The 57,671-nt window shown below is 67.5% G+C and carries 50 protein-coding genes and 2 pseudogenes (1 of these 52 only partly in view); 36 read left to right on the forward strand and 16 right to left on the reverse strand.

The features are described from left to right. Positions 1–35: 35 nt before the first annotated feature. The 3 genes from GBA65_RS08070 to GBA65_RS08080 all read right to left on the reverse strand — a co-directional run bounded on the left by GBA65_RS08070 (position 36) and on the right by GBA65_RS08080 (position 2,039). Positions 36–227, reverse strand: a complete 192-nt coding sequence (locus tag GBA65_RS08070) for a hypothetical protein (RefSeq protein ID WP_166396134.1) — start codon at positions 225–227, stop codon at positions 36–38. Between the two features lie 440 nt (positions 228–667). Continuing rightward, complete coding sequence (locus GBA65_RS25115; protein WP_166396135.1) at positions 668–763, reverse strand: multicopper oxidase domain-containing protein; 96 nt, start codon at positions 761–763, stop codon at positions 668–670. A 214-nt stretch (positions 764–977) separates the two neighbouring features. Further along, positions 978–2,039 (reverse strand): FAD-binding oxidoreductase, encoded by a 1,062-nt coding sequence (locus tag GBA65_RS08080; protein WP_166396136.1) that lies wholly within the window; start codon positions 2,037–2,039, stop codon positions 978–980. A gap of 224 nt (positions 2,040–2,263) precedes the next feature. Here GBA65_RS08080 and GBA65_RS08085 point away from each other — a divergent pair, with 224 nt between their 5' ends. From GBA65_RS08085 to GBA65_RS25125, 7 genes are all read left to right on the forward strand, one after another. Beyond that, entirely contained in the window at positions 2,264–2,527 is a 264-nt protein-coding gene (locus GBA65_RS08085; protein ID WP_166396137.1) for a hypothetical protein, read from the forward strand. A 62-nt stretch (positions 2,528–2,589) separates the two neighbouring features. Beyond that, positions 2,590–3,552 (forward strand): universal stress protein, encoded by a 963-nt coding sequence (locus tag GBA65_RS24140; RefSeq protein WP_228281747.1) that lies wholly within the window; start codon positions 2,590–2,592, stop codon positions 3,550–3,552. 3 nt (positions 3,553–3,555) lie between these two features. After that, positions 3,556–4,455, forward strand: coding sequence for a universal stress protein (locus tag GBA65_RS08095; RefSeq protein ID WP_166396138.1), 900 nt, complete (start codon positions 3,556–3,558; stop codon positions 4,453–4,455). Positions 4,456–4,585: 130 nt separating this feature from the next. Then, complete coding sequence (locus GBA65_RS08100; protein WP_166396139.1) at positions 4,586–5,488, forward strand: universal stress protein; 903 nt, start codon at positions 4,586–4,588, stop codon at positions 5,486–5,488. A gap of 31 nt (positions 5,489–5,519) precedes the next feature. After that, positions 5,520–6,413, forward strand: a complete 894-nt coding sequence (locus GBA65_RS08105; protein WP_166396140.1) for a universal stress protein — start codon at positions 5,520–5,522, stop codon at positions 6,411–6,413. A 362-nt stretch (positions 6,414–6,775) separates the two neighbouring features. After that, positions 6,776–6,925, forward strand: coding sequence for a hypothetical protein (locus tag GBA65_RS25120; RefSeq protein WP_266096579.1), 150 nt, complete (start codon positions 6,776–6,778; stop codon positions 6,923–6,925). A 129-nt stretch (positions 6,926–7,054) separates the two neighbouring features. Further along, a complete protein-coding gene (locus GBA65_RS25125; protein ID WP_266096560.1) occupies positions 7,055–7,180 on the forward strand; it encodes a hypothetical protein in 126 nt (41 codons plus the stop codon). A 256-nt stretch (positions 7,181–7,436) separates the two neighbouring features. Here the strand turns inward: GBA65_RS25125 and GBA65_RS24150 are convergent, their stop codons facing one another. From GBA65_RS24150 to GBA65_RS08135, 5 genes are all read right to left on the reverse strand, one after another. After that, a complete protein-coding gene (locus GBA65_RS24150; RefSeq protein WP_228281749.1) occupies positions 7,437–8,417 on the reverse strand; it encodes a universal stress protein in 981 nt (326 codons plus the stop codon). Between the two features lie 253 nt (positions 8,418–8,670). Beyond that, positions 8,671–10,032 (reverse strand): M20/M25/M40 family metallo-hydrolase, encoded by a 1,362-nt coding sequence (locus tag GBA65_RS08120; RefSeq protein ID WP_407691051.1) that lies wholly within the window; start codon positions 10,030–10,032, stop codon positions 8,671–8,673. After that, entirely contained in the window at positions 10,020–11,336 is a 1,317-nt protein-coding gene (locus tag GBA65_RS08125; protein WP_166396142.1) for a hypothetical protein, read from the reverse strand. Before GBA65_RS08125 ends, GBA65_RS08120 begins: the two co-directional genes overlap by 13 nt. Positions 11,337–11,460: 124 nt before the next feature. Continuing rightward, a complete protein-coding gene (locus GBA65_RS08130) occupies positions 11,461–12,078 on the reverse strand; it encodes a hypothetical protein (RefSeq protein ID WP_166396143.1) in 618 nt (205 codons plus the stop codon). Continuing rightward, entirely contained in the window at positions 12,075–12,776 is a 702-nt protein-coding gene (locus GBA65_RS08135; protein WP_166396144.1) for a hypothetical protein, read from the reverse strand. The genes GBA65_RS08130 and GBA65_RS08135 overlap by 4 nt, the downstream gene beginning before the upstream one ends. Positions 12,777–13,239: 463 nt before the next feature. On the opposite strand from GBA65_RS08135, the gene GBA65_RS08140 reads away from it, so the two are divergent. Beyond that, positions 13,240–14,763: a M81 family metallopeptidase gene (locus GBA65_RS08140; protein ID WP_166396145.1), complete on the forward strand. Its 1,524-nt coding sequence runs from the start codon at positions 13,240–13,242 to the stop codon at positions 14,761–14,763. 480 nt (positions 14,764–15,243) lie between these two features. On the opposite strand, the gene GBA65_RS08145 is transcribed toward GBA65_RS08140, so the two are convergent. After that, positions 15,244–15,474, reverse strand: coding sequence for a helix-turn-helix domain-containing protein (locus tag GBA65_RS08145; RefSeq protein WP_228281752.1), 231 nt, complete (start codon positions 15,472–15,474; stop codon positions 15,244–15,246). A 179-nt stretch (positions 15,475–15,653) separates the two neighbouring features. On the opposite strand from GBA65_RS08145, the gene GBA65_RS08150 reads away from it, so the two are divergent. Further along, on the forward strand, positions 15,654–16,082 hold the full coding sequence (locus GBA65_RS08150) for a hypothetical protein (protein WP_166396147.1): 429 nt from the start codon (positions 15,654–15,656) through the stop codon (positions 16,080–16,082). Between the two features lie 358 nt (positions 16,083–16,440). On the opposite strand, the gene GBA65_RS08155 is transcribed toward GBA65_RS08150, so the two are convergent. Together GBA65_RS08155 and GBA65_RS08160 are read right to left on the reverse strand one after the other, a co-directional pair. Next, positions 16,441–16,893: an RES family NAD+ phosphorylase gene (locus GBA65_RS08155; RefSeq protein ID WP_166396148.1), complete on the reverse strand. Its 453-nt coding sequence runs from the start codon at positions 16,891–16,893 to the stop codon at positions 16,441–16,443. Between the two features lie 33 nt (positions 16,894–16,926). Further along, the gene (locus tag GBA65_RS08160; RefSeq protein ID WP_166396149.1) at positions 16,927–17,376 is read right to left on the reverse strand and encodes an antitoxin Xre-like helix-turn-helix domain-containing protein; all 450 of its coding nucleotides are present in this window, start codon (positions 17,374–17,376) and stop codon (positions 16,927–16,929) included. Between the two features lie 344 nt (positions 17,377–17,720). On the opposite strand from GBA65_RS08160, the gene GBA65_RS08165 reads away from it, so the two are divergent. Both GBA65_RS08165 and GBA65_RS08170 read left to right on the forward strand, forming a co-directional pair. Further along, the gene (locus GBA65_RS08165; protein ID WP_166396150.1) at positions 17,721–20,063 is read left to right on the forward strand and encodes a penicillin acylase family protein; all 2,343 of its coding nucleotides are present in this window, start codon (positions 17,721–17,723) and stop codon (positions 20,061–20,063) included. 58 nt (positions 20,064–20,121) lie between these two features. Continuing rightward, the gene (locus tag GBA65_RS08170) at positions 20,122–21,042 is read left to right on the forward strand and encodes a polysaccharide deacetylase family protein (RefSeq protein WP_166396151.1); all 921 of its coding nucleotides are present in this window, start codon (positions 20,122–20,124) and stop codon (positions 21,040–21,042) included. A 339-nt stretch (positions 21,043–21,381) separates the two neighbouring features. Here GBA65_RS08170 and GBA65_RS08175 read toward each other — a convergent pair whose 3' ends face one another. Together GBA65_RS08175 and GBA65_RS08180 are read right to left on the reverse strand one after the other, a co-directional pair. Next, positions 21,382–22,755 carry an amidohydrolase family protein gene (locus tag GBA65_RS08175; protein WP_166396152.1) on the reverse strand — a complete coding sequence of 458 codons (1,374 nt, stop codon included), beginning with the start codon at positions 22,753–22,755 and terminating at the stop codon, positions 21,382–21,384. Between the two features lie 142 nt (positions 22,756–22,897). Continuing rightward, positions 22,898–24,115: a hypothetical protein gene (locus GBA65_RS08180; RefSeq protein ID WP_166396153.1), complete on the reverse strand. Its 1,218-nt coding sequence runs from the start codon at positions 24,113–24,115 to the stop codon at positions 22,898–22,900. Between the two features lie 176 nt (positions 24,116–24,291). Between GBA65_RS08180 and GBA65_RS08185 the strand changes: the two genes are divergently transcribed. The 25 genes and pseudogenes from GBA65_RS08185 (at position 24,292) to GBA65_RS08295 (ending at position 53,529) form a co-directional block, all read left to right on the forward strand. Next, the gene (locus GBA65_RS08185) at positions 24,292–25,404 is read left to right on the forward strand and encodes an amidase (RefSeq protein ID WP_166396154.1); all 1,113 of its coding nucleotides are present in this window, start codon (positions 24,292–24,294) and stop codon (positions 25,402–25,404) included. A 679-nt stretch (positions 25,405–26,083) separates the two neighbouring features. After that, positions 26,084–27,406 (forward strand): MmgE/PrpD family protein, encoded by a 1,323-nt coding sequence (locus GBA65_RS08190; RefSeq protein ID WP_407691077.1) that lies wholly within the window; start codon positions 26,084–26,086, stop codon positions 27,404–27,406. A gap of 82 nt (positions 27,407–27,488) precedes the next feature. Further along, positions 27,489–29,621 (forward strand): hydantoinase/oxoprolinase family protein, encoded by a 2,133-nt coding sequence (locus GBA65_RS08195; RefSeq protein ID WP_166396156.1) that lies wholly within the window; start codon positions 27,489–27,491, stop codon positions 29,619–29,621. Then, positions 29,618–30,637 carry a zinc-binding dehydrogenase gene (locus GBA65_RS08200; RefSeq protein WP_166396157.1) on the forward strand — a complete coding sequence of 340 codons (1,020 nt, stop codon included), beginning with the start codon at positions 29,618–29,620 and terminating at the stop codon, positions 30,635–30,637. Before GBA65_RS08195 ends, GBA65_RS08200 begins: the two co-directional genes overlap by 4 nt. A gap of 45 nt (positions 30,638–30,682) precedes the next feature. Then, positions 30,683–32,608, forward strand: a complete 1,926-nt coding sequence (locus GBA65_RS08205) for a hydantoinase B/oxoprolinase family protein (protein ID WP_207956242.1) — start codon at positions 30,683–30,685, stop codon at positions 32,606–32,608. Between the two features lie 39 nt (positions 32,609–32,647). Further along, positions 32,648–34,231, forward strand: a complete 1,584-nt coding sequence (locus tag GBA65_RS08210) for an amidase (RefSeq protein ID WP_166396158.1) — start codon at positions 32,648–32,650, stop codon at positions 34,229–34,231. 95 nt (positions 34,232–34,326) lie between these two features. Continuing rightward, complete coding sequence (locus GBA65_RS08215) at positions 34,327–35,499, forward strand: acyl-CoA dehydrogenase family protein (protein ID WP_166396159.1); 1,173 nt, start codon at positions 34,327–34,329, stop codon at positions 35,497–35,499. After that, complete coding sequence (locus tag GBA65_RS08220) at positions 35,496–36,008, forward strand: MaoC family dehydratase (RefSeq protein ID WP_166396160.1); 513 nt, start codon at positions 35,496–35,498, stop codon at positions 36,006–36,008. Before GBA65_RS08215 ends, GBA65_RS08220 begins: the two co-directional genes overlap by 4 nt. Next, positions 36,005–37,204, forward strand: a complete 1,200-nt coding sequence (locus GBA65_RS08225; protein ID WP_166396161.1) for a CaiB/BaiF CoA transferase family protein — start codon at positions 36,005–36,007, stop codon at positions 37,202–37,204. Before GBA65_RS08220 ends, GBA65_RS08225 begins: the two co-directional genes overlap by 4 nt. Next, complete coding sequence (locus GBA65_RS08230) at positions 37,204–38,010, forward strand: GntR family transcriptional regulator (RefSeq protein ID WP_166396162.1); 807 nt, start codon at positions 37,204–37,206, stop codon at positions 38,008–38,010. The genes GBA65_RS08225 and GBA65_RS08230 overlap by 1 nt, the downstream gene beginning before the upstream one ends. Continuing rightward, positions 38,010–38,870, forward strand: a complete 861-nt coding sequence (locus tag GBA65_RS08235) for an HpcH/HpaI aldolase/citrate lyase family protein (protein WP_166396163.1) — start codon at positions 38,010–38,012, stop codon at positions 38,868–38,870. Before GBA65_RS08230 ends, GBA65_RS08235 begins: the two co-directional genes overlap by 1 nt. A gap of 751 nt (positions 38,871–39,621) precedes the next feature. Further along, positions 39,622–40,665 carry an ROK family protein gene (locus GBA65_RS08240; RefSeq protein WP_207956243.1) on the forward strand — a complete coding sequence of 348 codons (1,044 nt, stop codon included), beginning with the start codon at positions 39,622–39,624 and terminating at the stop codon, positions 40,663–40,665. Positions 40,666–41,051: 386 nt separating this feature from the next. Further along, a complete protein-coding gene (locus GBA65_RS08245) occupies positions 41,052–41,846 on the forward strand; it encodes an alpha/beta fold hydrolase (RefSeq protein ID WP_207956244.1) in 795 nt (264 codons plus the stop codon). 241 nt (positions 41,847–42,087) lie between these two features. Next, positions 42,088–42,978, forward strand: a complete 891-nt coding sequence (locus GBA65_RS08250; RefSeq protein WP_207956245.1) for an alpha/beta fold hydrolase — start codon at positions 42,088–42,090, stop codon at positions 42,976–42,978. A gap of 16 nt (positions 42,979–42,994) precedes the next feature. Next, positions 42,995–43,681, forward strand: a complete 687-nt coding sequence (locus tag GBA65_RS08255; RefSeq protein ID WP_166396166.1) for a gluconate 2-dehydrogenase subunit 3 family protein — start codon at positions 42,995–42,997, stop codon at positions 43,679–43,681. Further along, positions 43,671–45,035, forward strand: a pseudogene (locus tag GBA65_RS08260) (GMC family oxidoreductase N-terminal domain-containing protein); the annotation flags it as partial. The gene GBA65_RS08255 and the pseudogene GBA65_RS08260, both read left to right, overlap by 11 nt. 29 nt (positions 45,036–45,064) lie before the next feature. Then, positions 45,065–45,382, forward strand: a complete 318-nt coding sequence (locus GBA65_RS26275; protein ID WP_407691078.1) for a GMC oxidoreductase — start codon at positions 45,065–45,067, stop codon at positions 45,380–45,382. A gap of 124 nt (positions 45,383–45,506) precedes the next feature. Further along, on the forward strand, positions 45,507–46,148 hold the full coding sequence (locus GBA65_RS08265; RefSeq protein ID WP_207956337.1) for a sugar phosphate isomerase/epimerase family protein: 642 nt from the start codon (positions 45,507–45,509) through the stop codon (positions 46,146–46,148). Beyond that, on the forward strand, positions 46,145–47,353 hold the full coding sequence (locus GBA65_RS08270) for a hypothetical protein (protein WP_207956247.1): 1,209 nt from the start codon (positions 46,145–46,147) through the stop codon (positions 47,351–47,353). Before GBA65_RS08265 ends, GBA65_RS08270 begins: the two co-directional genes overlap by 4 nt. Before the next feature lie 122 nt (positions 47,354–47,475). After that, complete coding sequence (locus GBA65_RS08275; RefSeq protein ID WP_166396167.1) at positions 47,476–48,633, forward strand: substrate-binding domain-containing protein; 1,158 nt, start codon at positions 47,476–47,478, stop codon at positions 48,631–48,633. A 181-nt stretch (positions 48,634–48,814) separates the two neighbouring features. Beyond that, a pseudogene (locus tag GBA65_RS24155) lies at positions 48,815–49,158 on the forward strand (ATP-binding cassette domain-containing protein); the annotation flags it as partial. Between the two features lie 420 nt (positions 49,159–49,578). Continuing rightward, positions 49,579–50,205 (forward strand): ATP-binding cassette domain-containing protein, encoded by a 627-nt coding sequence (locus GBA65_RS24160; protein ID WP_407691079.1) that lies wholly within the window; start codon positions 49,579–49,581, stop codon positions 50,203–50,205. Continuing rightward, positions 50,198–51,181, forward strand: a complete 984-nt coding sequence (locus GBA65_RS08285; RefSeq protein WP_166398408.1) for an ABC transporter permease — start codon at positions 50,198–50,200, stop codon at positions 51,179–51,181. The genes GBA65_RS24160 and GBA65_RS08285 overlap by 8 nt, the downstream gene beginning before the upstream one ends. A gap of 100 nt (positions 51,182–51,281) precedes the next feature. After that, positions 51,282–52,283 carry a sugar phosphate isomerase/epimerase family protein gene (locus GBA65_RS08290; RefSeq protein WP_166396168.1) on the forward strand — a complete coding sequence of 334 codons (1,002 nt, stop codon included), beginning with the start codon at positions 51,282–51,284 and terminating at the stop codon, positions 52,281–52,283. A gap of 1 nt (position 52,284) precedes the next feature. Then, positions 52,285–53,529, forward strand: a complete 1,245-nt coding sequence (locus tag GBA65_RS08295) for a Gfo/Idh/MocA family protein (protein ID WP_207956250.1) — start codon at positions 52,285–52,287, stop codon at positions 53,527–53,529. Positions 53,530–53,996: 467 nt separating this feature from the next. Here GBA65_RS08295 and GBA65_RS08300 read toward each other — a convergent pair whose 3' ends face one another. The 3 genes from GBA65_RS08300 to GBA65_RS08310 all read right to left on the reverse strand — a co-directional run. Next, a complete protein-coding gene (locus tag GBA65_RS08300) occupies positions 53,997–55,043 on the reverse strand; it encodes an AbrB family transcriptional regulator (protein WP_166396169.1) in 1,047 nt (348 codons plus the stop codon). 408 nt (positions 55,044–55,451) lie between these two features. Next, a complete protein-coding gene (locus GBA65_RS08305; protein WP_166396170.1) occupies positions 55,452–56,726 on the reverse strand; it encodes an MFS transporter in 1,275 nt (424 codons plus the stop codon). Between the two features lie 257 nt (positions 56,727–56,983). After that, positions 56,984–57,671, reverse strand: the 3' portion of a protein-coding gene (locus GBA65_RS08310; RefSeq protein WP_166396171.1) for a dihydroorotate dehydrogenase. 245 nt of this gene lie beyond the right edge of the window; the window shows 688 of its 933 coding nt (coding positions 246–933); its start codon lies off the right edge, out of view — the gene reads right to left on this strand; the stop codon is at positions 56,984–56,986.

Genomic DNA, 57,671 nt, shown 5'->3' on the forward strand with positions numbered 1-57,671 from the left:
GGACTCACCGGGGGCCCCCGACGGCCGGCTGCTCCCTAGGCGCCACGCCAAAAGCCCCGGCGGCGTGTGGGTGCCCGATCTTCGCCATCCATGCGTTCCCCTAAGAGTAGTATGGTCGGGGCCCAGAGGCCGACGAAGATCCCCGCCTCGCGCCTGCCCGTCAGGTACAAAGCGAGCGAGATTAGGATCGAGAGCACCGTCCCCGCCACGTACACTTCCTTGCCCATCGCCGCCTCCTTCTCGGAACATGCATCCCCGGCATACTAACCGAGTCCGCTTTGCCGGGCTGTGAGGGAAGTCCTCGAGGCGCCTGCCCGAGCATCGGAGAGGGGGAGCGGTCGTGCACGCTCGATGCGCAGATGCTCGCAAGACCCGTCGTCGGGCTCGCGGGGCGAAGCACCGCAAGCGAGGGACCCGAATGGCACCACGATCGAGTTCGTCCGGCGTCCCTAGAGGGCGTCCGGGTACGGGATGCAGGGCGGCAAGGATCGCGCCGGCCGCACCCGCAGGGACGCCCAAGCCATCCCCAAACGGTGAGTCGGGGCGCCGAAATAGGGGAGGGGCAGCCTCGTTTGAGGATCTTCCTGCCCGGCCCCATCTGCGGTATGACGCGAGAGCGGGAGCAGCCGGCCCGGGCGGCGCGGCCGCGTCGCACGCCGGGCCGGCCCTAGCGCCGTCCGTAAGGGACCACGCGGGCCATGCCAGTTTCCATGCGGTAGGCGTTGTGGCAGTGGAAAAACCACTCGCCGGGGTTATCGGCCACGAGGTCGAAGGAGAGTTCGCTACGAGCGGCTCGACGATCGCCGTACCTTTGAGTGGGCCGCGCCCCGTGCCGTTCGGGATCTGGAAGAGATGCCCCTGCAGGTGCATCGGGTGAGGCACAATGCTCCGGTTTCGGATGGTGAACCTCACCCGCTTGTCCTCTCGTACGGACGACCGTCGAGGCTCGGCTTCCTGGGGGTCGAGCCCTGCCCGGTCTACCGGGCGGGCTCTCCGGCGGCGCCGAGGTCCAGGACCAGGACCTCACCGGAGCGGGAGACCGTACCCTGAACCGTGTTCTGGCCGCGGCCCTCCAGAATGTCCCGGATCTCGGCCAGGGACACGAAGCTTCGGTCCGCCGGGATCGGGGCCGGGCGAGACGGAGCGATGGGGAAGAACCTCTGCCCCCACACGCGGTACGCCCCCGCCGGAGTGAGTATGCGTCCTCCGTAAGAAGCGGCTGCCTCGCCGAGCGTCTCCTCGACCGCCTTCGTACCCCCGCCGGAGTAGGCGCCGAACAGGAGGTGGTCGTCCCCGAGCCCTCTCGCCCGCGACATCGCATCGTTCAGGAAGGCGAGGTGCCAGAGCGGGGGATAGGCGCGGTGCACCTCCGCAACCGCCCCCGCGAGGTCCTCCGGGGAAGGGAAGGCGAGGGCGAAGGGTACGTCGTGGTCGGCGTGGCGGGTTCTGATCGTGGCGGCGACCACGATGCCCTTGCCTCCCGCCGCGTCGATGACGTCCCCGAGCTCCTCGCCGCGCACGGTCCTGCGACCCTCGGGGAGCACCACGTCTGCCGAGAGGACGTTCTCGCGCGTGCGGCCGTAGCGGTAGGAGCCCACCCCTATCCCGTCTTCGGCCAACCAGCCGCCTACCGTGGCCCTCGGGGCGCTCGTGGGGTAGACGGCGAGGCCCCAGCCGCGGGTGCCGAGGGCCTCGTCCAGCTCCAGCCACGACGCACCGGGCTCCGCCCTGACCCACATCTCGTCGTTGCCGCGCACCTTCACGCCCCTCATCAGATCGAAGCGGACCAGGATGCTCCCCGAACCCGCGCGGACGCTCCGGGCGGTCCCGGCCCCCAGCGCGACGAGCGGCACCCCGAAGCGCGCGGCCACCCCCGCGAGGTACTCGACCTCCCCCGCGTTTCTCGGCTGAACGAAAAGCGAAGCGTCGTCTCCGGATCGCCCGTCCCAGGGCACCTCATGCTTCAGCCGGTCCCCGAACGCCTCTTCGATGGTCCTGAGTGCGCTCTTCAGGTCGGACCCCATCCCGTCTACCTCCATGCTCGTCGTTCGTGCATGACAGGTTAGCGGCCGTTTCTGGATTCGGCCTGATCCTTCTTGGCCCCTTACGCCGTCCAAATTGACCATTCGCGGGGCAGCGGTGCCGGCCGCTGGCTTTGATCGATCCTTGCCAGCGGGATGGTCCAGGTTGGTCAGGGCGCGCGCGGCGCCGGACCTTACAGTGACCGTGTCAGAGGCTCGGTGGTGCAGAGGGGAGGGACGAGGTGCGGCGTGTGGACGAGCGCCTGATCCGGCGTCACATAGAGAAGGCGGAGGCTACGGTCCTGGGCGAGCACCAGCTCGAGGAGTACGTGGCGGGGCTGGACCCGAGCGAGTGCGTCCGGATCCTCCTTGCGAGCCCGGAGGGCCTCCCATTCCTCGCCGCCCGCAGGGACGAGTGCCGGGTGGGGCCGGACGAGACGCGCAGCTTCGAGGAGGTCATCAAGGCCTGGACCCTGGAGGTTCTCTCGAGTTTAGAAGGGGGCTAGATGCTTACGAAAGCGATCGATGCCCCGCGAACAATGCACCTGGGAAGGAGAAGACTATGTTCGTGAGCAAGATTATGTTGGCTACCGACGGTTCCCCGGAGGCCGAGCGCGCTGCCCGGATGGCGGCCTCGCTCGCCAGGGCGCTCGGCTCCGAGCTGCACGTGGCGCACGTCGGGCACGTGGCGAGCCTCTACGCCGCCTCCGAGACCGAGATTCTCGACCCCGAGTTTCAGGCGAGATTGGTCGAGCGTGCCGAAGGCGAGGCAAGGGCGAAGCTCGACGCGGAGGTGGCGAAGACAGAGGCGATCGGCGGCGAGGTCGCGGGGGCGCACGTGGACGTCGGCCGCCCCGACGCGGGGATCGTGCGCATCGCCGAGGGTATAGGCGCGGGCCTCGTGGTCCTGGGGAGCCGCGGCATGGGCCCCTTGCGGCGCGCCTTGATGGGGAGCGTCTCGGCCTCCGTCGTCCGCCACTTCCCGGGCTCCGTCCTGGTGGCGCGGGGCGAGGGAGGCGGCGAGTTGCCCGGCAGGATCCTCCTGGCCCTCGACGGCTCTGAGGAGGCCAGCGCCGCCACCCGGACGGCCGTGGAGATCTCGAACGCCACGGGCTCGGAGCTCCACGCAGTCCACGTGCTCGACACGAACCCGCGCCTGCCCTACCCGGGGCCGGGCACCTGGCAGACGTGGGAGGAGGAGCTCGCACACGCCAAGCGTGAGGCCAGGACGTGGGTGGACCGCCAGGCCGAACGCATAGAGGCCGAAGGGGGACGAATCAAGGACGCCCACCTGCGCTTCGGCGAGCCCGACGGGGAGATCGTGAAGCTCGCGGAGGAGCTCGGCGCCGCCCTCGTCGTGATCGGCAGCCGGGGCCTGACCGGGATGAGTCGCGTACTCCTCGGCGGCGTGTCGGACTCGGTCGTTCGTCACGCCCACTGCCCCGTCCTCGTGGTGCGCGAACCCGAGCGCGACCGGAAACATGACCTCACCGACGCGCGTGACGAGGCCCGGCAAGGGGCGTCGTCGTAGGCGATGGCCGGGCTCCCGAAGAAGATACTGCTGGCCATCGACGGCTCCGGCGACGCGAAGCTCGCGGCCCGCATCGCCGTCGATCTCTGCGCAAAAACCGGCTCGGAGCTGCACGTCGTCCACGCCTGGCGCCCCGTGATCCCACCGGTCGTCTACCCCGGCGCCGTGCCGGAGGTCCACCGCGAGCCCTACGAGGCGGAAGCCCGAGAGATCCTCGATGCCCAGACCTCGGGGATCGAGGAGGCCGGAGCGGAGATCCGCTGCAAGTACCTCCGCGAGGGCCCTCCCGTCGACACGATCCTGGACCTCGCGGTGGATCTGGGAGCGGGTCTGATCCTGCTGGGAAGGCGCGGAATGGGCCGGATGCGCCGCCTGCTCCTCGGGAGCGTCTCGGAAGGCGTGGTCCACCACGCGCGTTGCCCGGTCCTCGTCGCCGACGGGGAGGGCTCCTGGCCCCCGTCCCGCGTCGTCCTCGCCGACGACGCCTCGGTCGACGCCGAGCGGGCCTGCGAGCTAGCCGCCGCGATCGGCAAGTTGTTCGGGGCCGCAGGGATCCTCGTGCGGGCTTATCCGCGCCGCAAGGAGCTCGTCCAAGAGGGGCCCTTCTTGCTTACCCGGATCGTAGACGACCGGCTCGAGGGGCGTGGCTCCCTGAACAGGCGGGCCCGGGAACTCGCGAGGATCCTGGGCAGCCAGCCCGAGGTGCGGTCCGTGGCGGGTGAGGCCGCCCCCGCCATCATCCGGGCGGCCAGGGAGGACGCTGGTCCGGCCCTCATAGCGATGGGGAGCCGCGGCCTCGGCCCCATCAAACGCCTGAGGCTCGGGAGCGTCTCGAGCAAGGTCCTGCGCGTGGCCGACGGGTCGATCCTGATCTACCCGCATCTCGGAAACGATGGAGGATGAGTGCTCGCCTGACGAGGGGACGTCTGCTGCGACCGCACTCGCAGAAGGGGGAAGCCGACGACGGAGGGGACGAATCCACCGTGCCACGACCGAAGTACGCTGCAATCTACTCAGAAAGGACCTTACGCCCATGAGTCAGTTTCCCGCGAGGATCTTGCTGGCGACCGACGGCTCCGAAGACGCCCGGCTCGCATTCCGAGCGGCGACGGACCTTTCGCGAGAAGCGGGCTCCGAGCTCCACCCCGTACACGTGGTTGCCCGGCTTCCACACTACGTCTACCCCGGGGTTACCCCGGAGGTCTACGCCCTCGTCGTGCAGGAGCAGGACAGGGAGGGGCGCGAGCTGCTCGACGAGGAGTTGGATCGTGCGCGGGGAGGGGGCGTGGAGGTTGCCGAGGCGCACCTGAGGAGGGGCTCGGCGGCGGACGAGGTTCTCGACCTCGCCGAGGAGATCGGGGCCGGCCTGATCGTTATGGGGAGCCGTGGGCTCGGGCCCGTCAAACGCCTCGTAATGGGCAGCGTCTCCGAGGGCGTCGCGCACGACGCTCCTTGCCCCGTGCTCGTGATGCGTGGTGATCCAGACGCCTGGCCCCCCGCAAGTATCGTCCTGGGCGACGACGGCTCCGAGGAGGCGAAGGAAGCGGGCGAGCTGGCCGTCGCCATAGGCAAGCTCTACGGCGCAAGGGGGCTCCTGGTCAGGGCCTACCCCGAGCTCCCAGAGCAAGACGCCGAGGGGCGCGGCTTCGACGCGCGCCGCGTGGACGACGCGCTCCGCCGCGAGGAGCGGGCCCTCGAAGAACGTGCGGCCGAACTGGAAGGCTCCGTCGGGGTCAGGCCGAAGGTCCGCATCTCCGTCGGCGACCCCGCGGGCTGCATCATGGAGGCGGCGGCGGAGGGCGACGAAGGCAAGACCCTTGTTGCCGTGGGCAGTCGCGGGCTCGACGCGGTCGGGCGCTTCAGGCTCGGCAGCGTCTCGACGAAGGTCCTGCACGCCGCCGAAGGACCCGTGTTGATCCACCCGCGCGCCCGCTAAAGGCGCCGACGAAGCCGGAAAGGGAACGCGCATGAACTCACTCCCCGAAAAGATACTCCTCGCCACCGACGGCTCCGACGACGCGGCCCTCGCCGCCCGGGCCGCCGTCGACCTGTCGGAGAGGTTCGGATCCCCCTTGCACGTCGTGCACGCCTGGCACTCCCTCCCCTCGGCCCACTTCGAGTCCATGATCAGGGCCTACTACAAGGACATGGCCAAAGAGCTGCTGGCCAAGGGGGTGGCGCGCATAAAGGACGCCGGCGGCGCCGTAGCTGAGGCGCACCTCCAGGAAGGCAGGGCCGCCGACGCGATCCTGGGCCTCGCGGAGAAGATCGAGGCGGACTTGGTCGTGCTGGGCAGCCGTGGGCACGGGCCGGTCGAGAGGATAGTCATAGGCAGCGTCTCCGAGGGGGTCGTCCGCGGTGCCGCATGCCCCGTGCTCGTGGTCCGGGACGGGCCCGACGCATGGCCGCCCGAGAGGGTGGTGCTGGGCGACGACGGCTCGGAGGAGGCGAGGGCCGCCGTCGAGATGGGCGCCAAGGTCGGCGGGGTCTACGGTGCCAGGGGCCTCCTCGTGCAGACCTATCCCTCCCTTATGGAGGTCGACGTGGAGGGGGACACCGTCACCGCGCGCATGCTCGACGACGAGGGCTGGTTCAAGACAGGGGAGCGGAACCTCGGGGAGAAAATTGAAGAGATCGAGGGGGCTCTGGGCTCCCGCCCGAAGCTGCGCGTCGCCTCCGGCGACCCCACCGTCTGCCTCCTCTCGGCCGCAGAGGAAGGGGACGCCCCGGAGAGGTCCCTCATAGCCGTGGGACGTCGTGGCCTGGGCGCGGTTCGCCGGGCGACCTTAGGCAGCGTCGCCACCAAGGTGCTGCACGTCGCAAGGGGCCCGATCCTGGTCTGCCCCGCGCGGGATGGGTAGCAGCGCGATGGGGTTCGAGGGGTAGCGGCCACCGATGGCGGGGCCCCTGCAGGTCTTCCTCCTCGCGCTCCTGACAGCGGTCGCCACCGGGCTCGGGGCGCTCCCGTTTCTATTCGCCAAGGACATGAGCCGGAGCTGGCTCGGCGCCTCCAACGCGCTCGCGGCGGGCCTCATGCTCGCGGCCAGCTTCGGGCTCGTTTATGAGGGGGTCGCCTACGGGCTGTGGCGAACCCTCCTCGGGACGGCGCTCGGCCTCGCCTTCATCGTCCTCTCGCGTATCTTCGTCCAGAAGGGGACATCCACGCGGGCTTCGAGGAGATGGGGGCCGCGGGGCGCGCAAAGCGCTCCTGATCGTGGCGGTCATGACGCTGCACTCGTTCACCGAGGGGGTAGCTATCGGGGTGGCGTTCGGCGGGGGAGAGGCTTTCGGGCTCTTCATCGCCCTCGCCCTCGCCGTCCACAACGTCCCCGAGGGGCTCGCCATAAGCCTGGTCCTCGTGCCCCGGGGGTGAGCGCGGCGCGGGCCGCCCTGTGGAGCATCTTTTCGAGCCTCCCCAGCCCCTGATGGCGGTGCCGGCGTTCCTGTTCGTGGCCCTCTTCGAGCCCCTGCTGCCGATCGGCCTGGGCTTCGCGGGGGAGCCATGATCTGGATGGTCTTCTCCGAGCTCGTCCCGGACGCGCTGGAGGAGGCCTCGCCGAACGAGGTGGCCGTGGTGGCGACGCTTTCGGTGGCGGCGATGGTCGCCTTCCAATTCCTCCTCCGGTAGCAACTCGCACAACCCCTCACTTATGCCGCACGGACCACCACGTGTAGCTCAAACCCTCCTCGTTCTCGGTGCGCCGGGAAGATGACAGGTGGACGCAGCTACCCGGGGAAGGTCAGGAGAGGGACACAGGAGCCTTACCGGCTCCGCGGGTCCTACCCTGCCGGGGCCTCCGCGCGCGTAGATGAGCACGTCAGGCAGAGAGGCCCTCCTGCCATGGTTCGCATCCGCCTCGAGCTCGCGGCGTGGCTATCTCCGCCTAGCCCGGACTCACTTCGGCGGTCCGCGCCTGTACGTCAGCCGGTTGTTCTTCCGTTTGTTGAGCTCTGCCGCGGACCACGAGGACGGGGCAGTGGGCGTGGCACACGACGGAGTCCGAGACGCTGCCCAGGAGGGCCCGCTTGACCGCTCCGAGGCCCCGGCTCCCCAGAACGACGAGGTCCGCGCCGAGCTCCTCTGCCGCTCCAACGATCTCCTTGGCCGGCACCCCGGAGGTCAGGTGCGCCTCCTCTACCTCGATGCCCTTCGCCTCCACGCGCTCGGCCTCCCTGCGCAGGAAAGCCCGCATCTTCTCATTGCGTTTCTCGAGAACATCCGCGCTGACCTCCCACGCCTCGGGACCGAGGTAGGGCGCGTAGGGGTTGAGCGGCGCCGTCTCCATAACAAAGAGGAGGTGAAGTTCGGCCGCGGTCGCCTCCGAGATCTCCGCCGCGGCGTCGGCCGCGGCCCTGGACTCTTCAGACCCGTCGACCGCCAGCAAGATCTTCGTGAACGCCCGATCTTGCTCCGCTACCTCGTCCCCACGCACCACGAGCACGGGGCAGTGGGCGAGGCGGACGACGCTTGTGGAGACGCTGCCCAGTAGCGCCCGCCTTATGGTCCCAAATCCCCGGCTCCCCAAGACCACCAGCTCTGCCCCGAGCTCCTCCGCAAGGCGCACGATCTCCTTGTCCGGCCTTCCGACCTTCGCGTGAGCTTGGGTGATGTCCCCGCCGCTCTTCCTGACCTCCTCCGTCAGCTCATCGAGCCTCTCCCGAGCAAAGCGCCCGAAGGTTCCGAAAAGATCCTCTCGGGTCTCCAGCGGGTAGATCTCGCGCTCGGGGCCGGCTATGTCTACCGGCTCCACGTAAACGACGTGCAGCTCCGAACCGGACCCTCTCGACAGCGCTGTCGCCTTGCGCGCGGCGCGCATCGACTCCTCGGACCCATCGACGGCCAGCAGTATTTTCGTAGGGAACACGTCTCCTCCTCCAACGGTCGCCCTCGTTATCGTCTCGATCTTAAGGAGGGGCGGCTCTCGTAGCCTGAGCGAAGGAGCTCATTCACTTGGTCAGGTTTGACCAAGTGGCCCACGTCGTCGATCCCCACCTCCTGTGCCACGAACACCCTCAGATCGAGCTAAATCGCGAGCACCTGTCCGACGGATACTGCAAGGTTCGAATCGTTAGCCGAAACATCCTGACGCGGGTTTGACGCAGAACAGTGACTGCGAACTACCCTCCGCCGAAGCGCCGCAGCGTTTCGTGGATTGCGTTTGCTCCGAATGCTAGGGCCTCCATCGGGATGCGCTCGTCAGCTCCGTGCATGGTTTTCAGAAGACGCGCTCCCCCGGGCGGAAGGTTCATCGGCAAGAAGCCGTAGGTCTGGATACCAAGGTGCGCGAAAAAGCGCGCATCCGTGACGCCGGCGGCCAGGAGCGGTACCGGAATGCCGCCCGGGTCGGCCTCTCGCAGAACACCCTCGAGAACCGGCAGAAGACTCATGTCCGAAGGCGGCGGGCCGGGGTCGTAGCGAAGGACCTCGAACAGAACGTCGAGGTTCTCCGCAAGCCCCGCGAGCTCGGTGATAAGGTCTGCGGGACCAAAACCGGGGAGCAACCGGGCTTCCAGGTCCACCACGACCTCTTCCGGGACGCTATGCGGGTTCCCGCCACCCCGCACCCCCGTCGCCCTGACAGTGTTGCGAAGAAGGGCGTCGGGGAGTTGTCCCAGGCTCGGGGGCAGGCCCAAAGCTCGCTCCGTGGCGGAGGAGCCAAGCAGCCTCCTCACGATGCCTCCTGTCGGGTAGGGCAGGCCGTGAGCCAGCGCGGCTAAAAAATCGCGGGCGGCGGGGGTGATGTGAACGGGAAGTCGGCGCCGGTCGAGGCAATCGAGCAGGCGTCCTGTCCTAGCCATCGCGCCGTTGCGCTGCGGCAGGGCGCCGTGCCCGGCGCCCTGGGCGCGCACCGTCGCCCTGAGCCGGCACAGCTGCTTCTCGGCGACCTGGATAGGGTAGAACCTGCGCCCCCCAAGGTGCAAGGCGAAGCCGCCGAACTCCCCTATGGCGTAGCGCACGCCTTCGAAGAGCTCAGGGTGCTCTTCGACCAAGTACTTCGACCCCCGATTCCCGCCCGCCTCCTCGTCGGCGACGAGCGCGAGGATCACGTCTCCTGGCAGGGGAGTCGCTCCGACTTTGGCGCGCAGGAAGGCCGCGAGCAGCATGGCGACGCCCCCCTTCATGTCCAGGGCCCCGCGGCCCCACACGTACCCGTTCTCCAGCGTCCCCTCGAACGGCGGATGCCGCCAGTACCGAGCGTCAGCGGAAACCACGTCGACGTGTCCGTGCAGTAGCAGCGGCGCGGCTTTGCCTCCGGGTATCCGGGCGACGAGGTTGGGGCGTCGCGGGTCCTTCGCCAGGAGCCTCGTCTCGATCCTCGCCTTAGACAACAGGTTCTCGATGTAGCCCACGCAGGCCGCCTCGTTGCCCGGAGGGTTGGTCGTGTCGAAGCGGATGAGCCGCCTGAGCAGGCCTACCGGATCCCGATAGAGTTCTCTAGGGTCGTCGTTCGGTTGCGAAGGCCCGTTCAAGTCTGCCACCTCCACCACCCGTCAGTAGAATCAGCTGACCCGGACCCCAACCTGACCATGCTCACCTTCCACTTCGCCAGCATGTATGCGTCGCGAACCTTCTCGTCGACGGCCGCCCCCGTCAGGATGCCCTCTTTCTGGTGAGGACCAAGCACGGCTCCATCCGCCAGTGCCATGCCACAAAGCTGTGCCCAGTAAGGGGCGTCTCGTAAGCCCCTTCCGGAGATTCGGTCTTCGGTCTCCTCCAGCAACTGCAATGCGAGCTCCAGTACCGCGCTCATCGCGGACGGGCCGGAGCCTAGGGGGCTCGTACCACCCGTTATGTCGTCGAGTCCCTCGTTTCGCTCGCGCTGCCCGCTATGGGATGGCTCGTTCGAATTCTGCTCGCGAATCTGGGCCAGATCCTCGTCGTAGACGCGGGCCAGGTGCAATAAGCGCGCTGCCGTTTGTCGCTGCCTCCGACTCGCCCAAAGGACCGAGATGCGAAAGGCGTCGTCCATCTTTCGCATGTCTGCAGCAGGTAAGTTCAGCATCTCCTCTCCGCCGGCTTCGAGGAGGCTCGCGTACTGGGTAGAGAGCTTCATCTTGGAGATAGGAGAGTTCTCCACCACACCGGACATCTCGTCGACTACCTCGACGAAGCGCAAGAAGCGTCCCGTAGCGTCGGCGCACCTGTCGCGCGCCCGGAAAGAAACGACGGCGACGGCGAAGCTCATGGCCGCGACGCCGACCAGAGCGACCTGTGCCTCGGCGACGATCCACGCGTTCCAGATGACCCAGTCTTGTCTTCCGAGCACCCTTATGCAGGTGGCCAGGAAGGCGTCCCAAACGATCACCGAGATACAGCACATCCCTAGCCCGGCGGAGAAGTTCTGAATCCGTTGCCTGAAGCTGGGCAGCTCTTGGCCGATCGCCTCAAAGAAAACGAACGCCGAAAGGGCCGAAAACCCTCCCAACGGAACCATCCAGATGGCATCGATGAGCAGCGCCATCGGGGGTAGCGGCTCCAGAAGGTTCAGGATCGGGTAGGGAAAGAGCACGCTCAGCAGGCCGGCGAGGAGCAATGCCCCCGACAAGAGTAGGAGGGATTGCTCAAACCATCCTCTAACGGCTCGACGGTTTCTGACGCCCCTGTACCTCCGCACCTGTACGAGGCAGCCATAGCCGACGATAGAAACCGCCGGAACCTCCCTGAGCAGCCTGGTCGCCATCTCGAGCCGCGACTCGCCCCACGGTAGATTCACCCAGGAAACAAGGAAGACGGCGCCGAAAGCGAGGGCGGCGCTGACCGCCATCACCGCGCCGAACCACACAATCGGCGGTCGCTCCTTCTCGCGTACCAGAAACGTGTAGGAGCAGAGAACCAACAGGGCCAGGAGGCAAAGCCCGGCCTGTACGAGCTGCAGGTTTCGGTAGTCACTCAGCCGGATCGTCCCCCTAACTCAACCGGTTCGCACCATCCTTCTCGAAAAAGTTCGGGTAGGTGCTGGCAAGCACGAGCCAACGAGCACGCCTCTTGGCCTCGGGCTCGTACACCTTCTCTCTCAGTTCCTCGCGGTCCTCTCGCTTACCTCCGCCGGCCGTCGCAGGGCGAACGAGCTTCGAAGCGCCGGCCAAGAACCGCCCCCCGTTCGCCAACCGACCAAGGCCGTCGCCGTCCTTTATCCGCTCGGGGTGGCGAGCTGCTACGTGGGAAAGCTCATGGTAGAGCGCCAGATCGTACGCGGGCCACGGACGCATGCGTAGGCTCTCCCGGACGAGGACCAACGCCTCGCCCCGCTCCTCCGCGTAGAAGACCTCCGCGAGCGTTCCCTCTCGCATAGCCTCCCGCCTTGCATTTTCAAGGCGTACATCCGGGAAGTCCTCGATCTCGATGCGGATGCAGAAATGTTTCTCCAGAGCGCGGGCATAATCGAGAGGTCCAAATGCCCGTCCGAGGAGGTTGAGTTCGGCCAACTCCAGCCGGAAGTCATCCATGGAGGGACCGCCAAAGCCGGCGATCTCCTTGAGATGCTTACCGAGTAGCCTATAGGCCTTGGTAAGGCTCGTCCTCATCCTTCCTCGCCACCCCTCCGTTCCTCCCGCCTTAAATGCTCCGACAGCATCCGCAGCATGCTCCTGTTACTCGGGGAGAGGCGGACGCTATTACGAAAGACGACGTACGCATCCTGGTCCTCGATGCCCCTGAGTACCTCCGCCGAAGGACGCCAACGAGTTTCTATTTCCGACCAGAACGCAGGGTCCACCTCGAACACGTCGCACAGCGCCAGGATTTGCGCCCAAGTCGGATCCTTGAGACGGCCTTCCCGCATCGCCGATACGTCTTCCTTTCGAAGCCTCCCCCCGGACAGATTGGCCACCTCCTCGTCAGATAAGGGCCTCCCGGTTCCCTCATTCACCGCGACGTCCAGGAGCCGGTTGAGGCGCTCGCTCACGTGCCTGCCTGCGTTTACCACTTCTCTCTGTCCTAGCGTCCCAGCTACGTCACCTCCACCCTCCCAACGCTCGTAGAGCGCTTCCCACCACGAAAGGCCCTTGAACCACAGCTCCGGCGGGAAGCGCATGGCGTGCGCGATCGCCTCCACCTTGTCCGCCCGTGGGATCTCTATGTGCCCGTCCCTCAAGGAGGTGAAGTAGGAGGCCTGAACCCTGCGGTCGGTGGCTCGTTCCATCTTGGACCCCGTCCACTCGCCGCCGTCCGGGTGGGGTATGAGCTTGAGCATGATCCTGAACTTTTCGGAGTAGGCGCCCAACCGTGCTCTCCTACCGCTGCTTGGGTACTCCTCGCGTTCGTCCCGGTACTCCTCCGCCTATCCAACGTCGGAAAAGTCCAATGGACTAACTATTGTCCACAGACTCTACAACACGTCGCATCATCAAGTGCCTGCTTTCTGAAACTGGCTGAAATCGAGACTGAGAAAACTTCAGTCAATTGTTGAACCGACCCTGTCCTTGAGATACAGTCGAGCGAGGCAGGTCACGTCGCTAACTTAGGTGATGTGGGGTCTGGTGAGCGAAGCGGGGGGAGCTCGCTCTTGCCTTTCACAACTGATTCTAGGTGGAGCTGTCTACAGGGCCCGACGCAACTCTCGGAGGCGCCGACGATGGGTGGCGGACTTCTAGTAGCTCCTCGTCGCTCCACTCAAAGGAACGGCCCTCCAAAGCGCTTGAGGAGGCCGCAACTCGCCGTCCGCTTTCAGCAAAGGAGCCTGGGTTATGACTAGGCTATACACACAGCCACGTGACGACACCGGCGCAAGGCTCCGGGTCCTCCTGGCCGGGCTCGTCCATCAAACGAACACCTTCGCCGATGGACAGACGAATCTAGGAGACTTCGAGGTTCGGCGCGGTCAAGACATGCTTCGTGTCGAGGATGCTGCCTCTTCGATTGCTGGGGTACTTGAGGTCGCGCAAGCCAAGGGATGGGAACTCTTGCCCGTGGTGGATCTGCGAGCCCCGTCTAGCGCCACGGTCGCGGACGCCGTCGTGGAACTTTTCTGGGCCGAGTTCCGGGCGGTCGCGGACGCGGAGACGGACGAAGGCGTCGACGGGGTCTTCCTCGTCCTGCACGGGGCTATGGTTAGCGAGTCTTTGAATGACGTGGAGGGCGAGGTGTTGCGGCGTATTCGAGGTATAGACCACCTCTCCGACGCACCGGTCTGCGGTGTGTTCGACCTTCACGCCAACTTCACCGAAGCCATGGCCCGCCAATCCGACGGCCTCATCTCTTACCGCAGAAGTTTGGGCACGGACGCCAAGCAAGCCGCAGAGGACGCGGCCCTTTTGTTGGATGGGTTGATGCGTACCGAGCACCGCCCGACGACGCTCTGGGAGCACCCACCGCTCATGTGGCTTCCGAGTACTGTAGACACGGGTTCGCTACCCATGCGCGCGCTGGAAGAGCGCGCTCGCCGCATAGAGGCCGAGCTCCCGAGTACACCGGCCGTTAACGTGCTCGCCGGCTTCCCGTATGCGGATGTACCCGAGGCGGGGGTGAGCTTCTCCGCCGTCACCGACGGCGACCTAGAGTTAGCGCGCGCCACCTTAAGGGAGCTCAACGTGGTCGCGTCCTCCTTGCGCGAGGCGAGTACGCCGACCCTTTCGGCGTTGGAAGAGGCGATGGCGCGGTTGGACAGCCACGACGAGGGGCCGGTGCTCCTCATCGAGTCTTCGGACAACGTGGGGGCGGGGGCACCGGGGGACGGAACGCAGGTCTTGCGCGCGCTAGTGGAGCACGACGTGCCCAAGGCAGGCGTCATCATCAACGACCCGGAGAGTGTGGTGACCCTAGAGGATGCTGATCCTGGCGGGCGCCATGCGCTGGTAATCGGTGGTAAGAGCGGGGGGGATTGGGCGGAGCCGCTGCCGCTCGAGGTGGAGGTCTTGTCTAGAAGCCACGGCCGGTTCGAGGCGGAGATTCGGGAAGGCACCCTTGCCGGGTCATCCAGCAGAGAGATTCACATGGGCCCGTGCGCCCTCGTCCGGCACGGGGGCGTGACCATACTACTGACAAGCCGCAGGACGCCTCCCTTCGACCTCGCGCAGTGGCGGAGCCAGGGCGTCGATCCCGAAGATCTCTTCGTGATCGCCGTCAAGGCTGCTACAGAGCACAGGCTAGCATACGGACCCATAGCGAAGGCCAGCTATATTCTGGACCTCCCAGGACCGTGCGCCGAGAACCTCGAGCGCCTGCCCTTCGAGAGCGTGAGCCGACCCATCTATCCGTTGGACAAGCTGTAGGCGGTCAAGGACAGGCGTAGCGGCAAGACTCCTGGAAGGACTGGAAAAGCCGGCCTTCTTCTCCTCGCAACGTTTCCTGACCACTCCTTACGTGCGGCGTAGATTTGTGCTTAGGACGACGAGTGTTGCTAGAGGAAGGGGGAACAAAATCTTGGGTACGAGGGTGACGGCCAAGAGGGCAGGATAGCTCGACGATGGAGAGGCGTTCGTTTGAGCGACTATCTCGCTCGGAGAGGCACGTCGAAGGGGAAAGCGTAGGTCGACCGCGCTACTAGAGGCGGTGGCGGCCGAGCTGGCCTTCGACCTGGGAGCCGGAAATTTTCCGCCCCCAAATGCTAAGGCGATGCGCTCTCCCAGAGCGCAGCACCGAAGCACGCCCACCTCGATAAAAGCAGCGTGGCAACCTATTTGAAAAGGGGCATCTCGAACGCCTCATAGAATGCAGGACGACAGGGCTCGGCAGGACGACACCTCGCGACATCATCGCTCGCCCTCGTCCGTTCTGCGTTCGAGCTCGCCGAAAAGGCTCGCCAGAGTAGTGTCGAGCGCCCTCGCTATGCGGTCCGCGGTCCCGATGGTGACGTTCCTCTCTCCCCGCTCGACCGAGCTGACGTAGGTCTGGTGCAGCCCCACCCTGAAGGAGAAGTCTTCTTGCGAGTAGCCCTTCTCCCGGCGCAGGCGTCGCACAAGCTCCCCGAACCTCTTCGCCAACTCCTCCTCGGCCATGTGACCGAGCGTAGGGAGCCGCGCGCCAAGAGTTTATAGACCAAACATAGTAAAACCTGCAAAACGGTGGTTTGTGGATCACCTCTGCGGTGCCCTTCCGGATATTGTCGCCCAATAGGGGTGCTCGGAAGGGACCGGACGACCTTTGGGAGAGGGGAGAGGGCATGTCCGACGCCGAGCCCGATTTCGAGGTGGAGGCCGCGAGCTTGGGAGAGTTCCTGCGGTTGCTGAAGGAGCGGAGCGACGGATCGCTTGGCTGGCAAGGATACGGCTCCTCCGGGAGGGCGATCTTCGTGGCCAAGACGATGGATCGACGCCCTTCGTACTATGGCTTCCCGCTGGTAAGACGTTACGTAGTTGCCGCCTTCGCCCATGGGAGGGACCGGTTCTCCTACACGAGGACAACCTCCAATGCCGTGGAACTGCCCGAGATGGTGGCCAGGATCGAGGACCGTCAGCAAGGGGCCTACGAGGAGGTCCGGGCGGAGATCGAACGGGGACTGGAAGACTCGGACCTCAACGTGTCCGTCCACGAAGGCTTCCTGCACCGCGCCGCGGACAACGGACGTGTTCGGCGCGATGAAGGAGGTTAGCGCACGTGGAAGCACTCTAGTGAGCGGTGTCAGCAGTAGCGTCAGCAGTAGGAGCGACACGGGGCGGTGCTTTGCGACAGCACGCGTACATTATAATGTACGATTTACCTGCAAAGACGGTACTTGTCGTCATCCGGCGGTACCAGGCGAAACACGGCCGAATGTCACTCGTAATGAGCAGGTCAGCGGTTCGAGTCCGCTCGTCGGCTCTCTTTTTGCCTCGTTTTGCAGGCAACTCGCGGAGGGTTCGAGGGTTTGTCGCAAGCATAGTGGGCTTGTGGCGGCAATGGGAATTGTGAGCGCCGGTTTGTTGTAATTTGGTAGGCCCGTTGTTCACCGGCGGTGTGACCGGGTGGCGTTAGGGGCCGGTGATCCTGGGGTCGAGATCCAGCGGCTCCGGCTCGGAGACGTCGATGTTCGCCAAGTTTGGGTGCGCCGGGTTGAGAAGGTAGTTGTGCTGGCCCCTCACCGTGACGCTCGGGACCTTGAGGGCCAGCGAGCGGCCCTCCGAGAGCCAGACGTCCCCGAGCCTCCGGGTGGACGGCGGGACGGGGTAGGTCCGCCAGTCGTCCGGCAGTGAAGAGGGCGGCAGAACCGCGATGGCGTCCCCGTACAGGGTCGCGGAGACGACCACGAAGGCGTCCAGCACCGCAGGGTCCTCCACGTGCAGCAGCTGTTCCAAGGCTGCGAGCGAGACGATCTCCGAGGCGTAGACTACCGCCCTGCCCTTGCTGTTCCAGCGTCCCCCGTAAAGACGCGCGCCCGCCCTGCCGAACGCCGTGTCCGCGTACCTCGGCGCGCAGACGCGCAACGCCGTAACGTTGGCCAGGAATCGTGCCTAGCCCTAGGACGGGACGCCGTGCTCGATGCGCCCTATGAGGGCCACGACCTCCTGGGCGCCCACGTCCACGCGCGAGTAGTCCAGGGGCGCCTCGCCGTCCGACGCGACCTTCGGGGTGGAGAGCCGGCGGTCGGTCCTGTCGAGGTCGCCGCCGAAGAGGCCCAACGCCCTCCCGTAGACGCGCGAGAGCCTCGAGACCCTTTCGGACTCGTCGGGGTGGAGCCTGCCCTTCCGCTTGCGGCGGCTCGAGGTGCGCGGGTCGATCTGCACGAGGTCGGCCACCTCTCCCGCGCCCAGCCCGACGCTCTCCCTGAAGTTCTCGAGGACCTCGTACGGGAAGCCCTCGCCCACCCTACGGACCAGCTCCTCGTTCGTCCCGACCTCCTCCTCCATCCCGAGCAGACCGAACTCGGTCTCCGGAAGCCGGGAGCCGTCCCTGATCGTCTCCGCCATAACGAGCGCCTCTCCAAGAAGAACATGCACCATGTCTACAATACATAGGACATTTGGCCCTTAAGAGTCACCTGGCATAGGTTCGCGGGTTGTGGGGACTGCTCAAGTGACTGGACCTACCGGCGTCTCCGCCGGCGCACGCACGGCCGTGCCAGATCCCATGCTGCGTGGGGGGCGGCGCTTGTTCGAGTCTCGATGCCGACCTAAAATCCTCTCGGGATGGAAAGAGGAGGAAGCTTGACTCCGTCGCTTCGGGCTCTTCGGACGCTCGTGCTCGTGCTCGCGCAGCCGCCCGCCTAGAGGCGAAAGCACGGCAAGGTTCCGTAATCAAGGAGGGAGCGTGAATGGACGCCAAGCACCCTTATGCCGTCGAGGGCCTGAGCGGTCCGGTCGAGATCCTCGTGGACCGATGGGGCGTGCCGCACGTCTACGCCTCCTCGTCCGACGACGCCTTCTTCGCCCAGGGCTTCAACGCCGCCCGCGACCGCCTGTGGCAGATCGACCTGTGGCGCAGGCGCGGCCTCGGGCTCCTCGCCGAGGCCTTCGGACCCTCCTTCGTCGAGAAGGATAGGGCTTCCAGGCTCTTCCTCTACCGGGACGAGATGCGCCGCGAGTGGCTCTCCTACGGCTCGGACACGAAGCGCGTCGTCGCCGCCTTCGTACTCGGCGTCAACGAGTACGTGAGGCTCACCGAGGAGGATCCCAAACTCCTCCCGGAGGAGTTCCGCCTTGCGGGATACCGGCCCGCTTACTGGTCACCGGAGGACGTGGCCCGGATCCGGAGCCACGGCCTCTACAAAAACCTGACCTTCGAAGCCGAGCGCGCCCGCGTCCTGCGGGAGTTCGGCCCCGAGACGGACGAACTGAGGAGCCGCCTGGAACCGCCGCGCGAGGTCGAGGTGCCCGAGGGGCTCGACCTCTCCCTCATCCCCGACGACGTTCTCGCGGTGTACGCTCTCGCCACCACCCCGCCGGTGCTCGGGGCGGACGTCGCAGCGAATCCCGCGGGGGCCGAGAAGCCCCCGGAGGGCTCGAACAACTGGGTGGTCTCCCCTTCGCGCACCGCAACGGGGCGTCCGATCCTCGCCAACGATCCCCACCGGGCGCTCTCGGTGCCCTCCTTACGCTACGTGGCCCACCTCTCGGCCCCGGGGATGGACGTGATCGGGGCCGGCGAGCCCGCCCTGCCCGGCATCTCGATAGGCCACAACGGCAAGATCGCCTTCGGCCTCACCATCTTCTCCATCGACCAGGAGGACCTCTACGTCTACGAGACGAATCCAGAGAACCCGAACGAATACCGCTACAAAGGGCGCTGGGAGCCGATGGAGGTCGAGCACCAGAGCGTGCCGGTGAGGGACGGAGAGCCGGTAGAGGTAGAGATGAAGTTCACCCGTCACGGGCCGGTGGTCTACGAGGATCCCGGGAAGCACGTGGCCTTCGCGGTCAGGGCGGCGTGGCTGGAGCCGGGGATGGCCCCCTACCTCGGCAGCATGGACTACATGCGCGTGAAGGACTGGGACGGTTTCCTCGCGGCGATGAACCGGTGGGGCTCGCCCGGCGAGAACCAGGTCTACGCCGACGATGCGGGCAACATAGGCTGGAAGCCGGGCGGGCTGGTGCCGAGGAGGCCCAATTGGGACGGCCTCCTGCCGGTCCCCGGCGACGGGCGCTACGAGTGGGACGGCTTCCTCGACGCCGACGAGCTGCCGGTGGAGTTCAACCCGCAACGGGGCTGGGTCGCCACCGCCAACCAGATGAACCTGCCGGAGGGCTACCCGCACGAGGAGAAGGGGGTTGGCTTCGAGTGGTACGCCCCCTACCGCTACGAGCGGGTTTCCGAGGCGCTCGAGGGCGTCGAGGGCCACGCGCTGGGGGACTCCGTCAGCTTGCAGAACGATCACCTCTCCGTGCCGGCCCGACGCATCTGCGCCCGGCTGGACGGCGTGCGCTGCGACGACCCGAAGACCGAGGAGGCGCTGGGGATGCTGCGGGGCTGGGACCACGTGCTCTCGCCCGACTCGGCGCCCGCGGCGCTCTTCGAGGTGTGGTACCGGCTCTACCTGCGGCCCGCGCTCTTCGAGAGGGCGCTGGAGGGGACCGTGCCGCCCGAGAAGCTGGCCGATGCGGTCGCCGCGGCAACGCCGCTCGAGGACCTGGCGGCGGACGCCCGGGCGGACCTGGACCTCCTGGAGAAACCGGACGGGAGGCTCGGCCCCGAGCCCGAGAAGACGCTGGTGGAGATCGTGGTGTCGAGCCTGGGACGGGCGGTCGAGCACCTGGAGGGGCTGTTGGGGTCCGACCGGAAGGGATGGGAATGGGGGAGGCTCCACCACTCCCTCCTTACGCACCCCCTCTCGGCGCTCGTCGACGAGGAGAAGCGCGAGCGGCTGAACGTCGGGCCGGCGCCGCGCGGGGGGAGCGGGGACACGGTGGGCAACACCGCCTACCGGGCGGACTTCCGCCAGACCGGGGGCTCGTCTTTCCGCATCGTGGTCGACGTCGGGGAGTGGGACGGCTCCCTTTTCATGAACTCGCCGGGTCAGTCCGGGGACCCCGAGAGCCAGCATTATTCGGACCTGTTCGAGGGTTGGGCCGAGGGAGGAGCGTTCCCGCTCCTGTACTCGAGGGAGGAGGTCGAGGAGGCGACCGAGGCGAGGATCGTACTGGAGCCGAAGGGGCCGTAAGTTTGCTCCGAGGGTCGGGGCACGGGGCAGAGGAACACGAGGAAAGGAGACGCAGGTCATGGGACACCTAAACCTCCCGGAGGGGAAGAAGATCGCCGTCAACCTGGGTGTGGACTTCGACGCGCAGTCGTTGTGGCTGGGCGCGTTCAACATGCCGACGCCGGCGATGATGGCGCGCGGAGAGTTCGGCGCCGAGGTCGGCACGCCGCGGCTTCTGGAGCTCTACGAGAAGTACGGCATCAAGACGACCTGGTTCACGCCGGGACACACGATCGACACCTTCCCCGACGTCTGCAAGCGCATCCTCGACGAGGGGCACGAGTTCGGCCACCACGGCTACTACCACGAGAACCCGACGAAGATCGAGCGCGACACCGAGGAGCGGCTCATGCAGCTCGCGCTCGACACGTTCGACAAGCGTCTCGGCATCCGGCCGCGCGGCTACCGCTCGCCGTACTGGGATTACAGCGAGAACACCCTCGACCTGATCGAGCAGTTCGGCTTCGAGTACGACAGCAGCCTGATGGCGCGCGACCTCGTCCCGTATCGGCCGCGACGCTGGCAGGTCAACTGGGAGAAGGGGAACGTGCCCGGCAAGGCGAGCCACGTCCTCGAGATCCCGGTCAACTGGTACCTCGACGACTTCCCGCCGCTGGCCTACGTCACCGGCATCCAGGCGGGCATGCAGGACTCGGAGACGATCCTCAAGCGCTGGAGGGACATCTTCGACTACGCTTACGAGCGCGTCCCCAACGCCTGCTACGCCGTCGCCGTGCACCCGCAGATTATCGGCCAGGCCCACCACATGTTGTTCTTCGAGAAGCTGGTGGAGTACATAGCCCAGAAGGACGGCGTCTGGTTCGCCACCTGCTCCGAGATCTTCGACGCCTGGGTGGACGACGACGAGGACAGGCGCCTCATGGAGGCCGAGGACGTGCGCGGCGTCGAAGAGGCTCCCGTCGGTTCGGGCTTCCGGTAGGCCGCGAGCACCGCGCGGCTTGGGGATCGCTCCCCCAAGCCGCTCCTCGCGGAGTTCGTGAGGCCCATGCGCCAGCCCGGCCCCGACTGCGACTCCTTGGAGCTCGGGGGTTACCGGCTCGTGCGGACGTTCGTCCCGCAGCGGTCAGTCTTTGGCTCAAAGGGGCCCGTGTTGCGGCACGGGTATAGGCGTGACCGCGGCGCGCTCGTCCTCCTCTCGGATCTCCGACCCCGCACCAGGTCCCGTGCCCGCCCGGTCGCCTTGCGGGCTACCGACACCCGAGGCACGGAGAGCCTCGGGTGTCGGTAGAACGGCCGGTGCAACGACCCCCGCTGCGTCTTATCGGCCCGGCTGCCGGGCCTGGTGATAGGCGAAGGCGGCCAGGTCCCCGACGCCCGTGCGGTCGAGGATGCCGAACTTGGTGACCCAGCCCCCGGCCCCGTTCGCCTCGCGCACGGGGCGGTTCTCCATGGCGGCCATCACGCCGTTGACGAAGACGAACGTGGGGAGCTTGTCGTGCGGATCGACGACCGTGACATTGGCCCTCGTCCCCGCCCCGAGGTGGCCCAGCTCCCCCGTCCACCAGTCCTCTCGGGTGAGGCCGGCCATCAGGCGGGTCACGTTGGCCGTCATCGTGGCCACGGCCCGGGAGAGCGGGAGAACGCCGGCTTCGGCCAGCTCCAGGATGGCCGGTACGTTGTCGCGCGTGTCGCCGAAGCCCTTCATCGTCGCGTCGCACTGCCCGTCGGAGATGAGCACGTCGACGGTGCCGTCCGCGAGGGCCTCGTAGGCGACCTGTTGCGCGGCCCTGTCCATCAGGATGCCGTCGCGGTTGCCGAGCCCCGGCCTGAGGTGGGACGTCGTCAGATCCCCGGTGACGTGAGGCTGCTTGAGCAGCTCGACCATCCGTCGCATGCTCTCGACCGGGTCGCCGTGGCTTCCGGAGCCCGCCGCGGGGAGGTGCGTCAGGTGCACGGGCCTTCCGTTCGACAGGTGGACCAAGCGCTCGCTGTGGGCGGGGTCCTGGGCGTGGCTCATGAAGACCAGCCCCGCGCGGGAGGAGATGTCGAACAGGCCGTCGAGCATCTCGTCGGGGGCGATGAAGTGCCCCATGTGGTCTTTCAGGCCGACCGTGAGCGGGGCGGTCAGGTAGGTGATGGGGTTGCGCGTCATCTTCTCGTAGGCGACCTCCTCCGGGAGCTCGCCGTTGAAGAGGTCGACCAGCTCGTCCACCGAGAGGAGGCAGCCCATGACGTTCGGGCCGCCGAGGTAGAGGCCCACGTTCACGGGCACGCCGCGGTCGACCTCCGCCCCCAGGAGCGACGGCGACATAAACGAGTTGCCCGCCCCGGGCGAGAGGGCCACCGTAACGCCGTCGGCGACGGACTCGAAGATCGGGGCCGAGCTGGTCTCGAAGAGGTCGCCGAGGTGCAGGTGGATGTCGATGAGCCCCGGCCAGACCTGAAGCCCCCTCACGTTGAAGACGCGGTCGCCGCGCTCCGGCCGGAGCCCGTCCGCGACCTCCTCGACGCGCTGGCCCCGGAACGCCACGTCCATCTCGGCCTCGACGCCGTTTGCCGGGTCGATCACCGTCCCGCCCTTCAGGATCGTCCGCCCGGAGGGCTCGATCCGCGCCAGCGGGTCGTGGAGCCGACCCTGCCGCACCGTCGCCAGCACGTCGGGTAAAGAGCCAACGTTCGTGTCGTAAGCCATACCGACCTCCTCCTAAAGGCCGCCGGGACGGGATCGTCCGCTCCCCGCCGCTCGCGGCGATCTACCCCGCCTCACCGGCGCCTCGACCGATCCTGAGCGATGCGTCGGGGAGCGGGGGCAGCCGTCGGCGGGCTCACCTCTACTACGACGGCGGGGGGACCTCGAACCCCAGCGCGTACCTCAGGATCAAGAACACGACCAGAGAGGACAGGGCCATGGACAACGTGTTGCCGATAAACAGGTGCCAGTGGTCGGGGAGCCTGTCGATCACGAACTGCGCCACCGGCGGCGCCAGTATCGCCCCCAACACCGCGCCCAGCAGGATGCTCTGCATCGTGCCGCCGAAGGCGAGCGCCATGGCAGGCGCCACGCTCACCAGCGGGACGAAGGTCGGGTACCACCCCTTCTCCCTCCAACTCTCGTAGTATAGGAGGACGCCCACGGCCGCGGTGAGCACCTGGCTCAGGATGACGGCGGGCAACAGGCCCGTCCCGAGCGCCGGATGCAGGGGGTTCAGGACCCAGGAGAGGAGCGTCCCCAGGAGCAGCCCCGCCGAGGCCCACTCGTTCCCGTAGAACTGGGCCTCGCTGAAGTCGGCGAGCACCCGGCGGCCGAACCATCCCCTGCGGTTCGGGTCGACGGGAGGGGGCGGCTGGGGTAGATCGGTTCCCTCCCCGGTCTCGGGGATGTCCTCGCCTTCGGAGGGTGCCGTCTCGCGGCTCATCCAGGGCAGGTACCGGCAGAGCTCGAGGACGAGGATGGCCCCCAGCCACATCCCGGTAACGGCCCCTATGACCCCCGGGAGACCCAGGGGGGTCAGGACGTACTGGATGATCCCGTAGGCGATGGGGAACGTGACGAGCGCCCCGAGGATGCCCCCGGTCAGGGCGTTCTTCCAGCCCGCGCCATAAACGAAGACCACGGCCGCCGGCACGCTGACGAAGGGGACGAAGGTCGGCGCCCACCCGCCTTCGAGCAGGCCGCCGAACAGGGCGACGGAGAGCCCGAGCCCGACGAGCGAGGCGGCGAAGATCCAGGGCCACAGCCCCGTGCCGTAGCAGATGGGGATGCCCCTCAGCCGCGAGTTGGTCTTGTACAGCAGGTGACCGACGAAGGCGAAGGCCAGAAGGCCGATCCCGCCGAACAAGCTCGCGTAGAACGTGGGCTCCGAGGTGTCCCCGAGGAGCCAGAAGAAGCGGTAGAGCGCGCTGTCCGGGGCCCTCTCCAGCCACGTCTCGAACGAGAATAGTGGTCCATCCGACCCGAGGGATCCCTGCAAGGCCACCATGGCGTAGTAGAGGACGAACCCGAACGCCAAGACCCCCAGAAACTCAGGGAGCAACCGCAACCGCGCCTTCACCCGAGACACCTCCCACGAACTTCCATCGGGGCGCTGGGGCGCCCCTCCCCTATCCGCGGCTCGACCCTTGCGGAGGAGCCGCGAACGATTATAGTGAATGCTTTAACACCGCGCCCGAGCTGGACGTGGGGGACCCCGCGGGTGTCGAGGAAGGGCTAGAGGGAGGAGAACCCGAAGTGTCGCGCGAAGCCGCCGTAGCTGCGTTGGATCGCATAGACCCGGATCTCGGGGCGTTCATAGAGGTGGACAGGAATAGGGTACTGGCCGCGGCCGAGTCGCCGCGCGGCGGTCGCCTCTCCGGCGTGCTCGTCGCCGTAAAGGACCTGATCGACACGGCTGGCCTCAGGACCACGTACGGCTCGGACTTCTTCGCGGACCACGTCCCCGAGAAGAACGCTCCGGTCGTCGACGCCCTGGAGGCCGAGGGCGCCATTGTGCTCGGCAAGACGAACCTCAACGAGTTCGCGTACGGGGTGAGCGGCTACAACCCCTTCTACGGCGCGATCCTCACCCCGAAGGATCGCTCCCGTACCGCCGGGGGCTCCAGCGGGGGCTCCGCCGCGGCGGTCTCCGCCGGCGCGTGTCGCTTGGCGGTCGGGACGGACACCAGCGGCTCGGTCCGTATACCGGCGGCCTGCTGCGGCGTGTACGGCATGAAGCTGGCGCACGGGGCCGCTTCTCTCGAGGGGATCTTCCCGCTGGCGGCGCGCTACGACAGCGTGGGCTACTTCGCCGCCGGGGTAGACGACCTGCAACTCGTCCTCGGCATCGACGAGCTCCCGGACGTCGGCTCCTTGAAGGTCGCCCGCATCGGCGTCGACGTCGAAACCCCGGACCTGCCGGAGGAGCACTGGGTGAGCTTCCGCGAGCAGGTCTGGGAGGTGCACGCGGAGCGTTACCGAAACGAGCCCAAGCGCTACGGCAAGGACGTGCAGTGGAAGCTCGCGCTGCCCTTCGACGGCGCGGACGCGGCCAGAGCGCTCCTCGAGGCCTGGCGGACGCGGTTCCTCGAGGCGGTGGAGGGGATCGACGTCCTCGTGGGGCCGCTGCTCGACGGCGCCGCCCCGACCCTGGACGCGGTCATGTCGGAGTACGAGCGAGACGAGTTCATAGTGGGGGGCCGGCTGCTCCGTCACACGCCCCAGTACAACGAGCTCGGCTGGCCGGCGCTCGCCGTCCCCACCGCCGACGGGTCTGTGCAGGTGGCGGGCAGGCCCGGCAGCGAGGCCGCCGTACTCGCCGTGGGTCAGAGGATGGGGCTACCGAGCGAGGAGGTCGTCGCTAACTGATCCTTTCGGCGGCCCGGGGCCGCCGCTTCGAGGTCCGAGCTTACCGGCGCCGTTGCGGTCGTAGTCTCGGAGGGTTCGGCGGCGCGGGCGGACGGGCGGCGGCGAAGATCTACCAAGGGTCCGAACCCGCCCTCGCAGGGCCTCGCGGACGAACTTCTCGAGTTTCGCCAGAGCGCCCTCGGACAGGCAGGCGCAACGCCCGTCAGCCCGAGCCCGGTGGGCGGTCAGAAGCCCCGGGGCGAGCCCCAACGTCTCCTCGCCGGTGAACCTCACCGGCTGCCGCCTGCGACCCGGCCACAGCCCGCAGCCGCCGAAGCGGCCGGCCTCGGCCTCGACGGGCAGGACCATCTTCCGAGCATTGCGTCGGGGCCATCCCCGAGGGGTCACGGCACCGAGCATACCGTCTACGGTTCTCGCTCCTCTTGAGGGCGTCCTTGACGAAGCTTGCCGCCGAAGCAACGAATTTTGCCTGCGGTGCTTGACGCGGAAGCTACCCATCCATATCATGCGCGCCAAGTTGTACGTACAAGCGTACTTGTGGGGAGGGTGAGGGATGGAGGACGGTGCGAGCCGGGTTATTGCCTCCCGCCGGGGGGGTGTAGGCGAAGGCTTGTCTGGACGGGTTGCCGAAGCCGCTCATGGCATCAAGTTCGAGGACATGCCTGCCGACGTGGTCGAAATGGCCAAGATCCTCATGCTGGATGCTTTGGGGATAGCCTTCGCTTCCAGGGCCGAGTTGTTCGCGGAGCAGGCCCTGGCCGGGGTGGGTAGGATCTCGGGGGATGGGGGAGCCACCGTGGTGGGCTCCGCTCGGACGGTGGACCCGGGCAGTGCGGCCCTCTTGAACGGGCTTTTGATCCACGGGCTGGACTTCGACGACACCCATCTCTCCGGGGTGCTGCACACCAGCGCCGGCGTGTTACCCGCGGCGCTCGCGGCCGGGGAGCTCGAGGGCCGCTCCGGCAGGGAGGTTCTCAGGGCATTCGTCCTGGGGACCGAGGTCGCGGCTCGCGTCGGGATGGCGGCCGCGGGGCGCTTCCACAAGCAGGGTTTCCATCCCACCGGCGTGGCCGGGGCGTTCGGGGCGGCGGTCGCCGCCGGCCTGCTCTTCGGGCTCGACGCGAGAGAGCTCGCGACCGCCCAGGGGATCGTGGGCAGCATGGCCTCCGGAATCCTCGAGTTTCTGGAAGAGGGGACCTGGACCAAGCGCGTGCATCCCGGTTGGTCCGCCAAGGCGGGCCTGACCGCCGCGAGCCTCGCCGGAGCGGGGTTCACCGGGCCGAGCGCGGTCTACGAGGGGCGCTACGGTTTGTACGCCAGCCACCTCGGCACCAGGGATCTGCCGCTACAGGCCGTAGCCGAGGGCCTCGGGGAGCGGTGGGAGGTTCTGAACGTCGCCGTGAAGCCCTATCCGGCGTGCCACTTCGTCCACGCGTTTATCGACGCTGCTCTGGAGCTCTTGCAGGGTGAGGGGTTCGCGGCGGAGGACGTGGACCGGATCACGTGCAAGATCGCCGCCGAGGAGGTGGAGGCCGTCTGCGAGCCGGTGGAGAACAAACGCCGCCCCAAGAGCACCTACGACGCGCAGTTCAGCGTGCCTTACGTCGTGGCGAGCGCCATCGTACGCCGGCGCAGGCTGGGGATCAAGGACTTCGACGAAGAATCCATAGGAGACGAAGCGGTCCTCGATCTGGCCGGAAGGGTCGACTACGAGGTCGACCCCGAGGCCGGGTTCCCCGATCACTTCTCCGGCGAGGTCGTTATCGCCCTGCGGGACGGGCGGACGATCTCCTGGCGCGAGCAGGTCAACCGTGGCGCCCCCGACCGACCGCTGGGCCGGGACGAGATCCGCGAGAAGTTCGACCTCAACGCCTCGGTCAAGCTCTCGAAGGAGCAGGCGGCGCTGGTCGCCGGCAGGATCGAGGGGCTGGACGAGTCGGGCTCCATCGAGGGAGTGACCCGCGCCCTTCGGGTCGAGACCGGATCGGCGCGCTTGATGTGACCCGAAATGTAGGGCTGTTTTCGCGCGGTCTTTGAGGCCAGCGCGAAGCCTCGATCTAGCAGTGGAACGGGAAAGGAGCTGCATGAAGCGAATAGGGGTAGACGTCGGAGGGACCTTTACGGACCTGATCTACGCCTCGGACGAGGACCAGCGGATACTGGTGCACAAGACGCCAACCACCCCGCAGGATCCGTCCGTGGCGACGCTCACCGGCGTAGAGGAGCTCTGCCGGATGGCCGAGACGGAGCCCGCGTCGGTGGACCAGGTCTTCCACGGCACCACGATCGCGACGAACATAGTGGTCGAGCACAACGGCGCGAAGGTGGGCATGATCACCACCGAGGGCTACCGCGACATCCTCCACATCGCGCGCCACAAGAAGCCCCTGAACTTCTCCAACTACCAGGACCTGCCCTGGCAGCGCTACCCGATCGTCAGGCGCCGCTACAGGCTCACCGTCCCGGAGCGCGTGCTCGCCGACGGCTCGGTGCTCGTGCCCCTCGACGAGGACGCCGTCCGCGACGCCGCGAGGCGCCTCAAGGAGGAAGGGTGCGAGGCGGTGGCCGTGTGCCTGCTCTTCTCGTTCGTGAACCCCGAGCACGAGACCAAGGTCAGGAGCATCCTGGAGGAAGAGTTCCCCGAGGCGTACCTTTCCGTCTCGTCGGAAGTGCTTCCCCAGTACCGCGAGTACGAGCGTTTCTCGACCGTGGCGCTCAACGCCTACGTCGGCCCCAAGGTGGCCCGGTACGTGGATCGCCTCGACGGGGGGCTGCGCGAGCGCGGCGTGCGCGCGGGGCTCCACCTCATGACTTCCGCCAGCGGCGTCGCTACCCCGCAGGGGGCCGTGGAGAGGCCCGTGAACCTGCTGATGAGCGGACCGATAGCCGGCGTGGTGGGGGGCATCTGGGCCGGCCGTCAGGCCGGGTTCGACAACGTCATCACCCTCGACGTCGGCGGCACCTCGGCGGACATCGGGCTGGCGCAAAGAGGCGAGCTACGCATGAAGCACCTGCTCGATACCCGCGTCGGCCCCTACCAAGCCATGATCCCGATGGTGGACGTCGACACGATCGGCGCCGGGGGCGGTTCCGTGGCCTACGTCGACGCCGGCGGCATGTTCCACGTCGGTCCGAGGAGCGCGGGCGCGGATCCTGGCCCCGCATCCTACGACCGGGGCGGCACCGAGCCCACGGCGACCGACGCGATGGTCGAGCTCGGCCGCATCCCTCCGGACAACTTCCTCGGCGGCAACATGGACCTCCGGCCGGAGCTGGCGCACGAGGCCATGGAGCGCCTCGGGCAGAAACTCGACATGTCGGCCGAGAAGGCGGCCGCCGGCGCCCTGGCCGTCCTCGTGGCCGGCATGGTGCAGTCCATCGAGGAGAACTCGGTGCGCAAGGGGTACGACCCCCGCGACTTCGCCCTCGTCGCCGGCGGCGGGGCCGGCCCGATGTTCGCCGCCGAGGTAGGGCGGGAGGTCGGCACGCCGAAGGTGGTGGTCCCGAGGTACCCCGGCATCATGGCGGCGGTGGGTCTCCTCGCCACCGACATGGTGTACGAGTACGTGCGCACGTACTACGACCTCGTCTCGACTCTGGACCGCGGGCGCCTGCAAGAGCAGTTCGCGGAGCTGGAAGAGGAGGCCCTGACACAGCTGCGCGAAGACGGTCTCTCCGAGGATCGGATGGTCGTGGAGCGCGTGATCGACTGCCGTTACGTGGGTCAGGGCTACGAGCTGCGGGTGAACGCGGAGAGCGGCGAGATAGACGACGCCTGGCTTCGGAAGCTGGCAGCGGCGTTCCACGACGCCCACGAGCGCGAGTACTCCCGGCGCTTCGAGGAGAACGACATACAGATCGTCAACGTGCGCGTGAGGGGCGTGGGCCTCATGGAGGAGCTACGGCTGCCGGAGATCGAGGCCGGCGACGCGCGCCCCGATGACGCCGCGCACCACGGCAAGAGGGAGGTGTGGTTCCACGTCGACGGGGAGCTCAAGAAGGTCGAGTGCGACTTCTACGACAGGGAGTTGCTGCGCGCCGGCAACAAGATCCAGGGCCCGGCGGTCCTTACGCAGTTCGACACGACCATCGTCGTGCCGCCCGGCCTGGACGCCGAGGTCGACGGCTCCGGCAACGTCGTCATCGACTGCACGGGCGGGGAGGCCGCCGGCGTTATCGAAGCCGCCGCCGAGAAGGCCGAGGCGGGCGGCGCGTGAAGGCCGCGCGGTTCCACGAGTTCGGGGGCGCGGACAAGCTCGTCGTCGAAGACGTCCCCGTGCCCTCCCCGGAGCCGGATCAGGTCGTCGTGAGGATCGCGGCATCCGCCCTCAACCACCTGGACGTGGACATCCGGGAGGGCGTGTCGCGCTTCCCCTTCGAGCTGCCGCACACCCCGGGCATAGAGCTGGTGGGGGAGATCACCGAAAAAGGCAGCGCCGTCGGCGACGAGTGGCGGGTCGGAGACCGTGTGATGCCGTACCTGCTCGCCACCTGCGGAAGCTGCCGCTACTGCCGGACGGGCCGGGAGAGCCTCTGCCTGACCCCGGTCTTCGCCGGTGGAGGATACGCCGAGTACACCGCGGTGCTCGCGCGCCAGCTCGTGCGGCTCCCCGAAGGTCTGGACGACGTCGACGCCGCGGCCACCCAGATTGCCTTCGCTACTGCCTGGCACATGATGTTCACGCGCGGCAAGCTGCAGGCCGGGGAGACGGTGATGATCAACTCCGTCGGCAGCGGCGTGGGCAGCGCCGCCGTCCAGCTCGCGGAGTACGCCGGGGCCTTTGTCATAGGCAACGCCTCCACGGAGGAGAAGCTCGATCGCGCGAAAGGGCTCGGCATGCACGAGGGCATCGACTACACAAAGGAAGACGTCCCGGAGAGGGTGCGCGAGCTGACCGGCGGCATGGGGGCGGACATGGTCATCGAGTACGTCGGGGGCGATTCCTTCCAGTTCGGGCTCGACTCGCTCGCCAAGGACGGGCGGATGGTGACCTGCGGCGCGCACGCCCGGGAGGTGGTGGACTTCGACGTCATCCCGTTCTTCCGCCAGCAGCACACCGTTATCGGCTCGTTCGTGTTCAACCGCGACGAGGTCGAGAAGGTGCTGGACCTCGCGGGCCGCGGCCTGATCAGGCCGGCGGTCCACAAGACGTTCCCGCTCGACGAGGCCAGAGAGGCCATGGAGACCATGGAGTCGAGGGCCCACTTCGGCAAGCTCGTCCTCGTCCCGTAGGGCAAGACGAAGCACGAGCGTCCACCACGCAAAAGGAGGAGATCGATGACCACCGAGATGGATACCGCAACCTTCGCCGAGCTGGGCCGGCTTCCGGGCCCGCCAACCCGCGAGCGGGTGCCCGTGGACCCGATCACGATGCGGGTGCTCACGGGGGCGTTCCGCGCCACCGCCCAGGAGATGGCGGGGGTGCTGTTCCGCATGAGCTACAGCTCCATCATCCGCGAGTCGGAGGACCTCGGGTGCGGCCTCTTCGACCACGAGGGCCGGGAGATCTGCGAGTCCGAGTCCACGCCGATGCACATCGGCTCCCTGCCCTGGTACATCCGCGGCTTCATGCGCCGCCTCAAAGGCAAGATCCGCGAGGGCGACGTCATCATCCACAACCACCCGTACCACGGCGCCTCCCACACCCCCGACATCGCCGTCGCCGTCCCCGTCTTCTTCGAGGGCGAGCTGCTCGGCTTCTCCGCCGTGACGGCGCACGTCCTCGACGTCGGCGGCTCGTTCCCGGGCGTCAACGCCGACGCGTTCGACGTCTACGCCGAGGGGAAGCTCTACGACGGCCTGCGCCTCTACCAGGGGGGCGAGCTGAACGAGGATCTGGACCGCCACCTGTTCGAAAACGTCCGCACCGAGGACATGAACCGGGGCGACATGAACGCCATGATCGCCTCCTGCGAGCTCGGGCGGCGGCGCATGGTCGAGCTGTGCGCGCGCTACGGGGTGGATACGGTGATGTCGTCGGCCTACGACCTGATGGACTACTCCGAGCGCATGCTTCGCCAGGAGATCGAGAAGCTCCCCGACGGGGAGTACACCGCACCCACGGCTTGGCTCGACGACGACGCCCGCAACCGCGACGTGCGCCTGCGCGTGGAGACCAAGGTGATAGTCGAGGGCGGCGACATCAGCATAGACCTCACCGGCTCGAACGCCGAGGTCCCGACCGGCTATAACGTGCCGTACGAGGGCAGCTTGCTCGTCGGCGCGTACTTCGCCATCCGCACCATCCTCCTGGACGAGGCCACGTTCCCGGAGTACGTGCCCCAGAACGAGGGCGTGTTTCGCCCGGTCAAGGTGATCGCCCCAAAGGGAACCATCTTCAACCCCAACTTCCCGCGGGCGTGCTTCTCGCGTTTCTGCCAGGTGCAGCGCGTGGTGGACAACACGATCCTCGCCCTCGCCGACGTGCTGCCCGAGAAGGTGACGGCCGGCAACTCCGCCCACGTCAACTTCTGCTCCTACTCGGGGTTCCTGGAGGAGCAGCAGCAGTACTGGATCTACCTGGAGGTCAACGAGGGCTCTTACGGCGGTCGCTTCGGCAAGGACGGGATGGACTCCGTCGACAACCTCATGGCGAACACCCGCAACAACCCCATCGAGGAGCTCGACATGCGCTTCCCGATCCGCAACGAGCAGTACGAGCTCCGTCCCGAGCCCGCGGCCCCCGGGCGCTGGCGCGGCGGCCTCGGCATCGTCCGCCGCAACCGCTTCCTGGTGGACGGCACCTACTCCTCCGAGGGCGACCGGCACACCGATCCGCCGCGCGGCATCCTCGGCGGCTGGGACGGCCTGACGGCGTCGCTCGTGAAGAACCCGGACGGCGAAGCGCCGGAGGAACTGCCGGCGAAGGTGACCGGCGCGCCGTTCGCGGCCGGGGAACTGCTCCAGATTCTGGGCCCCAACGCGGCGGGCTACGGGAATCCCCTCGACCGCCCGCCCGGGGACGTGCGCGAGGACGTCCTCGACGACTTCACCAGCATCGAGCTCGCGCGCGACGCCTACGGGGTCGTGATCGAACCCGGGACCCTGGAGGTGGACGGACCCGCGACGGAGAAGCTGCGCGCGGAACTGCGCGGGCGTCACGCCGACGGGAACGGATCTTTGATCGACCACGTGTCCTCCAACCCGTCGGAGCGGCGCCCCAACCCCATCAGCGCGGCGAGCGAGAGGGCGTTCTCGGAATGATGCCTCCGGCGCCCGAAACAGGGACCGAAGGGGGTAGGGTTGGCTGACCTCTCCCCGGAGAGCGTCGCGGCCATCGCCGGGCTCTACGAGCTGGACGATCGGGGGCGCCACGAGGCCTGGCTCGGTCGCGTGCGGACGGATCGCGAGGTGATCTCCTTGCTCGCCGAGGCTCCTATCCCGCTGGAGCAGGGCGTGATCGACGTACACGGCCTCGTCAACCGGCCCGCGCGCGAGCGGTGGCAGAGCCGCCCGCTCGCGGCGGACGGGGAGAGCTCCGGCCCTCCCCGAACCGCCGGGCAGCAGGCAGCCGCCGTGCAGAGCGGCGAGACGAGCGCCGTGGACCTCGTGGAGGAGGCGTTGGAGAGCGCTCACCGTCAGCGGCACCTCAACGCCTTCATCGCCCTCTTCGAGGAGAGGGCGCGCGAAGAGGCCGACGCCGTGGACCGGCGCGTGTGGGGCGGGGAGGAGGTAGGCCCGCTAGCCGGGGTCACGGTCGCGGTAAAGGACCTCATCGACGTCGAGGGCTACGCGACTACCGGCGGAACGCGGGTCCTGGACCTTGCGCCAGCCAGAGAAGACGCCGCCTGCGTGGCCCGCCTCCGACGCGCCGGAGCGGTGATCCTCGGCATGGCAAACCTGCACGGGCTGGCTTACGGCGCCCTGAGCTTCAACCCGGACTTCGGCCGGGTCCTGAACCCCCGCCGGGAGGAGGCCCTGTCCGGGGGATCTAGCGGCGGGTCTGGGGCGGCGGTGGCGGCGGGCATCACCGCGGGGGCTCTGGGGACCGACACCGGCGGGTCCGTGCGCGTCCCCGCGGCCTGCTGCGGCGTGGTGGGCCTCAAGCCCACCTTCGGCCGCGTCTCGACGGCGGGGGTGTACCCGCTCGGCCGCACCATGGACCACGTAGGGCCCGTGACACGAACGGTCGCCGACGCGGCGCTCTTTCTGGAGGTCCTCTCGGACGAGCCGTTCGCCGCGTCGACCACCGCCTGGCGCGACCTGGACGGGGTGGTCGTGGGGGTCCCCCGCACCTACTTTTTCGACCACCTCTCCGACGAGGTGCGGGCCGCGGTCGAGGACTGCGAACGGGCCGTGGTCGAGGCAGGGGGGGAGGTGATCGAGGCCGACATCCCCTCCATGCGCTTCGCGCCTGCGGCGCAGCTCTTCACCATCGCCGCGGACGCCCTCGACGTGCACCGCCAGATGCTCGCGCGGAAGGCGGATCTCCTCCCCGAAGACGTCCGGCTGCGCCTGGAGATGGGCATGTTCTTCCTCGCCGCCGACTACGTGCGCGCGCAGCGGCTGCGCGGGATGCTCCAGAAGGACGTCGACGCGGCCCTGGAGAAGGCGGACGTGTTGCTGATGCCGACCACTGCGGTAACGGCGCCGGACGCCGGTGTGCGGGAGGTGCGCGTCGGCGACGTGACGTGGCCGACCCAGCTCGCGCTGTCGAGGCTCACGATGCCCTTCACGGCCACGGGGCATCCGGCGCTCACCCTGCCCTGGGGATCGGACGACCGCGGGTGCCCCGTCGGCCTCCAGATCGTGGGCCGGCCGATGGAGGAGGCGGCGATCCTCGGCACGGGCCGGGTTCTGGAGCGCACGCGGGGAGCGGCTGGTTGATGGACCGAGCGACGCTATTCGTGAGCGTGCACCGCGGCCCGCGAAGGGCGGTATCCGAAGCCGCCGCTACGACCTTAGCCTAGAAGGAGGCACCTTTGGACACCAAGGCACAAGAGTCATTGTTGGGGACCGTCCACGACTTCGTGGAGGAGGAGGTCAGGCCCGTCGTCCGCGAGCTCGACGCGGAGGACGCCTACCCCCACGGGCTCGTGGAGCGGATGAAGGAGCTCGGGCTGTTCGGTGCGATCCTCCCCGAGGAGTACGGCGGCCTCGGCCTCTCCGCCTCCTCTTACACGAAGATAATAGAGGAGCTCTCCAGGGGTTGGATGAGCATCGCCGGCATCATCAACAGCCACCTCATCCTGGCGTACAACATCTACCTCTCCGGGACGCCCGAGCAGCGCGACCGCTTCCTGCCGGACCTGTGTTCCGGGCAGAGGCGGGGGGGACTCTCGATCACCGAGCCCTCCGCGGGCAGCGACGTGCAGGCCATACGCACCGAGGCGCGTCGGGAAGGCGACCACTACGTCGTGAACGGGCACAAAAAGTGGATCTCCAACGGCATCTTCGGGAACACCTTCCTCGTAGCGATGAAGACCGACCCGACCGCCGAGCCGGCCCACAGGGGCATCAGCGCGTTCATCGTCGAGAAGGGCGGGCCCGGCTTCGAGGCGAAGCGTCGTCCCGAGAAGCTGGGGTACAGGGGGATCGACAGCGCCGAGTTCGTGTTCGAGGACTTCCGGGTGCCGGCAGAGAATCTCCTCGGCAACGAGGAAGGGAAGGGCTTCCAACACATCATGAAGGGGCTCGAGCTGGGGCGCATCAACGTCGCCGCCCGCGGCCTGGGCATCGCCCGTGCCGCCTTCGAGGACGCTATCGCCTACGCCCAAAAGCGTGAGGCCTTCGGCAAACCCATCTCCGAGCACCAGGCCGTGCAGCTCAAGCTCGCCGACATGGCGGTCCGCATCGAGGCCTCCCGCCTGCTCGTCAGGAACGCGGCCGAGAAGTTCGATCGCGGCGAGCGGTGCGACCTCGAGGCGGGCATGGCGAAGCTCTTCGCCAGCGAGGCCGGCATCGACAACAGCCTGGACGCCATGCGCATCCACGGCGGCAACGGGTACCACAAGGATTACGACGTGGAGCGTTACTTCAGGGACGCGCCGCTGATGGCCATAGGCGAGGGCACCAACGAGATACAGCGCATGGTGATAGCGAGGGGGCTCCTGAAGCAGAACGCGCTGGACCTGGAGAAAGGAGGGGAGGGATGATCCACGACGCCCGCGACACGTTCGGCCGATTCTACGAGGAGTTCGAGCCGGGAGACGTCTACAAGCACTGGCCGGGGCGGACCATCACCCAGGCGGACGACACGCAGTTCGCCCTCCTGACGATGAACCAGCATCCCCTGCACATAGACGCCGCCTTCGCCGAAGGCACGCAGTTCGGCCAGAACCTCGTTGTCGGTACGCTCGTCTTCGCCATAGCGGTCGGGCTCTCCGTGCCGGACGTGAGCGGCAAGGCGATAGCCATGCTCGAGTACGAGTCCGTCAAGCACGAGGGGCCTACCTTCCACGGCGACACGATCTACGCGGAGACCACCGTCATCGAGAAGCGCGAGTCCAAGAGCCGCAGCGACCGCGGGATCGTCGCCGTCACGACGCGCGCCTACAACCAGCGGGACGAGACGGTCCTGACGTACCGGCGCAGCCTCCTCGTCCCCAAGCGCGAGGCCGCTGAGGCCGTGCGCGCCTCCTCGTCCTCGGAGGGTGCGGAATGAACGACGGGAGGTTGCCGCTCGAAGGCGTCAGGATCGTCGCCGTGGAGCAGTACGGGGCCCTGCCCTTCGGGACCATGCAGCTCGCGGATCTCGGGGCCGAGGTGATCAAGGTAGAAGACCCGGCGCTCGGCGGCGACGTGAGCCGCTCCGTGGGCCCCTACGCGGACGACGGGGACAGCCTCTTCTACCAGTCCCTCAACCGCAACAAGAAGAGCGTGAGCCTCAGCCTGCGCAGCGAGTCGGGGCGCCGGATCCTGCACGACCTGGTGCGCGTCTCCGACGCGGTCGCGAACAACCTGCGCGGCGACCTGCCGGCGAAGATGGGGCTCACCTACGAGACGCTCGGGGAGGTGAATCCCAGGATCGTAGCGGCGTCGCTGACGGGGTTCGGGCTCACCGGTCCCCGGTTCTCCCAGCCCGGCTACGACTACCTGGCCCAGGCCCTCGCCGGGTGGATGAGCGTGACCGGGGAGCCCGACGATCCCCCGACGCGCTGCGGGCTCTCGGTGGTGGACTTCATGAGCGGGATGGCCGCGGCGCTGGGCATCGTCTCCGCGGTCTTCGGGGCGCGCGAGAGCGGGCGGGGCACCGACGTGGACGTGAGCCTGCTCGACGTCGCCGTCTCCAACCTCAACTACCTGGCGGCCTGGTACCTCAACGAGGGTTACCTGCCGCCGCGGGCGCCAAACGGGGGGCACCCGTCGCTGGTGCCCTCGCAGCGCTTCGCCACGGGCGACGGTTACATGTACATAATGTGCAACAAGGAGAAGTTCTGGGGCAACCTCTGCGATGCGCTGGAGAGGCCGGAATGGAAGGAGGACCCGCGCTACCGCGACTTCGCGGCGAGGTACGAGCATCGGGAAGGGCTCCTCCCGGCGCTGCAGGAGGTCCTCCTCGGGCGCACGACGGCCGAGTGGATCGAGACCTTCGGCGACGCCGTCCCCTGCGCTCCGGTGAACACCATACCGGGGGCCTTGAGCGAGCCGCAGCTTTCGGCGCGAGACATGATCCTGGAGGTGCCGCACGAGGGGCGCGGCGTGGTCAAGGAGATCTCCTGCCCGATCAAGGTGAGCGGGGCTCCCGTGCCCGCGCGCGCGGCCCCGACCATGGGCGGGGACACGGAGTACGTGCTGAAGGAGATTCTGGGGTACGCTGACGTGGACGTAGGCGAGTTGGCGAAGGGCGAGGCCGGTTAGTGGAACCCAAGCGTTCGAAGGAAGCCTCCGGCGGGTCCGGGAGGCCCAGGGGTCGGGTCTTCGCGTTCCCGCCGTCCCCGCAGAGGGGCGTGGCGCTCTACCTGCAGGTGGCCGACCAGCTGCGCGGCAGGATCGACTCCGGCGAGCTCGCCCCCGGAGACCAGCTACCGCCCGAGGTCGAGCTCGCCGACGGCTTCGGCGTGAGCCGCCACACCGTTCGCCAGGCGCTCCGGCACCTCAGGGATCGTGGGTACCTCGCCTCCCGCCAGGGCAAGGGCAGCACCGTCCGTGACCGCAAGCGCGGGTTGCAGGTGAACCCGGTCATAGGCTCCATCAACGACCTGGTGCAGTTCGCGAGCGAGACCGTGCTGAAACCCGTCTCCGTCGTCGAAGAGCCCGCGGGCGCTGAGGTCGCGGAGCTTTTGGATCTGGAGCCCGAAAGGTCCCGGGTCGTGCGTATAAACGGCCTGCGTTGCGAGAGGGACGGGGCCGTCTTCGGCTACACGAAGGTGTACGTGCCGGTCGAGCTCGCAAAAGGCCTCAGGGCGGAGACCATACACAGCGTCCCGATCTACGCTCAGGTCGAGCGCAACAGCGGGATCGAGGTCGCCGGGGTGGAGCAGCGCATATCCGCCGGCGGCGCCGACGAGGAGCTGGTCGAGCACCTCGGTCTCGAACCCCACGAGCCCGTGCTGAAGATCTCCCGCCTCTACTACGCGACGGGGGGAGCGCCCGTCGAGTTCGCGGAGTCTTTCCACCCCCCCTCCGCGTTCGAGTACGTGATCCACCTGCGCAAGGGCTTCTGATGGGCCGCAAAACGGACGCCCGTTCTTACCTGTTCGTGCCCGGCGACCGTCCGGACCGCTTCGAGAAGGCGCAAGGGAGCGGGGCCGACGTAGTGGTGCTCGACCTCGAGGACGCCGTCGCGGCCGGGAGCAAGGCAGGCGCCCGGGAGGCGGTAGCGGCATGGCTCTCCACGGAGCGCCCGGCCGCCTACGTCAGGGTGAATGCCGCGTCGACCGGCTGGCTCGCCGAAGACCTCGAGGCGATAGCGGGTTGTCCGGGTCTCGACGGGGTGATGCTCCCAAAGGCGGAGGGCGCGCAACAGATCGCCGAGGTCCGCGGGTACCTCCCCGAGGACGTCGGCGTTCTCGCGCTCGTCGAGACGGCTCTAGGGGTCTGGGAAGCGCGTGCGGTGGCCGAGGCCGCGGGCATCCAACGCCTGGCCTTCGGCTCGGTGGACTTCATGCTCGACGCCGACATCGAGGGCGACGGCAAGGAGCTACTCTACGCCCGTTCTCGTCTGGTCCTGGCATCGAGGGTGGCGGGCCTGAGGCCGCCCATAGACGGCGTCACCACCGCGACCGACGACGCCGAGAAGCTCGCCTCGGACGTCGACGACGCGCGCCTTATGGGCTTCGGGGGGAAGCTCTGCATACACCCGCGGCAGATCGGGGCGGTAAACCGCGGCTTCGTGCCTGGGGAGGAGCAGGTTTCCTGGGCCCGGCGGGTGCTCGACGGCCTCCCCGGGGAGGGAGGCGGGGTGGTTCAGATCGACGGCGAGGTCGTGGATCGTCCGATGATCGAGCGGGCGAGGACGATCGTAGAGCGTGCCGGCACGGCTCCCGCGCCCACAACACCGCCGCCTCCGGGTAGGAGGCGCTGAGGCTCGCCGAGACCCGCTGCCCCGTCGCCGGTGCTTGGCAGCGCCCCTATCGCCGGCCCACGAGCGGCCGGATGCCTCCGCCGGGAGCGCCGCCTTCGAGAGGCACGTGCCCCGGTGCGACACCTGCGAGCTCTGCCGTAACGGAGGCGCTCGGGGCCTGTTCGGAGGGCCACGCAGGAAGGGACGAGCAGTGAGGTGATGACCACCGTCGCCGGGTAGCTTGCTGTCCGCTTCTCGTACCGCGCCGCTAAGGGAAGCCGCTGCTTGAGCTTGCCCTAGCAACGGCCGCACAGGTTGCGCCCGCGGTAGTAGGTCTCGGCGGCGAAGGAGTGCGGCTCCCACCACGCCCTGCGCTATCTCTGGTCGCGCTCGCTCGCGAGGTCGCTCGGGGCCGCCCCGAAGCACGATCTGGCCCGAAGGGGAAACACCGTCCGTTCGGCCCGTTCGCCCATGCCTCCCCGGTACCACGCGTCATGGGAACAGGGACTTCTGAAAAAAATAAACAAATGTTGTTGACAAACAGACAAAAGTACAGGCAGAATAAGCACAAGGAAAGGAGACGATGAGCGACAAGATCGATGCTGCGGGATTACGTTCGCGTTACCCGCTCGTTCAAAACAAGGCGCAGGCCGCGATCATGGCGTACGTCCATGCGGAGGCAAGGCCGGTATCGCGAGCTCGATTCACCGAGGTTCTGGGGTCGAGTAGGGGCAAAGTATCGTCGGAGGTCGCACGCCTGACGGAGGCGGGTTTGCTCGCCGAGGAGGGCTTCGCGGAGTCCGATGGGGGGCGTCGCTCCTCGTTGCTCGGGATCCCGCGTTCGGCGGGTCTCGTCGTGGCCGTGGACGTAGGGGCCACCTCCGTCGACGTCGCGCTAACCACCCTGGGAAGCGAGCTCCTTGCCCACAGGGCGGAGCCGGCGGACGTCAGGCTCGGGCCGCGTCTGGTTCTGGGCCGGGTCAAGGAGATCGTGGTGGAGCTCTTGGAGGAGCAGGGGGCACGCCGGGAGGAAGTTCTGGCCGTCGGCGTGGGGGTCCCCGGGCCCGTCGAGCAGGCGACTGGCTTGCTGACCGTGCCGCCGATCATGCCCGGGTGGGATCGGTACCCGATACGCGAAGTACTCGTGCGGGAGTATGCCGCGCCGGTCTTTGTGGACAACGACGTGAACGTGATGGCTTTGGGGGAGCACTGGGGCGGGGTCGGCAAGGGGATCGCGAACATGATCTTCGTCAAGGTCGGCACGGGGATCGGCAGCGGGATCATCATCGGCGACCGGCTGCACCGCGGACCGCAGGGATGCGCGGGCGACCTCGGGCACGTGATGGTCGACCCGAACGGTCCTACCTGCACCTGCGGCAACCGGGGCTGCCTGGAGGCCATGGCGGCGGCGCCCGCGATGGTCGCGGAGGCCGAGAGGTGCGCCAGGAGGGGAGAATCCGACATCATGGCCGCCGTCCTGAAGGAACGGGGTGAGTTGACCACGGTGGACATCGGGGAGGCGGCAAGGCGCGGAGACAGGTGCGCCCTCGACGTCATTCGGACGTCCGGTAGGCTCATCGGTCAGACGCTCGCCTCACTGGTCAGCGTGCTCAACCCCTCGCTCATCGTGATCGGGGGCGGAGTATCTCACGTAGGGAACACGCTCCTGGCCGAGATCCGGAGCGCCGTCTACCAGCGCTCGCTCCCGCTCGCTACGCGCAACATGCCGGTGGTGATGAGCGAGTTGGACGACTCCGCCGGCGTCGTGGGCGCGAGCGTGATGGCCGCCGCAGGAGTGCTGGCGGCGGCCGGGTAGATCCGACGATGTGGACGGCACCGCGTAACAGGCTAGGGAGCGGGGGCGTCGACGAGGTCGCCGCTACGGGTGGGGCGCGGCAAGCAGAGATCAGCGTTCGGAGGGAGCACGAGATGAGGTTCCGGGGAGGCCGCGACGAAGGCGATGTCGGGCAAGGAAACGAAGCGAACGACGACGTTCGCTTTAGATAACTTCGGAACGCGTTGCCCCAATGCGTTTCATGGGCCAAAACGAGAAAGGACTGGCGATGACGATAGACGACACTACCATGCACCTCGACTCCGGTACCGCACTTCTGGAAACGGGCGTGCGAATGCACTACTACCACGCAGGCTCGGGGAGAACACGCTCGTCCTGCTGCACGGCTGGCCGGAGACCTCCTGGCAGTGGCGCCACGTGATCCCGATGTTTGCCGACGCCGGGTACCGGGTCGTCGCCCCGACTACCGCGGCGCGGGCAACTCGTCCCGCCCGAGGAGCGATTACGGCCTGACCAGCGACCCGCGCGTCACGGAACTGCCAAGGGGCGGGTACGACAAGCGTTCGATGGCGGAGGACATCCACCTCCTGCTCCACGACCACTTGGGGCTGACCAGCCCTGCCTTCGTCATGGGGCACGATCTCGGGGGACAGCTGGCCACGGCGTACGCGTTCCGCTACCCGGACGACACCCGAGCCATGGGCTACGGGGAGGCGCCGCTCCCGGGCACGGAAGTCCACGACCGGATGAAGAATGACCCTACCCTGTTCCACTTTTCCTTCCATAAGGTCTTCGATCTGCCCGAGGCGCTGACAGCGGGCCGCGAGCACTGGTACCTGCAGCACTTCTACGACAAGCTCGGCTACAAGCCCACCGCCGTCGACACCGAGCATTTCGCCCGTGCTTATCGAGAGCCGGGGGCGATGCGCGCGGGCTTCGACCTGTACCGGGCCTTCGACCAGGATGCCGCGGACACCCGCGCCGCGATCGAGGACAACGGGAAGCTGAAGATGCCCTGCCTCGGGCTGTACGGGCAGATGAGCCTGTTCAGCGCCGTCACCGAGGAGATGGGCCTCGAGGTCGCCGAGGACGTGACCGCCGAGTCGGTCCCCGAGTCGGGGCACTGGATAGCGGAGGAAAACCCCGAGGCGCTCGTGGAGATAGTGACCCGCTTCGACAGGACGAAGTTCGGGGCGAAGTAGGAGCGTGATCGGTCCTCCGATCGGGCACCGTGCTCGCCGAAATATTCCGCTCGCTACCCCTGGCGACCCTGTGGCCCCCGAGCTCGGGGGCCACAGGGGCATCGCGACTGGCGAGCCGAGGCGAGGGGGACGGATCGTTCCGATCGGAGCAGACGCTACCGGAGCCGAAGGATTCCCGATAAAAAGGCGGAAAACCGATATGGGAGAGGAGCACCGAATGGACGCAGGAGATGGGCATCAGGTGAGCCACCGGGTGAAAGACCACAACGGGGACGAGGTCACGCACGGCCGAGCGCTGGTAAACGGGGTTCGGCTGCACTACATGACCGCGGGGTCCGGGGAGCCCGTGCTGCTTCTGCACGGCGTTCCGAAGACGTCGTACCATTGGAGGCACGTCGTACCGCTGCTCACGCCCCACTACACCGTCATCGTGCCGGACATGAGGGGCCTCGGCGACTCGCAGCATCCCACCTCCGGCTACGACATGCGCAACGTCGCCGAGGACTTCGCCGAGCTCATGACCACTTTGGGCCACGAGCGGTTCCGGCTCGTCGGTGAGGACTGGGGGGCCGCGGCGGCGTACCAGCTTGCGGCGGCTTACCCGGAGAGGGTCGAACAGCTCGTGTATCAGGAGATGATCCTGCCGGGCTTCGGCCTCGAGGAGTACTCGTTCCTGACGGCCGAGAACGTCAACACGTACGTCTGGCTGTGGCACATCAACTTCTACGCCGTGCCGGACTTCCCCGAGCTCCTGATTACCGGCAGGGAGCGGGAGTACTTCAGCTACTTCATCAAGCACGAGACGAAAGACCCGAGCGCGATCACCCCGGACGCCCTCGACGAGTACATCCGCTGCTACTCCTCGCCGGGGGGCCTGCGCTGCATGTTCGAGATCTACCGCGCGACCCTCGAGGACGCCGAGCAGAACCGGGAGGCGGCTAAGACGAAGCTCCCCATGCCCGTGCTCGCCGTCGGCGGCAAGGACTTCATAGGCGAGGACAACGAGCGGCAGATGAGGGAGGTCGCCGAGGACGTGCGCGGCGTGATCTTCCCCTGGGGCCACCAGCTCGCCGAGGAGTGCCCCGAGGACCTCGCCGGGGCGTACCTCGAGTTCTTCCGCGGCCAGGGCTAAGGCAAAGGAAGGGACGATGAACGAGCAGAGAAGCACGGAGCGGCTCTTCTTCGACGAGCACCAGTGGGCGACGGTCGAGGCGGCGATGTCCCGCATCATCCCGACGGACCACCAGCCCGGCGCCCGCGAGGCCAACACTACGGGCTTCCTGGACCGGTACCTCTCCGGCATCGAATACGTCTACGCTAAGCCCGACGGCAGCGGCTTCGAGAAGCTCTCCGGCAAGAGGGCCGAAGCGTGGCGACAGCGCATCGAAGGCCTACGCAAGGTCTACACGGAGGGCATCGCGGAGATGGACCGGAGGAGCCGGGAGCTCTTCGGCGACGATTTCCGCGCGCTCACCGAGGGGCAGCAGGACGAGGTGCTCGGGGCGATGGAGTCCCGCTCCGGCATGGATGAGGGGGAGCAAGAGGAGCACCAGGTCGCTGCGGGCTACGGGGCGCCCGAGGAGGAGGCCGAGCCCGCGATGCAGCAGACGCTCAACGAATCGGACCTTTTGTTCTTCCCGTTGCTCGTGCTTCACACGCGCCAGGGCTTCTACGGCGACCCGGTCTACGGCGGCAACAGGGACCGCGTCGGTTGGGAGGTACTCGGTTTCCCGGGACCCGAGTCCATGGCCGAGGTTCACTCCGGCCGCTACTCGACGCTCCCCTACTTCGCCGAAAGCACAGATCACGGAGAGGAGGCCGCGGATGGCCGGTAAGAAGAAGCCCGAGAGGGCGGACGTCTGCATCATCGGGGCCGGGGCCTCAGGGGCGACAGCGGCGAAGGTGCTGACCGAGAGCGGCCTGCGGGTCGTCGCGCTCGAGAAGGGCCCGTGGCGAAAGCCCGAAAGCTTCGGCGGCGACGAACTCGCCAACGCCAACAGGTACAACCTGTGGCCCGACCCGATCCTCAACCCCAGGACCTTCCGCCACTCCCCGCAGGAGGACCCGAAGGTCGAGCTCTTCTGCCCGGTGCCGCAGATGGTCGGCGGCGGCACCGTCCACTGGACGGGCTGGGTGCCCCGTATGACCGTGAACGAGTTCAAGCAGGAGACGATCTACGGCGAGGTCGACGGTGCCTCCCTCAAGGACTGGCCCATTACCTACGAAGACCTCGAGCCCTACTACGACAAGGTCGAGTGGTCGTTCGGGGTCTCGGGGCAGGCGGGCGCGAACAAGTACGAGGGCCCGCGTAGCCGCGACTACCCCGTCCCCGCCATGCGGCCCACCCGCTACGCCCAGAAGTTCCACGAGGGCTGCGCCGCGCTCGGCTACAACTCTTTCCCCACCCCGATGGCGATGCTCTCCAGGCCGCACAACGGCCGTCGAGCGACGGTGCAGAGCGCGTTCGTCCAGCAGCACGGCGACCCAACGGGGACCAAGTCCACGGCGCTCACGACCTTCGTACCGGACGCCGTGGCCACGGGCCGCTTCGACCTCAGGTCGGACTGCTACGTGCACGAGATCACCGTCGACGAGCGCGGCCGGGCGAAGAGCGCGGTCTACCAGGACGCGGACGGCGACTTCGTCGAGCAGGAGGCCGACGTCTTCATGCTCGCCTGCGGCGCGATGGAGTCCGCGCGTCTCCTCCTGCTCTCGCGCTCGGTCCGCTTCCCTAACGGCCTCGCGAACGGTAACGACCTCGTCGGGCGCTACCTCACCCTCCACGAGTACAGCGCGGCCGTCGGCGTCTTCGAGGAGGAGATGTACGGCTGGGCCGGTGGGGGCTACGTGAGCGGGAGCACGTTCGAGTTCCTCGAGGGCTCGCAGGACAACGGCTTCGTCGGCGGCTCTCACGTCGCGGCGGCCGGGGTCGGGGTGCCGCTGCCGATCAACTTCACGATGCCGGACCAGCCGGCGTGGGGCCAGGGCATGAAGGACGCCGACCGCGAACTATTCAACCACAGCATGGCCGTCGGCGTCTGCCTGCACGACCTGCCACAGTACGAGAACCGCCTGGAGCTCGACGAGAGCGTAAAGGACGCCTGGGGGCTTCCGGTCGCGCGCGTCACCCACAAGGCACACACCAACGACATCCAGCAGGGACGCTGGATCATCGACAAGAACGTCGAGATCCTCGACGCCGCCGGGGCGAAGAAGTCCTGGCCGGTGTACATAGACAGGATCACTGGCAACGCCTCTCATCAGCACAGCACCATCCGCATGGGCACGGACCCGAGGAGTCCGTCCTCAACGAGTGGTGCCAGGCCCACGAGGTGGAGAACCTCTACGCCGTCGACGGCAGCCCGTTTCCGACCTCGACCGGGGTCAACCCCACCCTGACCATAATGGCCAACGCGTGGCGCGTCGCCGAGCAGGTCGTCCGCCAACGGGGCCCGGCAGGGCGATGGCCGCGGCGTCGAGGGAGGGCTAGGCCGATGAGGTTCGCCTACCACACGAACACCTGGGCGGGGTCGTAGGCCACCCCGCCGGCGTCACGAGCGTGAAGGACCTCTACTACCTGACGCCCGGCTCCACCGAGGAGGCCCTCCGCGACATCTCCGGGCCGGATACAAGGGCTTCGAGCTCTTCGACGGCAACCTGATGCAGTACGAGGGCCGCGAGGATGAGCTGCGTGGCCTCGCCGACGGGCTCGGCCTGACGCTCGTCGGCGTCTACTCCGGCGCGAACTTCATCTACCGCGAGATCCTGGACGACGAGCTTTCCAGGATCGAGACCGCCGCCCGCCTCGCCGCCCGGCTCGGAGCCGAGCACCTCGTGGTCGGCGGCGGAGCGGTGCGAGCGTCCGGCATTCGCGAGGAGGACTACAAGCTTCTCGGCGAGGGCCTCGAAAGGGTAGTGGCGCTCGCCGGCGACCTCGGGCTCGTGCCGAGCTTCCACCCGCACCTCGGCACCTGCGTCGAGTCCCCCGAGCAGATAGCCAGGACGTTCGAGTACACCGGCATCAACTTCTGCCCGGACACCGCGCACCTCGCTGCGGGCGGGGGAGACCCGGCCGAGCTCATAAACATCTACGGGGACCGCATCAAATACGTCCACCTCAAGGATTACGCGAACGGCGAATTCCTGCCGCTCGGCCGGGGGGAGCTCGACTTCGGGCGGATGGTAGGGGAGCTGAAGAAGCTCTCGTACGACGGCTGGATCGCCGTGGAGCTCGACGCCTACGACGACCCGAAAGAAGGGGCGCGCATAAGCAGGGAGTTCCTAGACGAGGTGACGGCGTGAGGTTGCGCCGCACGATCGAGGAAAAGAACGAGCACAAGGGAGGGGCGGAGACCATGGAGGGCGTTGATTTCTACGGCGGCAGCGAGGGGCGACGGTTCGAGGCGACGGGGTACTTTCGGCTCGAACGGGCGGACGACCGGTGGTGGATGGTCGACCCCGACGGCGGCGCTTTCATCACCGTCGGGCTGAACCACGCCGACGAGTCCAACCTGAAGTACCCGCACAACGCGAACATCTGGAGGGAGAAGTACGGCTCCAGGGAGCGTTGGATCCGCGAGGGCGTCGTCAAGGACCTCAAGGACTGGGGCTTCAACACCATCGGCTGGACCCAGGAGTACATAAGCGGTGACTGGGGCGTCGCGCTCGACTGGTTCGGAGATCCCATCGACCTCGGCCACTCTTCCACGGGCTGGAGCTCCGCCGACTTCGAAGCCGCGAACATGCCCTACGTCCTGCAGCTGCGCGTTCAGGAGATGGAAGACTGGAACGGCCATCCGTCCTTCCGGGACGTCTACTCCAGGGACTTCGACGTCTACTGCGAGTACCTCGCCAGAAACATCTGCTTCGACCACGCCGGGAGCAAGAACCTCATCGGGTACTTTCTCGTCGACATCCCGGCCTGGCTGCCCCACGCGAGCGGCGAGGACTTCGAACAGCTGAAGGGGCTAAGCGAGGCGGAGCGCAACGAGAAGCTCTTCGACGTCGCCACAAAGTACTACGAAACGATAACGAAGCACATCAAGAGCTACGACCCGAACCACCTCATTCTCGGGGACCGCTACAACGGCAACAAGGGCATCCCGAGCGCGGTCCTGCGCGCGATGCAGCCGTTCGTGGACGTCCTCTCGATTCAGTACTTCACAGAGCCCACGGAGGAGTCCCGCAACGGGATGCGCGACGACCTCGCGCGCTGGCACGAGGAGACAGGAAAGCCCGTCATCATCGCCGACATCGGCAACTGGACGCCCACCGAGATGAACCCGCACCGGACAAGCGGCATCGAGGACCAGAGCGGCAGGGCCCGGGACTACATCGACGCCATAAACACCGTTCTCCGGGAGCCCTGGTTTCTCGGGTGGCACTGGTGCGCCTACGTCGAGAACAAGGGGCGCGGCTGGGGGATCAAGGACCCTTACGACGAGCCGTACCGCGACTTTGTCGGCCCCGTGAGCGAGTTCAACAAGGGAGTTTATGGGGTGATCTGAGCGGGCCACGCCCCGGCTCGAAGGAGCGGGCCGTAGCGGAAAGTCCCCGAAAGGGGAGACGGAATTTCAGGGGAAGGCCTCCTCCTGTCGAGAGGGGGTTCCGGGATGCACAGGAGGACGGAGTGAGGCACGGTAAGAGATTAGTGGTCTGGGCGCTGCTCGTGGCACTGAGCTTGACGCTCGCAGCTTGCGGCGGCTCGGGCGGCGGACAGGGCGGGGGCGGCGAGACGCTGCCCGAGGCGCAAGAGGCCCTGGCGGAGCTGGAGGGGAAGGTTCTGAGCACCGGGCCCAACGGCGAGGAGCCCACGCCGGCCGACGAGGTGACGCTGACCGACGAGGAGCTCGGGCAGGTCAAGGAGATGGGCGCCAAGGCGGCCATCGTGATGCACTACGGCGGCGACGACTGGAGCCGGGCCCAGATCAACGCCCTCGAGACCCGCTTCAAGGAGATGGGCATCGAGGTTATAGCGACCACGGACGCGGACTTCGACCCCGGCAAGCAGGTCTCGGACATAGAAACCGTGCTCGCCCAGAAACCGGACGTCATAGTCTCTATACCGACCGACCCGGTCGCGACCGCCGACGCCTACAAGAAGGCGGCCGAGGCGGGCGTGAAGCTCGTCTTCATGGACAACGTCCCCGAGGGCTTCGAACAGGGCAAGGACTACACGAGCGTCGTCTCGGCCGACAACTACGGCAACGGGGTCGCCTCGGCCCACCTCATGGCCTCGACCCTGGGGGGAGAGGGCAAGATCGGCGCGATCTACCACGCCGCGGACTTCTTCGTCACGCAGCAGCGCTACGACGCCTTCAAGAAGACGATCGAGGAGGAGTACCCGAACATAGAGATCGTCGCCGACCAGGGCATCGGCGGGCCCGACTTCGCCGGACAGGCCGAGGAGGCCGCCTCCGCGATGCTCACCGCCAACGCGGACCTCAAAGGCATCTGGGCGGTGTGGGACGTGCCGGCGGAGGGCGTCCTCGCCGGGGCCAGGACCGCCGGGCGCAACGACCTGACCGTCGCCACCATGGACCTCGGCACCCCGATGGCGATAGAGCTCGCCTCGGGCGGGATGGTGAAGGGACTCGGCGCCCAGAGGCCCTACGAGCAGGGCGTCACCGAGGCCAACCTGGCCGGGTACGCCCTCCTGGACAAGCAGGCGCCCCCCTACGTGGCGCTCCCCGCCCTGCCCGTGACGAGCGAGAACGTCATGGACGCCTGGAAGGAAGTCTACAACCAGGAGCCGCCCGAGCAGGTCAGGGAAGCCGCCGGCGAGTAGACCGCGAGGAGGGGCGGCGGGCGGAATCTGCCCGCCTGCCCCGAAGGAACGAGGGAAAGGGTCGTGACGGAGAACCGAACAGAAGCGGCGGTGGAGCTGAGGGCATCGTAAAGTCCTTCGGCGGCAACGCAGTCCTGCACGGCGTCGACTTCGAGCTGCGAAGGGCGAGGTCCACGCGTTGATGGGCGGCAACGGCGCCGGTAAGTCGACGCTTATGAAGATTCTGGAGGGCGTCCACGCGCCGGACGGGGAGAGGTCAGGGTGGACGGGAGGACCGTCCAGATCCGGTCTCCGCAGGAGGCGCAGGAGAACGGGATCGCGATGATCTTCCAGGAGTTCAGCCTGATCCCGACCCTCAGCGTCGCCCAGAACATTTTCCTGAACTCCGAGCCGCGCACCGGGACGAAGCTCCTCGACGACCGCCAGAGCGAGCGCCGCACCCGCGAGCTCTTCGCCGAGCTCGGCGAGGACGTTGATCCAAAGAAGACCGTGGCGGACATGAGCACCGGCTACTGGCAGCTCACCGAGATCGCCAAGGCCCTCTCCAGGGACGCCAGGATCCTCATCATGGACGAGCCGACCTCGTCCCTAACGAAGACCGAGTCGGAGGCGCTCTTCGACCTCATCCGCAGGCTCAAGGCGAACGGCATCTCCATCGTCTACATCTCCCACCGCATGGAGGAGGTCTTCCGGATCGCCGACCGGGTGACGGTCCTGCGCAACGGCCGGAACGCCATAACGGACGAGGTCTCCAACCTGACCCTCGACGAGGTCATCGACCACATCGTCGGGGAGAAGATGGAGGGCGCCTTCGAGTGGCGCGAGCGCGAGGTGGACAGGACGGGCTCGCCGCTTCTGGAAGTGAAAGTTCTGTCCGCGGCGGGCCGCTTCCGGGACGTGAGCTTCAATCTGTACCCGGGTGAGATACTCGGCCTCGCCGGTCTCATGGGGAGCGGCAGGACGGAGATCGCGCGCGCCCTGTTCGGCATAGACAGGGTGGACGCCGGCGAGATCCTGGTCCACGGCCGCTCGGTCGACATCCGTGGCGTGCGCGACGCGATGGACGCGGGGATCTCCCTGATCCCCGAGGACCGTCGCCTCCAGGGGCTCGTCTTGGACCACTCCGTCAAGGACAACCTGCTCCTGCCGCTCCTGAAGGGGTTGCAGCGGCGCGGCGTGGTCGACGATCGGCGGGGGGAGCGGACGGTCGGGGCGCTCGTCGAGAGGTTGAAGGTCAAGGCGAGCTCCATCTTCGAGCCCATCTGGCTCCTCTCCGGCGGCAACCAGCAGAAGGTCGTCATCGCCAAGTGGCTCGCGGCCGAGCCGGACGTGCTCGTCATGGACGAACCGACCGCCGGGGTGGACATAGGCGCCAAGACGGAGATCCTGGACATCGCCCGGGACCTCGCCGACTCCGGCAAGGGGATCATCGTGATCTCCTCGGAGCTGACCGAGCTGCTCGCCGTGAGCGACCGGATCCTCGTCCTGCAGGACGGCACCGTAACGCGAGAGATGCACAGAAGAGACGTAGGATCCGAGGAGGAGTTGCACCGTGCTGTCCAGAGTGTTTAACCGTGGAGCGGACGCCGACGCGGGCGTCGCCTCGGCGAGCGTCCCGCGCTTCGATTGGCGCCAGTATGTCGTGTTCATCGCCTTTCTGGTGGTCTTCGCTCTCTTCGGCGCCACCCTTTACGACTCCGGTTTTTTGAGCTTCAACAACCTGCTCAACATCGTGCGCCAGAGCGCGATCATCGCGGTCATGGCGGTCGCGATGACCTTCGTGATCTCGGCGGCCGAGATAGACCTCTCCGTCGGGTCCGTGGCGGGGCTCGCGTCCGTAACGAGCGCGCTGGCGGTCTCCGAGTACGGCTTCTTCGCCGGCGCGGCAACCGGTCTGTTGACGGGGCTCATCGTCGGGTCCGTCAACGGCGCCCTCGTCGCCAGGTTCAACATACCGTCGTTTCTGGTCACGCTTGGCATGCTCGGGATCGCGGTCGGAACTGCCCGCTGGATCACCGACTCCGCCCCCGTCCCGATCCTCGACGACTCGTTCAACACCATCTTCGGCTCGGGGCAGATCGGCCCCGTCCCCGCCCTCCTGATATGGATGTTCATCGTGTTCGCGGTGGGGCACATCGTCCTCCGAAAGACCGCCTACGGACGGCGTGTGCTCGCCACGGGCGGCAACGAGTCGGCGGCCCGCTTCAGCGGGGTGGACACCCGCAGGATCAAGTTCTACGTCCTGCTCGCCTCCAGCACGGTCGCGGCGCTCGCCGGGATGCTCTACGCCGGGCGCCTCCAGTCCGGGCGCTACCAGTGGGGCGAGGGCGACGAGCTCTCCGTGATAGCCGCCGTGATCCTTGGCGGCACCAGCCTCTTCGGCGGCTACGGCACGGTCGTCGGCTCGGTGCTCGGCGCGCTCCTCGTCGGCCTCATAAACAACGGCCTGACCCTTATGGGCCTGGAGTTCAGCCAGCAGCAGATCGTGCGCGGCGCGATCATCATCCTCGCCGTCGCCCTCGCCAGAAAGGGCCCCGGCTCCCGATGAACTGGTGCCACGCAAATTCCCGATCACGAACGGAACATCCCCGCCGTAGGCCACGGTCCGAGAAGACGCGGCCGGAGACACGAGAAAGGTAGGAGCAACCTTGGCACGGCCAGTAACGCTTTTCACCGGCCAGTGGGCGGACATGCCGCTCACGGAGCTCGCCCCGCTCGCGAAGGAGTTGGGCTACGATGGCTTGGAGCTCGCCAGTTGGGGCGACCACTTCGACGTCCGCAAAGTTCTGGAAGACGACCGCTACGCACAGGGACGTCTCGATCTCCTTGCCGAACACGGCCTCCGCTGCTACGCCATCAGCAACCACCTCGTCGGCCAAGCCGTCTGCGACCCCATTGACGAGCGCCACAAGGCGACCCTGCCCCCGCACGTCTGGGGCGACGGGGAACCGGAGGGCGTCAGGCAACGCGCCGCCGAGGAGATGAAGGACACCGCCAGGGCCGCGGCCAGACTGGGCGTCGATACGGTCACCGGCTTCACCGGCTCGTCAATCTGGCACAAGCTCTACTTCTTCCCGCCGACCTCTCAGGAGGAGATAGACGAGGGCTACCGGGACTTCGCCGACAGGTGGAACCCGATACTCGACGTCTTCGACGAGGAGGGCGTCCGGTTCGCCTTCGAGGTTCACCCCACCGAGATCTCCTACGACATCTTCTCCACCGAGAAGGCACTCGAGGCGATCGGGCGCCGCGAGGCGTTCGGCTTCAACTTCGACCCGAGCCATCTGTACTGGCAGTTCGTGGACCCCGTGAAGTTCCTGAACCGCTTCCCCGACCGCATCTACCACGCGCACATGAAGGACGCCGCCCGCACCCTCGACGGCGAGAGCGGTATCCTTGCCTCGCACCTCCCGTTCGGAGATCACCGCCGCGGCTGGGACTTCCGCTCCGTCGGACGGGGCGGCATCGACTTCGAGGCCATTATTCGCGCCTTGAACCGCATCGGCTACGACGGCCCCCTCTCCGTCGAGTGGGAGGACGCCGGGATGGACCGGGTGCACGGGGCGAGGGAGTCGGCGGCGTACGTCAGGGGCGTAGACTTCGAGCCGTCGTCGGCGGCCTTCGACGCTGCGTTCGAGAGGGAGCAGTAGCTTGAAGAAACTCAAGATGGGGATGGTCGGCGGCGGTTCCGGGGCGTTTATAGGGGCGGTTCACCGGGCCGCCGCGGTCATGGACGGTCAGATAGAGGTCGCCGCGGGAGCCCTCTCGTCGACGGAGGAGAAGTCACTCGCCTCCGGGCGCGAGCTGGGCCTGCCGGAAGGCCGCGTCTACGGCAGTTGGACCCGGATGCTGGAGGGAGAGCTCGCGCTGCCCGAAGAGGACCGCGTCGACTTCGTGAGCGTCGTCACCCCGAACCACGTGCACTTCCCCGTGGCCCACGCCTTCGTCAAGGCGGGCTTCAACGTCGTCCTGGACAAGCCGATGGTCCACACCACGGAGCAGGCCGAGGAGCTCGTAGACGCGGTCGAGAAGGCCGGCGTCGTCTTCGCGGTCACGTACCAGTACACCGGCTACCCTATGGTCAAGCAGGCGCGGCACATGGTGCGCGAGGGGCACCTCGGCGAGATCCGCAAGGTCATCGTCGAGTACAACCAGGGCTGGCTCGCCAGGAACGTCGAGGAGACGGGCGCCAAGCAGGCGGAGTGGCGCACCGACCCCGGGAGGTCCGGCATCGCCGGCGCCATCGGCGACATAGGTTCGCACGCCGAGAACCTGGCCGCCACGATCACGGGACTAGAAATATCCGAACTCTGCGCCGACTTGACCTCCTTCGTGCCGGGGCGGCGCCTCGACGACGACGGCAACCTCCTCCTGCGCTACGAGGGCGGCGCCAAGGGCGTCCTGATCGCATCCCAGATCTCCGCCGGCGAGGAGAACGACCTCAGGATAAGGGTCTACGGGAGCGAGGGCGGCCTCGAGTGGCGCCAGGAGGAGCCGAACCGCCTCCTGTTCAAGCCCGACGGGGCCCCCGAACAGGTCCTCAAAAGGGGAAACGACTACCTCTGCGAGGACGCAAAGAACGCCACGAGGGTCCCTCCAGGTCACCCCGAGGCGTTTATTGAGGCCTTCGCCAACGTCTACTCGAGCGTCGCCGCAACGATTCGGGTTGCGAGGGGCGAGCAGCCCGGCGACGGGATGGCCCACGATTTCCCGACCGTCCACGACGGAGCCAGGGGTGTACGTTTTATCGAGAAGGTCGTCGAGAGCCACCTCAGCGACGAAAAGTGGACGGATGCTCGCGAGCATCCCGCTACCGACGGTCCTGCAAAGGTGGGCAAGGACGCCCTGGAGGGCCGAAACCTGTCACGGGACCCCGGCCGATCATTCGACCACTGAACCCAACGCTTTCGAAGGATCCGCGGGTTGGCGCGGGGAGGGCGCTTCTTGCTTACCTCATAGCAGGTGCTCTCATTCTTCCCGTCGGCGGCTCCTGCGTAGCGCGGTGCCGGCTCTCAGGGCCGCTGTCCGGGCCTTCTTCTACCACCAGTGCCTCTCCTCCATCTCCGGTTTGGCATATGACGCTCTCGATGATGGCCGGGGAGCGTCGTCTTTGGGCACCGTAGCTCGAGCGGCGAGGGCGTATAGCAGCGGTAGTTTGAGGGGGAGGCGGCGGAGAGGGAGGAAAAGCAGAGACGGTTCGCTGCGCGCGGAAACAGTAGCTCCTTGCCGCGGAGCTCTTTCCCAACGTCGAGGTTCGGTCCCGGCATCTCCTCGCCCCCTTCTGCTCAAAGGACCCCGCCCGGACGCTACCCGGCGCATCGTCGCGCGGTGAAGGGCGGCGTGGAGGTTGGGTAGGCGGTCGTCTACCTCCGTGCGGACCACCGGCGGTCGAGCAGCGCGCCGACAAGCACCACGGCCAGAAGACGCATGGTCTGGACCGCCACGACGAGCGAGGCGTCCGCGCCGCTCCCCACGGCCATGACCGCGATCGAGTCTATCCCTCCGGGGGTGGTTGCGAGAAAGGCCGTAAGGTAGTCGGTGTTCGTGAGGGCGGAGAACACCCACCCCATACCGGCGGACGCGAGCATGAGCGAGAGCGTCGAGGCGAGTAGGGAGGGCAGCAGGCCACCCGCCCTTCGCAGGGAGGTCCGGTCGAAGAGCAGTCCCACGTGAATGCCTATGAGGGCGTAGGCAAGCGGTGGTACGCCGGCGGGTAACGCAAGGTCCAGAATCCGTGCTTCCTGCAGCGCGACTCCGAGCAGGAGCGGTCCCAACAGCCCGCCGGCGGGGAGTGCTAGCCGGGCCCCGACCCAACCCCCGACCACCGCAACCAGCGCCGCGACGGCGTACGCCGCCCAGAGGTTCTGGATCAGGGGATCCACGCCCTGCTTCTCAAGCCCTGCGAAGCCGGCGGTCACCGGCGCCGGTGCTCCGAGGCGGGCGACGATCGCAGCCGAGGCGACGACGAGGACGACGCGTCCGTACTGCATCAGCGCGACCAGACGCGGATCGGCGCCCAAGGGCTCGCCCAGCAACGACATCGCGGACGCGGCGCCGGGCAACGTCCCCAGCGCCGCCGTCCTCCCGTCCAGGGGCGCGAACCGGGCGAGCACGACGGAGGCACCCAAGCTCAACAGCACGGTGCTCCCTACCGCGAGACCGACCGCGAACCACTCCCTGGCGACGAGCGGCAGGACCGCAGGCTGGAAGGTCGAGGCGATCACGATGCCGACGACGGCCTGGGAGGCCCGCCGTGTCCAGCCCGGTATCCGGGGTCGTGCCTCCGGTCGGGCGAGCGCGAGTAGGATCGCGACGAGCATGGGCCCGACCAGCCAGGCGGCGGGAACGCTCAGGCCCTGCGCCACCAGACCCGCGCCGGCCGCACCGACAGCGAGGGGCAGCAACCTCAACGCTCTGGCGCGTCCCGATTGCCTCGCAGCGGACGTTCTTCGGCCGTTCCCGGGCCTCAACGAATCGCCTCGTCGATGTCCGGGCCGCTCCATCGGCGTCCGACTTTCCTCAGGGTGCGTCGCTCTCGTCCCACCTAGCCCTCGAGACCATCGGCGAAGCCGGAGTGTTCGCGTCCCGGTGTCTCCGCCTCTAACTCCGCTGCTGGGGCTGCACCTACGAGCGAGATCCGCGAGGCGACGGAGAAGAGCACGGGGTCAGGGCGAGGCGGGCGAGGTCGCCGAGTGAGCTTTCGAGTTACGGGAGGCGTAGGCGGCGCGATGGGCCGCCTACGCTCGTGAGCGCGGCTTCGAAGCCCGCGGTCACCCTGCTTGATTCTCCGCCCGGGTATGCGTGCTTCCTTCTACGCTCTAATTCAGCGCGGCGCCGCGGCGCTCGGGGATCAGGGTCGCGGTGGCTATGATGGCGATCACGTAGATGCTCGCGAGCATGGCTATCACGAGCGAGAACCCGTAGACGACCGCGAGCGCCCCGATCACGAGCGGTCCGAAGCCGCCGACAGCCCGGCCTATGTTGAACAGCACGTTCTGCGCGGTGGAGCGGGCCTCGGTCGGGTAGAGCTCGGCCATTATCGCCCCGTACCCGCCGAGCATCCCGTTGACGAAGAAGCCCATTATGGCCCCTCCGATCAGGAGGGCGAACGGCGCGTCGAGCTGGCTGTAGGCGAGCACCGAGAGGGCGGCGCCCGTCTGGAAGGCCCAGAACAGGGGGCGGCGCCCGAAGCGGTCGGCCAGAACGCCGAACACCATGATGCCGACTATCATGCCGACGACGGTGACTGCGGTCCAGGCCCCCGTCTGGGTCAGGCCGTAACCGAACTCGCTGGACAGGTAGGTCGGCAGCCAGATGATGAGGCCGTAGTAGCCGAAGTTCTGCACCGACGTAAGGATGGCGATCCCGACGCTCGTCTTGGTGGTGGCTCTGTCCTTGAAGAGCAGCCACAGCGGGAAGCTTCGTCGCGTCTTGTTCTTGTTCTCCTCGAAGAGGGCGGGCTCGTGCACCCCGCGCCGGACGTAGAAGGCGAAGAGTGCGGGCGCGATGCCGACGAGGAAGAGGCCGCGCCATCCGATGAGGGGGATGAGGATCGCCGACACTATGGCCGCCAGGAAGACGCCGGTCTGCCAGCCGACGGCCACCAGCGATGTCGCGCGCGCCCTGAACTTGGCGGGCCACGCTTCCGCGGCGAGCGTCATCCCGATGCCGAACTCCCCACCCAACCCCAGGCCGGCTATGAAACGGAAGACCGCTATCTGCCAGTACTCCTGGCTGATGGCGGTCAACCCCGTGAACACGGCGAAGATAAGGATCGTAAGGGCGAGAAGCTTCACCCGGCCGAAGTAGTCGCTGAGGACGCCGAAGACGACGCCTCCGAAGACCGCGCCTATCAGCGTCAGCGTGGCGAGCGAGCCCGCCTCCGCGCCCGTGAGGCCCAGCGACGCCGTGATCGCGCTCAGCGCGAAGGCCAGGATCAGGAAGTCGAAGCCGTCCATCGCGTAGCCGACGGCCGAGGCCCAAAGAGCCTTCCAGGCGTAGCGGTCCGGCTTGACGTCCCCCGTCTCGGTCGCGAGCGACGCGCTTCGGCCCGCGCCGGCTCCGACGTTGCCGCGCGTCTCGGAACTATCCATCGTATCCTCCTCTCCCGCCGGCGAGGACCCGTGCCCTCGCCCACGAAGCTATCCCGTCCCCGACTACCTGCGCTTGGACCTGGCTACGAGCCCGCCGCCCTCGGACGAGAACCCGAACCGTCCGGACGTCCGTTCGCGGACGCGGTCGGCGGCCGATCTCGATGCGGTCGTTCTGCCATAATCCTCACCTCCTTCTTCGCGCTCCGTGAAGGTCCTCGTCGCGGCGACCCCCGAAACGGCGGCTCTCCGAGCGGATCCTAGGAGCCAACCGTAAGCCGGCCCTTGTGACACCACCCCACCAACTCGCCGACCGAGTGGAGGCCATCTTGCGCCAGGTGCTCCTCGATCCCCGCGATGATCCGCGCGAGGGACCTCGGCTCCCTGAACGTGGCGGTTCCCACCTGCACGGCCCGCGCCCCGGCCAGCAGAAACTGCAGGGCGTCTTCGGCCGTCGCTATACCGCCGACGCCCACGATCGGGATGTCCACCTCCTGGTAGCACTCCCAGACCATGCTCAGGGCTATGGGTTTTATGGCCGGCCCGGAGAGACCGCCGCTGCGGTTGCCCAGCAGCGCCTGCCTGGTTTCGACATCCACGGCCATGCCCTTGACGGTGTTGATCAGGCACAGGGCGTCCGCCCCAACCTCCTCCACGGCCCTCGCTATCTCCGCGATGTCGGTGACGTTCGGCGAGAGCTTCGCGACGATCGGCAACCGGGTGGCCCCGCGCGCGGCGGCGACCATCTCCGCGCTGAGCCGCGCCGACTGCGCGGTGATCGTCCCGTGAGCCAGGTTGGGGCAGGACAGGTTCAACTCCACGGCGTCGACCCTGGGCTGTTCGCTCAGCCGCGCCAGCATGCTCTCGCACTCTCGCGGCGAGTAGGCCTGCACGCTGACGATCACCGGCGGGTCGAGCGCGTGGTACTGCGGCAGCACCTCCTCCAGA

Origin of the sequence: Rubrobacter marinus (assembly GCF_011492965.1) — a bacterium.
Classification (GTDB): Bacteria; Actinomycetota; Rubrobacteria; order Rubrobacterales; family Rubrobacteraceae; genus Rubrobacter_F; species Rubrobacter_F marinus.

Excerpts from the sequence above, each read along its gene's own strand:
- GBA65_RS25125 (WP_266096560.1), top strand. The coding sequence starts at position 7,055 with ATGATCTGGATGGTCTTCTCCGAGCTCGTCCCGGACGCGCTGGAGGAG.
- GBA65_RS08165 (WP_166396150.1), top strand. The coding sequence starts at position 17,721 with ATGGACGCCAAGCACCCTTATGCCGTCGAGGGCCTGAGCGGTCCGGTC.
- GBA65_RS08150 (WP_166396147.1), top strand. The coding sequence starts at position 15,654 with ATGTCCGACGCCGAGCCCGATTTCGAGGTGGAGGCCGCGAGCTTGGGA.
- GBA65_RS08255 (WP_166396166.1), top strand. The coding sequence starts at position 42,995 with ATGAACGAGCAGAGAAGCACGGAGCGGCTCTTCTTCGACGAGCACCAG.
- GBA65_RS08235 (WP_166396163.1), top strand. The coding sequence starts at position 38,010 with ATGGGCCGCAAAACGGACGCCCGTTCTTACCTGTTCGTGCCCGGCGAC.
- GBA65_RS08195 (WP_166396156.1), top strand. The coding sequence starts at position 27,489 with ATGAAGCGAATAGGGGTAGACGTCGGAGGGACCTTTACGGACCTGATC.
- GBA65_RS08100 (WP_166396139.1), top strand. The coding sequence starts at position 4,586 with ATGAGTCAGTTTCCCGCGAGGATCTTGCTGGCGACCGACGGCTCCGAA.
- GBA65_RS08220 (WP_166396160.1), top strand. The coding sequence starts at position 35,496 with ATGATCCACGACGCCCGCGACACGTTCGGCCGATTCTACGAGGAGTTC.
- GBA65_RS08225 (WP_166396161.1), top strand. The coding sequence starts at position 36,005 with ATGAACGACGGGAGGTTGCCGCTCGAAGGCGTCAGGATCGTCGCCGTG.
- GBA65_RS08205 (WP_207956242.1), top strand. The coding sequence starts at position 30,683 with ATGACCACCGAGATGGATACCGCAACCTTCGCCGAGCTGGGCCGGCTT.
- GBA65_RS08175 (WP_166396152.1), bottom strand. The coding sequence starts at position 22,755 with ATGGCTTACGACACGAACGTTGGCTCTTTACCCGACGTGCTGGCGACG.
- GBA65_RS08305 (WP_166396170.1), bottom strand. The coding sequence starts at position 56,726 with ATGGATAGTTCCGAGACGCGCGGCAACGTCGGAGCCGGCGCGGGCCGA.
- GBA65_RS08070 (WP_166396134.1), bottom strand. The coding sequence starts at position 227 with ATGGGCAAGGAAGTGTACGTGGCGGGGACGGTGCTCTCGATCCTAATC.
- GBA65_RS08095 (WP_166396138.1), top strand. The coding sequence starts at position 3,556 with ATGGCCGGGCTCCCGAAGAAGATACTGCTGGCCATCGACGGCTCCGGC.
- GBA65_RS08170 (WP_166396151.1), top strand. The coding sequence starts at position 20,122 with ATGGGACACCTAAACCTCCCGGAGGGGAAGAAGATCGCCGTCAACCTG.
- GBA65_RS08160 (WP_166396149.1), bottom strand. The coding sequence starts at position 17,376 with ATGGCGGAGACGATCAGGGACGGCTCCCGGCTTCCGGAGACCGAGTTC.
- GBA65_RS08080 (WP_166396136.1), bottom strand. The coding sequence starts at position 2,039 with ATGGAGGTAGACGGGATGGGGTCCGACCTGAAGAGCGCACTCAGGACC.
- GBA65_RS08105 (WP_166396140.1), top strand. The coding sequence starts at position 5,520 with ATGAACTCACTCCCCGAAAAGATACTCCTCGCCACCGACGGCTCCGAC.
- GBA65_RS08140 (WP_166396145.1), top strand. The coding sequence starts at position 13,240 with ATGACTAGGCTATACACACAGCCACGTGACGACACCGGCGCAAGGCTC.
- GBA65_RS08265 (WP_207956337.1), top strand. The coding sequence starts at position 45,507 with ATGCAGTACGAGGGCCGCGAGGATGAGCTGCGTGGCCTCGCCGACGGG.
- GBA65_RS24160 (WP_407691079.1), top strand. The coding sequence starts at position 49,579 with ATGGGGAGCGGCAGGACGGAGATCGCGCGCGCCCTGTTCGGCATAGAC.
- GBA65_RS08130 (WP_166396143.1), bottom strand. The coding sequence starts at position 12,078 with ATGAGGACGAGCCTTACCAAGGCCTATAGGCTACTCGGTAAGCATCTC.
- GBA65_RS08190 (WP_407691077.1), top strand. The coding sequence starts at position 26,084 with ATGGCCAAGATCCTCATGCTGGATGCTTTGGGGATAGCCTTCGCTTCC.
- GBA65_RS25120 (WP_266096579.1), top strand. The coding sequence starts at position 6,776 with ATGACGCTGCACTCGTTCACCGAGGGGGTAGCTATCGGGGTGGCGTTC.